The 57,671-nt window shown below is 46.9% G+C and carries 44 protein-coding genes (1 of these 44 running past the window's edge); 16 read left to right on the top strand and 28 right to left on the bottom strand.

The genetic code is table 11. The features are described 5' to 3' along the window. Window positions 1-375 carry the start of a trypsin-like peptidase domain-containing protein gene (locus BMZ54_RS08195; RefSeq protein ID WP_089909001.1) on the bottom strand. 1,131 nt of this gene lie to the left of the window's left edge, so only the first 375 of its 1,506 coding nucleotides appear in the window; its start codon is at window positions 373-375; its stop codon lies off the left edge, out of view. Between the two features lie 201 nt (window positions 376-576). On the opposite strand from BMZ54_RS08195, the gene BMZ54_RS08190 reads away from it, so the two are divergent. From BMZ54_RS08190 to BMZ54_RS08180, 3 genes are read left to right on the top strand one after another with little or no spacing between them, the layout of a single operon-like run. Continuing rightward, on the top strand, window positions 577-1,692 hold the full coding sequence (locus BMZ54_RS08190; RefSeq protein WP_089908999.1) for an efflux RND transporter periplasmic adaptor subunit: 1,116 nt from the start codon (window positions 577-579) through the stop codon (window positions 1,690-1,692). 6 nt (window positions 1,693-1,698) lie between these two features. Further along, a complete protein-coding gene (locus BMZ54_RS08185; protein ID WP_089908995.1) occupies window positions 1,699-2,961 on the top strand; it encodes an ABC transporter permease in 1,263 nt (420 codons plus the stop codon). A 10-nt stretch (window positions 2,962-2,971) separates the two neighbouring features. Next, complete coding sequence (locus BMZ54_RS08180; RefSeq protein WP_089908992.1) at window positions 2,972-3,646, top strand: ABC transporter ATP-binding protein; 675 nt, start codon at window positions 2,972-2,974, stop codon at window positions 3,644-3,646. Between the two features lie 74 nt (window positions 3,647-3,720). Here BMZ54_RS08180 and BMZ54_RS08175 read toward each other — a convergent pair whose 3' ends face one another. The 7 genes from BMZ54_RS08175 to BMZ54_RS08145 form a co-directional block, all read right to left on the bottom strand. Further along, window positions 3,721-4,233, bottom strand: coding sequence for a hypothetical protein (locus tag BMZ54_RS08175; RefSeq protein ID WP_089908989.1), 513 nt, complete (start codon window positions 4,231-4,233; stop codon window positions 3,721-3,723). Window positions 4,234-4,265: 32 nt separating this feature from the next. Further along, window positions 4,266-4,964, bottom strand: coding sequence for a dienelactone hydrolase family protein (locus tag BMZ54_RS08170; RefSeq protein WP_089908986.1), 699 nt, complete (start codon window positions 4,962-4,964; stop codon window positions 4,266-4,268). Between the two features lie 159 nt (window positions 4,965-5,123). Continuing rightward, window positions 5,124-5,819, bottom strand: a complete 696-nt coding sequence (locus BMZ54_RS08165) for a hypothetical protein (protein ID WP_089908982.1) — start codon at window positions 5,817-5,819, stop codon at window positions 5,124-5,126. Between the two features lie 18 nt (window positions 5,820-5,837). Then, entirely contained in the window at window positions 5,838-6,674 is an 837-nt protein-coding gene (locus tag BMZ54_RS08160) for a universal stress protein (protein WP_089908980.1), read from the bottom strand. A 63-nt stretch (window positions 6,675-6,737) separates the two neighbouring features. Further along, a complete protein-coding gene (locus BMZ54_RS08155) occupies window positions 6,738-7,931 on the bottom strand; it encodes a hypothetical protein (RefSeq protein WP_143080938.1) in 1,194 nt (397 codons plus the stop codon). 139 nt (window positions 7,932-8,070) lie between these two features. Beyond that, window positions 8,071-8,520, bottom strand: a complete 450-nt coding sequence (locus tag BMZ54_RS08150) for an Hsp20/alpha crystallin family protein (RefSeq protein WP_089908974.1) — start codon at window positions 8,518-8,520, stop codon at window positions 8,071-8,073. Between the two features lie 130 nt (window positions 8,521-8,650). Then, a complete protein-coding gene (locus BMZ54_RS08145) occupies window positions 8,651-10,114 on the bottom strand; it encodes a trypsin-like peptidase domain-containing protein (protein WP_089908971.1) in 1,464 nt (487 codons plus the stop codon). Window positions 10,115-10,312: 198 nt separating this feature from the next. On the opposite strand from BMZ54_RS08145, the gene BMZ54_RS08140 reads away from it, so the two are divergent. Continuing rightward, window positions 10,313-10,966, top strand: coding sequence for a BON domain-containing protein (locus BMZ54_RS08140; RefSeq protein WP_089908968.1), 654 nt, complete (start codon window positions 10,313-10,315; stop codon window positions 10,964-10,966). Window positions 10,967-10,978: 12 nt separating this feature from the next. Here BMZ54_RS08140 and BMZ54_RS08135 read toward each other — a convergent pair whose 3' ends face one another. Together BMZ54_RS08135 and ppsA are read right to left on the bottom strand one after the other, a co-directional pair. Beyond that, complete coding sequence (locus BMZ54_RS08135) at window positions 10,979-13,486, bottom strand: cation-translocating P-type ATPase (RefSeq protein ID WP_089908964.1); 2,508 nt, start codon at window positions 13,484-13,486, stop codon at window positions 10,979-10,981. A 9-nt stretch (window positions 13,487-13,495) separates the two neighbouring features. Further along, window positions 13,496-15,904, bottom strand: coding sequence for a phosphoenolpyruvate synthase (ppsA, locus tag BMZ54_RS08130; protein WP_089908961.1), 2,409 nt, complete (start codon window positions 15,902-15,904; stop codon window positions 13,496-13,498). 146 nt (window positions 15,905-16,050) lie between these two features. On the opposite strand from ppsA, the gene BMZ54_RS08125 reads away from it, so the two are divergent. From BMZ54_RS08125 to mgtA, 3 genes are all read left to right on the top strand, one after another. Beyond that, window positions 16,051-16,812 carry an LOG family protein gene (locus tag BMZ54_RS08125; protein ID WP_089911804.1) on the top strand — a complete coding sequence of 254 codons (762 nt, stop codon included), beginning with the start codon at window positions 16,051-16,053 and terminating at the stop codon, window positions 16,810-16,812. Window positions 16,813-17,095: 283 nt separating this feature from the next. Then, window positions 17,096-18,154 carry a response regulator gene (locus BMZ54_RS08120; protein ID WP_089911802.1) on the top strand — a complete coding sequence of 353 codons (1,059 nt, stop codon included), beginning with the start codon at window positions 17,096-17,098 and terminating at the stop codon, window positions 18,152-18,154. A 120-nt stretch (window positions 18,155-18,274) separates the two neighbouring features. Next, complete coding sequence (mgtA, locus tag BMZ54_RS08115) at window positions 18,275-20,791, top strand: magnesium-translocating P-type ATPase (protein ID WP_089908958.1); 2,517 nt, start codon at window positions 18,275-18,277, stop codon at window positions 20,789-20,791. A gap of 5 nt (window positions 20,792-20,796) precedes the next feature. Here the strand turns inward: mgtA and BMZ54_RS08110 are convergent, their stop codons facing one another. Beyond that, window positions 20,797-21,861 carry a hypothetical protein gene (locus tag BMZ54_RS08110; RefSeq protein WP_143080937.1) on the bottom strand — a complete coding sequence of 355 codons (1,065 nt, stop codon included), beginning with the start codon at window positions 21,859-21,861 and terminating at the stop codon, window positions 20,797-20,799. Between the two features lie 191 nt (window positions 21,862-22,052). On the opposite strand from BMZ54_RS08110, the gene BMZ54_RS08105 reads away from it, so the two are divergent. Continuing rightward, window positions 22,053-22,532 carry a YbhB/YbcL family Raf kinase inhibitor-like protein gene (locus tag BMZ54_RS08105; RefSeq protein WP_089908952.1) on the top strand — a complete coding sequence of 160 codons (480 nt, stop codon included), beginning with the start codon at window positions 22,053-22,055 and terminating at the stop codon, window positions 22,530-22,532. Window positions 22,533-22,604: 72 nt separating this feature from the next. Here BMZ54_RS08105 and BMZ54_RS08100 read toward each other — a convergent pair whose 3' ends face one another. The 6 genes from BMZ54_RS08100 to BMZ54_RS08075 form a co-directional block, all read right to left on the bottom strand. After that, window positions 22,605-23,798, bottom strand: a complete 1,194-nt coding sequence (locus tag BMZ54_RS08100) for a DUF3570 domain-containing protein (RefSeq protein WP_089908949.1) — start codon at window positions 23,796-23,798, stop codon at window positions 22,605-22,607. Between the two features lie 24 nt (window positions 23,799-23,822). After that, window positions 23,823-24,047, bottom strand: coding sequence for a DUF4266 domain-containing protein (locus tag BMZ54_RS08095; protein WP_089908945.1), 225 nt, complete (start codon window positions 24,045-24,047; stop codon window positions 23,823-23,825). After that, window positions 24,044-24,994 carry an FAD:protein FMN transferase gene (locus BMZ54_RS08090; protein ID WP_089908942.1) on the bottom strand — a complete coding sequence of 317 codons (951 nt, stop codon included), beginning with the start codon at window positions 24,992-24,994 and terminating at the stop codon, window positions 24,044-24,046. The genes BMZ54_RS08095 and BMZ54_RS08090 overlap by 4 nt, the downstream gene beginning before the upstream one ends. Beyond that, on the bottom strand, window positions 24,981-25,424 hold the full coding sequence (locus tag BMZ54_RS08085; protein WP_089908939.1) for a thioredoxin family protein: 444 nt from the start codon (window positions 25,422-25,424) through the stop codon (window positions 24,981-24,983). The genes BMZ54_RS08090 and BMZ54_RS08085 overlap by 14 nt, the downstream gene beginning before the upstream one ends. A gap of 166 nt (window positions 25,425-25,590) precedes the next feature. After that, window positions 25,591-25,968, bottom strand: a complete 378-nt coding sequence (locus BMZ54_RS08080) for a hypothetical protein (RefSeq protein WP_143080936.1) — start codon at window positions 25,966-25,968, stop codon at window positions 25,591-25,593. A gap of 181 nt (window positions 25,969-26,149) precedes the next feature. Then, the gene (locus BMZ54_RS08075; protein ID WP_089908932.1) at window positions 26,150-26,986 is read right to left on the bottom strand and encodes a universal stress protein; all 837 of its coding nucleotides are present in this window, start codon (window positions 26,984-26,986) and stop codon (window positions 26,150-26,152) included. Window positions 26,987-27,212: 226 nt separating this feature from the next. On the opposite strand from BMZ54_RS08075, the gene adhP reads away from it, so the two are divergent. After that, entirely contained in the window at window positions 27,213-28,247 is a 1,035-nt protein-coding gene (gene adhP / locus BMZ54_RS08070) for an alcohol dehydrogenase AdhP (RefSeq protein ID WP_089908929.1), read from the top strand. A gap of 171 nt (window positions 28,248-28,418) precedes the next feature. Here adhP and BMZ54_RS08065 read toward each other — a convergent pair whose 3' ends face one another. Continuing rightward, window positions 28,419-29,240, bottom strand: a complete 822-nt coding sequence (locus tag BMZ54_RS08065; RefSeq protein WP_089908925.1) for a DUF4249 family protein — start codon at window positions 29,238-29,240, stop codon at window positions 28,419-28,421. A 16-nt stretch (window positions 29,241-29,256) separates the two neighbouring features. Next, on the bottom strand, window positions 29,257-31,629 hold the full coding sequence (locus BMZ54_RS08060; RefSeq protein ID WP_089908922.1) for a TonB-dependent receptor: 2,373 nt from the start codon (window positions 31,627-31,629) through the stop codon (window positions 29,257-29,259). A 247-nt stretch (window positions 31,630-31,876) separates the two neighbouring features. Between BMZ54_RS08060 and BMZ54_RS08055 the strand changes: the two genes are divergently transcribed. The 5 genes from BMZ54_RS08055 to BMZ54_RS33540 all read left to right on the top strand — a co-directional run bounded on the left by BMZ54_RS08055 (window position 31,877) and on the right by BMZ54_RS33540 (window position 35,903). Beyond that, window positions 31,877-32,884 carry a sensor histidine kinase gene (locus BMZ54_RS08055; RefSeq protein WP_089908919.1) on the top strand — a complete coding sequence of 336 codons (1,008 nt, stop codon included), beginning with the start codon at window positions 31,877-31,879 and terminating at the stop codon, window positions 32,882-32,884. Further along, window positions 32,881-33,603 (top strand): LytR/AlgR family response regulator transcription factor, encoded by a 723-nt coding sequence (locus tag BMZ54_RS08050; RefSeq protein WP_089911799.1) that lies wholly within the window; start codon window positions 32,881-32,883, stop codon window positions 33,601-33,603. The genes BMZ54_RS08055 and BMZ54_RS08050 overlap by 4 nt, the downstream gene beginning before the upstream one ends. A gap of 103 nt (window positions 33,604-33,706) precedes the next feature. After that, window positions 33,707-34,558 carry a helix-turn-helix domain-containing protein gene (locus BMZ54_RS08045; protein WP_089908916.1) on the top strand — a complete coding sequence of 284 codons (852 nt, stop codon included), beginning with the start codon at window positions 33,707-33,709 and terminating at the stop codon, window positions 34,556-34,558. A 67-nt stretch (window positions 34,559-34,625) separates the two neighbouring features. Further along, window positions 34,626-35,786 carry an MFS transporter gene (locus tag BMZ54_RS08040; protein WP_089908913.1) on the top strand — a complete coding sequence of 387 codons (1,161 nt, stop codon included), beginning with the start codon at window positions 34,626-34,628 and terminating at the stop codon, window positions 35,784-35,786. 15 nt (window positions 35,787-35,801) lie between these two features. Continuing rightward, complete coding sequence (locus tag BMZ54_RS33540; protein WP_143080997.1) at window positions 35,802-35,903, top strand: helix-turn-helix domain-containing protein; 102 nt, start codon at window positions 35,802-35,804, stop codon at window positions 35,901-35,903. 68 nt (window positions 35,904-35,971) lie between these two features. Here the strand turns inward: BMZ54_RS33540 and BMZ54_RS08035 are convergent, their stop codons facing one another. Together BMZ54_RS08035 and BMZ54_RS08030 are read right to left on the bottom strand one after the other, a co-directional pair. Further along, entirely contained in the window at window positions 35,972-36,733 is a 762-nt protein-coding gene (locus BMZ54_RS08035) for a DoxX family protein (RefSeq protein ID WP_089908910.1), read from the bottom strand. A gap of 146 nt (window positions 36,734-36,879) precedes the next feature. After that, entirely contained in the window at window positions 36,880-37,974 is a 1,095-nt protein-coding gene (locus tag BMZ54_RS08030) for an alpha/beta hydrolase family protein (protein WP_089908907.1), read from the bottom strand. 252 nt (window positions 37,975-38,226) lie between these two features. Between BMZ54_RS08030 and BMZ54_RS08025 the strand changes: the two genes are divergently transcribed. Together BMZ54_RS08025 and BMZ54_RS08020 are read left to right on the top strand one after the other, a co-directional pair. After that, window positions 38,227-39,480, top strand: coding sequence for a hypothetical protein (locus BMZ54_RS08025; protein ID WP_089908903.1), 1,254 nt, complete (start codon window positions 38,227-38,229; stop codon window positions 39,478-39,480). A 131-nt stretch (window positions 39,481-39,611) separates the two neighbouring features. After that, window positions 39,612-43,253 carry an ABC transporter permease gene (locus BMZ54_RS08020; protein ID WP_089908900.1) on the top strand — a complete coding sequence of 1,214 codons (3,642 nt, stop codon included), beginning with the start codon at window positions 39,612-39,614 and terminating at the stop codon, window positions 43,251-43,253. 154 nt (window positions 43,254-43,407) lie between these two features. Here BMZ54_RS08020 and BMZ54_RS08015 read toward each other — a convergent pair whose 3' ends face one another. The 7 genes from BMZ54_RS08015 to BMZ54_RS07985 form a co-directional block, all read right to left on the bottom strand. Further along, complete coding sequence (locus BMZ54_RS08015) at window positions 43,408-44,001, bottom strand: dihydrofolate reductase family protein (protein ID WP_089908897.1); 594 nt, start codon at window positions 43,999-44,001, stop codon at window positions 43,408-43,410. 44 nt (window positions 44,002-44,045) lie between these two features. Next, on the bottom strand, window positions 44,046-44,828 hold the full coding sequence (locus BMZ54_RS08010; RefSeq protein WP_238386530.1) for an alpha/beta fold hydrolase: 783 nt from the start codon (window positions 44,826-44,828) through the stop codon (window positions 44,046-44,048). A 270-nt stretch (window positions 44,829-45,098) separates the two neighbouring features. After that, entirely contained in the window at window positions 45,099-46,016 is a 918-nt protein-coding gene (locus BMZ54_RS08005; protein WP_089908890.1) for an alpha/beta fold hydrolase, read from the bottom strand. A gap of 172 nt (window positions 46,017-46,188) precedes the next feature. After that, window positions 46,189-51,645 (bottom strand): Ig-like domain-containing protein, encoded by a 5,457-nt coding sequence (locus BMZ54_RS08000; RefSeq protein ID WP_162277498.1) that lies wholly within the window; start codon window positions 51,643-51,645, stop codon window positions 46,189-46,191. 100 nt (window positions 51,646-51,745) lie between these two features. Further along, window positions 51,746-53,347 (bottom strand): RagB/SusD family nutrient uptake outer membrane protein, encoded by a 1,602-nt coding sequence (locus tag BMZ54_RS07995; RefSeq protein ID WP_089908884.1) that lies wholly within the window; start codon window positions 53,345-53,347, stop codon window positions 51,746-51,748. Between the two features lie 17 nt (window positions 53,348-53,364). Further along, a complete protein-coding gene (locus tag BMZ54_RS07990) occupies window positions 53,365-56,523 on the bottom strand; it encodes a SusC/RagA family TonB-linked outer membrane protein (RefSeq protein ID WP_202909181.1) in 3,159 nt (1,052 codons plus the stop codon). An 86-nt stretch (window positions 56,524-56,609) separates the two neighbouring features. Next, window positions 56,610-57,659, bottom strand: a complete 1,050-nt coding sequence (locus tag BMZ54_RS07985) for a FecR family protein (protein WP_089908878.1) — start codon at window positions 57,657-57,659, stop codon at window positions 56,610-56,612. Between the last annotated feature and the right edge of the window lie 12 nt (window positions 57,660-57,671).

The raw sequence follows: 57,671 nt of genomic DNA, 5'->3' as shown, positions 1-57,671 counted from the left end.
TGGCTGGTAACTGTTATTCCAGATATCCTCGCTTCGCAGCTTTGAATCCGGTTTAACCGGCTTTTTTATATTCGGCTGATAGGTGCACAAAATATGTACTACCCCCGGCAACGCCGTATGCGCGGCATGCCGGAAGCTAAAACCTGCGTTGCCTGCTAATTCACCGCCGGGCACCGGGTTTACTGCCGGCTGCCGCTGCGTTTCCTGCAGGGAAATAACCGGGGCGGGATCCGCTTTAATAACCACTTTCTTTTCCTGGGCAAAACCCGCCATAACCGGCAGGCAGGCCAGTGACCATGTTATAAGCCGCAATATTGTTGCTGCACCGGTTGTTGTAGCGTGTTGGGACGTGTTATTGCTTTTACCCGTTTTCATAAAGCAGTATTTAAAGTGAATAATCGCAGCACTAAATTATACTTACCCTATGCGCCGGTAAATGACGGCAGCCGGTTTGCGGGCTGATTATCGTCATGCACGCTGCATCCGGCCGCATTGACAATAATCAAACCTTTCACTGACAGTTATCATTTGGCATACCATCCTGCAAAGCGAATTTTATGGCCTTATTCCTCCATTATGACACGCACCTATCTTAACCTTCGTATCCGGTTCATACTGGCAACCACCATTTGCTGCTGCAGCTGTAAGGATCAGCCACCGGTGGTGTACCCGCAAAAACGCGAGCTGGTTGACGCCGTGTATGCCTCCGGGAAAATTGTTGCGGAAAACGAATACAGCCTGTTTGCGCTCAGCAACGGAAGGATTATAAAGAAGCTGGTGCGGGATGGCGACACCGTTCATAAGGGACAGGTGTTGTATGTGATCTCCAACGATGCGGCACAGGCGCGGCTGGAAGCAGCGCAACAAGGTTATAATGTGAGCGTTACTAACCTTTCCGCACAGTCCCCTTTACTGAACGATCTGCAGCTATCCCTGCAAAGCGCCAACATCCGCCTGCAGAATGATTCCATCACTTATTTCCGGTGGAAGCGGCTATGGGAAAAACAGATCGGCTCCAAAAGCAATCTCGATAACACCTTCAGCAATTACCAGCTTTCCATGGCACAGCAAAAAATAGCGGAGCAGAAGTACCGGGCGGCGCTGAATGATGCACGCCTTTCCCGCAGCAGCGCCGGAAGCAACCTTTCTACAGCCAGGCATGACCTGCAGGATTATTTCATTAGCAGCCAGGCAAACGGAGTGGTGTACCAGACCTTTAAGGAAACCGGCGAAGCAGTACGCAATAACGAGATAGTGGCGCTTATGGGCACACGGGGCCCAAAGCTGCTGCGGCTTGCGGTAGACCAGCAGGACATTAACCGCATCAGAACCGGCCAAACTGTGCTGGTACAGGCTGATGTAACAGGCAGCACCATATTCCCTGCAGTAGTTACACAAATATTCCCGGTAATGAATGAGGCCGACCAAACCTTTCGCGTGGATGCACGCTTTGTGCAACCGCCTCCTGACCCTTACATACACAGCTCCGTAGAAGCCAATATTATTATTCAAAGGAAAAAGAATGCGCTGGTGCTGCCGCGGGATGCGCTGGCGGCAAAAGACAGTGTGTATATAAGAACAAACCGTAAAAAGAAAATGACCGCGGTAAGCACCGGCATCCTTACGCTGGATTATGTGGAAATACTGGGCGGTATTGACGAAAGAACACCTGTATTGCTGACCGGTAAATAAATAGCTATGTCGTTAGGTCTTAATCTTAATATTGCCCGTGTACAGCTGCTTGCCCGTAAGCGGCAAACGGTGGTGGCCATGCTGGGCGTAACCTTTGGCATTGCCATGTTTATTCTCATGATCAGCTTTATGAAAGGCGTGAACCAGTTCCTGCAGGACCTTATGATGTCTACCACCGCAGACATCCGGATCTACAACAAATTAAACACGGATTATTCCACCTCGCTGGCCGGCCGCTATTTTTCTGACCCGGCAGGCAAATGGATAATTGTACGGCATCCCAAACCGAAACAGGTAAACCTGAATATTAAAAATGCGCCGGGAATTGTGAATGACCTGCGAAAGTCGGACAGGATCCTGGCAGTATCTCCCCTGCTTTCTTCCCTGGTTATTTTCAATTACGGACCCGTGCAGTGGGCGGCCAGCGTGGACGGTGTGGATATTATGGCGGAGGATAAAATGTTTGGCCTGTCGGCAAAAATGATCGCCGGCCGTACGGATGACCTGCTTCGCATGGACAACGGCATTATAATGGGTTACAAGCTTGCAAAAGACCTGAACCTCGCTCCCGGCGACCTGGTAACGCTTACTACACAATCCGGCACCCAGCTGCGCTGCAGGGTGGTGGGTCTTTTTAAGTTCGGCATTTCTACCATGGATGAATTCAGGGCGTATATCAATCTTGCCAGCATGCAGCAGCTATTGGGCAAAGACCGCGATTATATTACCGACATCCGTATAAAACTCAAAGATACCCGCGAGGCAAAAAAGCTGGCTGCAGTTTATGCAAGGAAATACGGTTATACGGCAGATGACTGGGAGGTGGTAAATGCCTCCATCAAGGCCGGCAATACCATCCGTGATACGCTCACCTATGTAGTGAGCTTTACATTGCTGGTAGTAGCCGGTTTTGGTATTTATAACATCATGAACATGGTTATTACCAATAAGCTGAAAGACATTGCTATTTTAAAAGCGCAGGGTTTTACGGGGGCGGATATAATGCAGATATTCCTGTCACAGTCGCTCATTATAGGCATAGCCGGCGGCCTGCTGGGATTATTACTGGGGTTCCTGTTATCGTTTGGCATGTCCAGGGTACCATTCCCGGAAGATGGTTATGTAAGCATAAAATTCTTCCCGGTGCTTTTTGAAAGCCAATATTATTTCTTTGGGATGCTGTTTGGCATTCTTACTACTTTCCTGGCCGGTATGCTGCCGGCCCTTAAAGCAGCTAAAATTGACCCGGTAGCCATTCTCCGGGGATAACACTTATATTATGCAAACACCCGTTCTGGAAGCTGTTAAGCTCAATAAGTACTTTCACGAGCCGCAGGAATTTCATGTACTGAATGATGTATCGCTCACCGTGCAGAAAGGCGAGTTTATTTCTATTATGGGGAAATCCGGATGTGGAAAATCTACGCTGTTATACCTGCTTTCTACCCTGGATACTGATTACGAAGGCACCATTACCATAAACAACACCGTGGTAAGCGGTTTAAATGAGCGCGCGCTGGCACGGTTCCGGAACCGGCACATTGGGTTTGTGTTCCAGTTCCATTACCTGCTGCCGGAGTTTACCGTACTGCAAAATGTAATGATGCCTGCCATCAAGCTGGGGGCGCTGGATACCGCGGCTATTGAACAGCAAGCCATGGAAAAGCTGCAACAAATGCAAATGCAGGATCTTGCCGGCAAGCCGGCGGGCAAGCTTTCCGGCGGGCAGCAGCAAAGGATTGCCATTGCCAGGGCATTGATAAATAAACCGGATATTATAATGGCAGACGAACCTACCGGTAACCTGGACTCCGCCAATACCGCTATTATATTTGACATCTTTCATGAGATTGCGCAGCAGGGTAATACCATTATAACCGTTACACATGATGAAGATTTCGCGCGCAGGTCAGACCGGATCATTCAAATGGTGGACGGGAAAATAACAGGGTGATAAAACACAGGACCAGCGTTGCCGCTGGTCCTGAACGTGTAAATGTATAGCAGGTGTTTTAGTAACAACAGGTATTATTTGTATTTTCCATGATAACCGGCGCCTTTCAGATATTTCCTGTGCAATGCGTCCGGTAACGACTCTTCTCCCGCATCAAAAATTAGTATCAGGCAGGCGATGGCCAGCAAAATACTGCAGGGGAACGCTGAGCCGGCGCCTAAGGGCGCAATACCAATAAGAAAGATCGCAGCCGCTCCCAGGGCAGCTTTCATCCACCCGCGCTTCCATCCTATTAAGGTTCCGGTTATGAGCTGCATAACGGCAATGAACATAATATAGGAGGTTATATGACGGCTGAATGCACCCCTGATAAATGTTTCATACATGGGGGATGCGGTCAGGTCAGCATAGATCAGGTAGCGTTCGGGATAATAAATGGCCAGTATTCCATTATAGCAGCCGGCGCCTAAAAATATCAGGCTTATTATTGCCCGGGTGATCAGGGGTCGTTTTATCGCCAGTATCAGCAATAAAAATGCTATTAAATTGGATAGCATATATTCGGGAGACAGTATATTACCACGCATAAAAAACGGGTTTAAAGAATGAACAAGTAGGTTTATAAAACCTGGAGCCTGGGTACCTGCCTGGGTACATATTTTGGTACAGGTTTGGGAACATGCAGGTAGTGGTTAAACCAGCTGATTGCCTCAGCGGTCACACGCGCAATGGCATCATTTTCCACAAAAAGCTGCCCTGCACCTTTTATCTCCACTAATTTCTTCCGGCACTGCAGCTTTTCCATTGCAAAGCGGTTATGTTCCAGCATATCCTGGTCAAGATCCCCGGCTATTAATAATACCGGCGTTTCCACTTTTGACAGGATATCGTCCGCCATGTCCGGCCGTCCGCCGTGGCAAACCACTGCCAGCACATGCGGGAGGTAGTAGGCGGCCCTTAATGCGGCAGCAGCGCCGGTACCTGCTGCCAGGTAGCCAATGCCCAGATGGGCTGCCGGTTCATAACCTTCCAGCCATTCTGTAACACCAGTGAGCCGGCGGGTTAGCAGCTCAATATCACAACGTGTATAATAATACGCCGCGTCCTCCTGCTCCGTTAGCAGGTCTAAAAGCAAGGTACCATATCCCAGGTGCTGTAATTCGCGCGCTATCTTTTGGTAGCGGCGGCTGAAACGGCTACGGCTGCTGGCATGGCTGAAAACCACGATGGACCCGGCATCCTGGGGGAGTGTAAACTCTCCCTCCAGCATAACCTCGCCCACCGGGATTTTAACTGTATCATGAAAAAAGCATTTCATAAAAAGAGTAGTTAAGTATTATCAGGGTAGAATATTGTGGCGGTATTTATAACAATTAACTGGTAACCTTTTAACCATTTTCTCCCCCAAGATACCTCAATGGCAACTTCTGATAAATGACTGCCGGCAAGAGTTTTACTGATTGTCATCAGCCCGGGATCAGTTCATAACCTCCTGTAACTGCAACTGTGCAAGCCGGGTTTCCCATTGCTTCATTATATACCCGGTTTTTCTCATCAGGTCCTTAAACTCCAATAGTTTCCGTGAAAGGTCTGTAATAATAGCTGCTTCCGTCTTTGGCAATTCGAAACCTGCATTTCCAATATCAGGGGCTATACGCTCATTCAAAAAATCATTCATTATGTCAGTGCTGTCAGCAAATTCCGTTATTACCACCTGTATGTGCTTTATGGTACCAATACTCACCACCGCTGTTTCCTGCTCGAAACGGCCCGGATCACACAGCTGTTTTTCAATATTCTGCTGCACATCGCGCTGGTAAATGAACAGGATACCATTGTAGGTTTCCAGCGCATCTATCATCTCCGCGTAGAACAACAGGTGCATTCCATGGCATTGCCTGGTGAAAAAGGCGCTAACTTCCTTCAGCTGTGTAAGCAGCGCAGCTGCAGCGGGTATGTTTTTCTGCTGCATCATCAGCAACAACACCCGCGCACTCAGGCCATATAGGTTATTTTCAAAATCGTAACAATCCAGCACTCCCTGCAGGTCTTGTACGTTTGCGTAGCGTTTGTATATAAATTTCCCGTATTGCTCCAGGTTTCTGAAAGGGAAAAATTCAAATCCTTCACAAAACTTTTGCTGCAATTCCGGATATGAAAAAGTATGGTTCATAACCTGGATCTTTATTGGTTAAGGATGTGTAATGAACACAGGAATGTTGATGGTCCGCAGAACCGTTTCCGCGTCGCTGTGATGAAAGAACCGGGAAAGCCGGCTTCTTCCGTAAGCCCCGTACGTTACAAGGCAATCGTTCCGGTGTAACAGAAGCGCCAGGAACTCAGCTCCGGGATCGCCATTCAGCACTGTGAACTTCACGTCCTCGTAATGCTCTTCCAGGTAATCCCGCACCAGCTTTCCATGCGGCATCACTTTATTATCGCCTTCTGCAACATATACTACATTCACCCTGGCATCGGAAAAGCCGCTAAAAAGCTGCGTTAGCTGGCGGATGGCGTACATGGAAGAAAAAGAGCCATTATAAGAAAAAACCAATTCTTTAATGGGATGCAACATTTCAGGCAGCACCATTACCGGGCATTGCGCATGTGCCAGCACATCTTTTACAAAGGCCGGCGGGTTGCTGTTACGCAACATAGAAAAGGAAGTGTTCGCGTTGATCAGCAACAGATCTGCAAACCGGCTCTCTGTTATTACCTCTTCCACAGGTAAACCTTTTGCCTCATGCAGTTTGAAATCCAGGTTATTTTCGGCGCAGATCCGGTTAAACTTCTGCAGGTTCTCTTTCAGGATTATGTCCATTTGCTCCCTGGTTTCTGCGGCCATTCTGGCATAATCCATCGTGTACATATCAGTATAGGCATTCGCCAGCTGGAGCTCCTGCACTGTCAGGTTCTCCAGGAATACAACCGTAACACGGCCATTCAGCTCCTTTGCAATATATTCATAGCTTTGCAGCTCTTCCTCCGTAAAATGAAGGGCATTAATAGCAGCAATGATCTTTTTCATAATGATTTGTTTTATTCAGGTCAGATATTATCGGATATTTTTTTTAGCAGCAGCCGGTGACCTTTAGCCAACGGCGGCAGCTCCGGGGGTATGAGCGGCCCGGTGCGGCCAGCGTATATTCAGCAGCAGCGAGCCAAATATCAGGCTAACCACCAGCAGGTTGATCAGCCAGCCAAGTACCGGCACAAGGGAAATAAACTTCAGGACGATGAAAATGCCCAGCGCATTGGAAACCAGCTTCCAGAAATTGTGCTTTCTTCCATAAGCTGCATTTACCCAATTTGCCAGCACCACAGATACAATTACAGATGCCAGCAACAGCAGGGATACATATGCAATGAGCATTAACAGGGCAAGCGGAATACCCACTAGACTAAGAAAAATAATTGTGATAGCAACCGGCGTAAGTATTACAAACAATAGCCCTGTACCGGTAAAGCGGGATACATTGCCGGTAATTGCCTCACCGGCTTTTTGCATGGTTCTACCAAAGAAGTACTGTATAAGTATAATGAATAACAATGCGGTGGCCAGGTACCATATCAATACCAGGAATGATGCAAAACCAAGATAATGCCAGCGGGGCTGGTCCATTTTCAGCGAGGCATCAAAAACAGGCCGCCCGTTTTTAACAGCAGTGCCAAAATCTGCCGCTCCGTTGCCATTCCAGTACCGTACGCCCTTTAGCAATGCGGCACGTGGACCTATATATAACTTTTGCGTGGATATAATTGTATTACCCTTTACAGTGCCGCTGAGATTCAGCTCTACAGCGCGTGCATCCAGCGGACCTTCTACGAGGCCGTTTATTTTCAACAACCTGCTACCCGCCCTAACCATTCCTTTCACAGTACCATCCAGTATAACCTCTCCGCCGCCGGTAAGCAGGTTGCCTTCCACTACAGCGGGCCTGCTTATTTGTATTGTACCCCCGGTGATCACCAGGTCGCCGGCTATTGTATTTTGTACATTTATATTACCGCCTGCACAGCGTACATCATCACCACTAAAACTATTTAAGGTTACATTACCGCCGGCCACCAGGATGTCATTGGTCACCGTATCGTTAATAATAACGGTGCCCCCGGCCACTGCCAGATCGCCATGTACGGGCGCGTTAATAGTCACCGTACCGCCGGCCACATAAACATCTTCATTCACCGGTTTGTCAATTAAGACATGTGAACCGTATAATACACGCTGGCTAAAGCCGGTCGCCGGCAGTGATAAGAGCAGCAGGAATATTAACTTTTTCATGACTTGCAGGTTTATCAGGTGCAATAAAAAACAGGATCTAAAAACATTTACAGGCACTGACACAACCGGAAGATGCTGAGACCGGGTTCAATTCCTGCCCGGGTAACCAGGCAGGAATTGAACCCGGCGCAAGCTGGTGTTATTTTACATCAATGTGCATACTGGCAGTATCGTTCCGGGCTTCTTCTTTCTTAGGTAGCTTCAGGCTCAAAACGCCATCTTCATATTGTGCTTCTATTTTATCCTTGCGGATGGTTTCCGGCAGGTTAAAACTGCGGGAGAAGCTGCTGTAATTGTATTCCTGACGGCTGAACCGCCCGTTCTTTTCTTCTTTCTTTTCCTCAGTTTCCGCACTAATGGTAAGCACATTGCCTTCCACATCAATCTTAAAATCATTTTTTTTCAAACCCGGGGCTGCCATGGAAACCTTGTAGTTGTCCTTATCTTCGCTTACGTTCACTGCAGGAACAGTAGCAGCAAAGGAACGGCCGCCGTTAAAGTCCAGGGACCAGTCTCTCCAGGGTTTAAAAAAATCATCGAATAAAGATGGTAAGGTGGAAGCCTGTTTGGTTAATGTTTGTTGTGACATAATTACCTCCTGTTTTTAATTGGTTAAAAAATTTATAATGCTAAGCTATAGTTAAACTCACCTGTAGAAAATGACTATGCTCAAGTAAACGAATGATCGTCATCAACCCGCCCGCATAGTGGGTTACGGGTTATAGCGTAAGTTCCACCATATAGGGTGCATCAGGATGATCATCATAAATACCCGTGAGCAATACTCTTCCTTTGCAGCTCATTAAAGTGCGCAGCAGATCACCCCTGGAATACACCGGCTGGTTGTTAACCTTAAGTATAATGAACCCCGGTTCAATACAATTGGATTCAAATACGGTTCCCCGCCGCACCTTAATAAGCCTTACCCCGCCATCAATATCCAGCCGGCCCCTTTCTGTTTCTGAAAGATCCGCCAGCTCAATACCCAGCTTGTTCAGCAATGGTGTATATTCCTCGTTTGTTTGCGTTGTTATCTCCTGCTGGCTGTTAAGCCACACGGCAACGTTCAATGATTTTCCGTTGCGTATAGCGGATACAATCACCTTATCTCCGGGGTGATGCAGCATCATCATTTCATTAAACGCGGTTACATTTTTTATTTCACGCCCGTCCACGCGCAGGATCAGGTCGCCCTTGCGCAGCCCGGCTCTCATTCCGGCGCCCTGCTGCAACAAACTATCTACATATATGCCGGGCGCATAAGGCATATCTTTCAGGAAAATGCCCATATAGGCCCTGGAGGCCTTTCCGTAACGTAACAGGTCATTGCACACTTTCCTTACAACTTCCACAGGAATGGAAAAGGAGTAGCCGGTGTAAGTACCGGTAAGTGTAAAAATGCCGGTGTTGATCCCTATCAGCCGGCCGTTAAAATCCAACAGCGCCCCGCCGCTGCTGCCATCGTTCATAACGGCATCTGTTTGTATGAAGGATGAGATGCCGCCTTTTTCTTCCAGGGTGTTAATGCTCCTGGACTTTGCGCTTACAATACCTGCCGTTGCAGTACATTCCAGGTTCAGTGGATTGCCGATAGCCAGCACCCAGTCGCCCACGGCCACAGAGTCTGTGCTGCCAAATGCAACAAACGGCAATCCCCTGGCCTGTATCTTCAATAAAGCCAGATCAGTGAGCGAATCGGCGCCAACCAGCTGCGCATCATAGGTGCGTTTATCAGGCAGCTGCACTTCAACGGATAAGGTATTTGCCGCAACATGATAGTTGGTTACAATATAACCGTCGCTGCTTAGAATTACACCGGATGCGCTGCCGGTATAGTCTTTGCCGGCAGGCCTGTTATTGGTATTAGGCCATAGCTCATCATTATAAAATTTTGAAAACGGATTTATATCCGGGCGTTGATAACCGGGTTTGTATGTAGCCATGATATGTACAACCGCAGGGGATGCTTTAGCTGCAGCATACCGGAAGCTAACCGCTGCCGGCGGTGCAGGGGCGTTAGCAAGGTTTTCAGCAGGCCGCTGTGACTCCTGTTGTTTTTGTTCCAGGGAATTGAAAGAAGGAGTGCCGGCCCGGAAGCGGATCTCTTTTTCCTGCGCATTAACCCGCAGACCGGGCAGATGCGGCAGTACTAATATGGCAGCAAAGAGCAGTACATTTTTCATAACCTGATTTTTTCTAAAGCTATCCTTTTGCGAAGCCGCTCCCAATGATCTGCATCAGCCACCGTTATGACCCCTGTCAAAAACGGCCACAGGTGATGCAGATCAGCCACCTGCCTAATAAGGATCATTGCAGCATAAGCAGATAACAGGTTACTTTGATTACACTAACAACTATTTCAAAAATTAAAATCCTGTTATATGAAATCAGATATTGAACTGCAGCACGACGTGATGGACGAAATATTATGGGATCCTATCCTGCATGCGGCTGAAATTGGAGTGATCGTTAAGCAAGGAGTGGTAACACTGGTAGGAGCCGTGAAAAATTATGCTGAAAAAGTAGCGGCAGAACAGGCAGCTAAGCGTGTGAAAGAAGTTAAGACCGTAGTAATGGACCTTAGTATCAGGATGACCAATGAATCCAAAAGACCGGATAAGGAGATTATGGAGGCCGCCCTGAACGCGCTTAAATGGAGCAGCTTTGTGCCGGAAGATCGTGTTAAGCTGAAAGTAGAAGATGCCTGGATTACCATTACGGGAGAAGTAGAGTGGCAGTTTCAGAAGGAATCTGTTACCAGCGCGGTTGAGCACCTGGTAGGCGTAAGAGGCGTGAGCAATTTCATAAAAGTAAAACCATCGCTCAACGCCATCCTGGTAAAAGATGTAATTAAAAGAGCCCTGGAAAGAAGCGCTGATATTGATGCAGAATCAATTGACATTCAGCTGAGCGGCGGTAAGATATTGCTTACAGGTAAGGTACGGTCATGGGGCCAGCGGAAGGAAGTTGAGCGTGCAGTATGGGCTACCCCGGGCGTAACTGAAGTAACTGATCAATTAACCATTGCTTCGTGATAAGATGGCTGTTTATATTACAGTCTTTTTACCGCCCCGCATTTTTAATACCTTATAGATCTCAAACCAGGCAACTGCCACAAAAGCGGCAAGCAGGCAAAGGCCAAATGCCTGAAGGCTGATGGGAACCAAACCAAAAAGCTCACGTACCGCCGGTATAAAATGAATAACTGCAAGGAACACCAGCGAGCTTAGGAACACCGCTGCTGCCAGGTTATTCTTATACCGAATGGTACGTGTAATGTTTTCTGTAAAAGAGCGGTTGACAAATGTGAGGAAAGTATTGGCAATAAGTAGCAATGTAAATACAATAGTACGTGTAGTTTCAACACTTGCCCGCTGCATGAAATAATAATACAACAACAGCACACATACGGTAATGGCACCACCCTGGACCAGGGTAACCACCAGCTCTTCGCGGCTGAATAAGCCACGCCTGTTTAAAACACCCGCAGTTCCATTGTCCCTGGCTTCCACCGGTTCCCGCTCAAAGAATATGGAACTGGTAGGCCCCATGATCAGCTCCAGGAAAATGATATGGATAGGTGTAAAAATAAATGGGTATTTCCAGCCCATCAATAACGGAACTATAGCAGTAAAAATAATGGGAATGTGAATCCCGGTAATATACCGCACAGCTTTTTTGAGGTTGCTGTATATCTTTCTTCCCTGACGTATGGCTTCCGGTATTTTATCCAGGTCATCATCCGTTATCACAAGATCGGCCGCCTGCCTTGCCAGCTCGGCGCCTTTTTTACCCATAGCAATGCCTATGTGTGCCGCTTTTAATGCCGGGCCATCATTCACTCCATCCCCTGTCATGGCCACCACCTCCCCGCTATCTTTGAGCGCGCTGATCACTTTCAGCTTGGCCTCCGGAAACATACGCGCAAATATCACGGTCTGCTTCACCATATCTTGCAACGCAGCACCATTCAATGCCATCACCTCCTCTCCTGTTACAGCATGCCCGTTAATTTGCATACCTATTTTTGCGGCAATATGCAGGGCTGTGGCCGGGTAGTCGCCGGTGATCATTTTCACCCGGATACCAGCCGCGTATAACCAGCCAATTAAGGCAGCAGCCTGCTGCCTGGGCGGATCGTACAAACTCACCAGCCCTTCAAACTGCCAGTTAAAATCATCCTGGTTATCCGGCAGGGCGCCATCCGGGCATATGGCGGTAGCCACACCCAGTATACGGTATCCCCGTGCAGACATCGCCGTAAGATGCTGCTGCAAAACGGCTGTTGCTGCATTATCAAGCCTGCATACCTGCAGCACATGTTCCGGCGCTCCTTTAGCCACGGCCAGCATTCCGTCTGCATGTGGGTAAACATGCGTCATCATAGGCGGCTGGCCCTCCAACGGGTATTCATGTACCATTTCCGGCAACGGTGGAGCTACATTTCTCTGCTGCTGAAAAGCTGCCAGTATGGCCTGCTCCATATGATCAAAAGGATGCCGTTCACTGGCAAGGGCAGCATAGTAAAGCAGTTGGCTGCCTTCCGGTAAGGGTTGCTGTTCCAGGTCTGTAAGCATGCCGGTGTGCTGGTCATAAACCATTACCACCTTCATCCTGTTTTCTGTAATAGTACCTGTTTTATCCAGGCAAAGAACGCTTACGGCGCCCAGGTGCTCTATGATCTGCGGCTGCCGTGAAATAATGCCCTGGCGTGAAAGGTAATAAGCTCCCAGCGCCATAAAAGAGCTAAATGCAACGGGGATCTCTTCCGGTATTGCTGCCATGGCAAGCGTAAGCCCGGTTAGCAGGCTCCCGGCAAGATCATGGCTTTTAATAAAGCTCACCACAAATATCATAACAAATGCTGCAGCTCCGAATAAGGCCAGCCGCTGCACGGCTTTTTGTACCTGTGCCTGCAACCGGGTGCGCTGCAAAGGGGCGCTCACTATTTGAATGCCCAACCTGCCTAAACGGGTATGATTGCCGGTGGCAGTTATTATTGCGGTACACTTACCGGAGTTGATGGTGGTACCCTGGTACAACTGGTTAGTACCTGTATGGGCATCCTTCAATACCGGCAATGATTCGCCGGTCGTGATGGATTCATTTACCGTAAGATCATGGGCGGAGAGGATAGTGCCATCCGCGGGCACCATCGCGCCTTCGCTCAGTAACAAAGTATCACCGGGCACCAGCTCTTCAGCGGGGATGGTTATTTCCCCACCATCTCTTATAACAGTGGCAAGGGGTGCGGTGTACTGGCTTAACGCATCCAGCGCCCGCGCACTTTTAACATCCTGGTACAGGGAAACGGCAGCTACCAGCAGCATGGCAATCAGCATCATCCAGCCTTCAGTAACATTCCCCAGCAGAAAGTAAAGCAGCGCACATGCTATCAGCAGCAGCATCATAGGCTCTTTAAATATATCCGCAAGCACATTAACTATGGTACGGTTATGTGCCGGCCGGAAGATGTTTTTGCCATACTGCTGCTGTAACCGGGGAATATCCGTTGCTGCAAGTCCATTATCCGGCCCGGTTGTTACACTTTCCATATGCTGTAGTTATATGATCACCGGCAGCGGTGCGCTGTCGATATATTGCTGCTGCTCTGCCTTTACAATATTGGCAATACCCTGGAACAATGCATCCGGGTTAAAGGAAATACTGTTAATTCCGTGTGCTACAAGAAATGCGGCAAACTCCGGCAGGTCGCTGGGCGCCTGACCGCAAAGGCCTATAGGCACTACTGTTTGGCGCACGGTATCCAGCAGCATTTGTATCATCTTTTTAGGAGCAGCATCCTCTTCGTCAAACAGCGGCGCTACCAGCGCAGAATCACGGTCTACGCCCAGTGTCAGCTGCGTAAGATCATTTGAGCCAATGGAAAATCCGTCAAAATATTCAGCAAAGGCAGCTGCTTCCAGCACATTGGCCGGCAGCTCCGCCATTACATATACCTCCAGCCCGTTTTCATGCTGCTGCAGGCCAAATGAAGCCATTACATCCAGTACCTGCCGGCCTTCCATGAGTGTGCGGCAAAAAGGGATCATTACCTTCACGTTGGTAAGACCCATCTCATCCCGCACCATTTTAACAGCGGCACATTCCAGCCCGAAACCCTCCCTATATAAAGGGTGGTAATACCGGGAGGCGCCGCGGAAGCCTAACATAGGGTTTTCTTCTACAGGTTCAAATTCCTTTCCGCCCAGCAGCTCAGCATATTCATTGGTTTTAAAATCACTCATCCGCACAATTACATCCCTGGGATAAAAGGCTGCTGCAATAGTGGCAATACCCTGGGAAAGCTTATCTATAAAAAATGTTTTTTTATCCTCGTAATGCCGGGTAAGGTATGCAATGCGGCTTTTCGTCTCTTTATCCTGCAGGTTGTTGAAATTTACCAGCGCCATAGGGTGTATGCCAATGGTATGCGTAATGATAAATTCCATTCTTAATAGTCCTACCCCCCGGCTGGGATAAAAGGAAAGGGCAAAAGCCTGGTCCGGATCACTCATGATGAGCATCGGCGAAGTGTGTTTTGGGAGGGATATGGCCGCATCTCCTGCATTTGTCTGGCTAAATCCGAGTTTTCCTTCATACACATAACCGGTTTTACCTTCACAGCATGATACGGTGATCAGATCCCCGTCTTTTATTTTACGGGTAGCATCCTGCGTGCCCACTATGGCAGGGATACCGAGCTCCCTTGCTACAATGGAAGCATGGCTGGTTCTGCCGCCGGTATCCGTAACAATAGCGCATACTTTTTTCAGAATGGGATCCCAGTCCGGGCTGGTAGATCCTGTAATGAGGATCTCTCCTTCCTTTAACTGAGCCGCATCCGCAGGTGAAGTTAGCACGCGTGCAATACCTGCAGCCACTTTGTTGCCGATGGCGGCGCCTGACACCAGGCGCTTTCCTTTCTGTTTCAGGCTGAATAGAGGTTCCGCTCCCGGCTTCTTTTGCGCATGTATGGTTTCCGGGCGGGCCTGCAAAATAAAAAGCTCCCCACTAAGGCCGTCCTTCGCCCATTCTATGTCCATAGGCCGTTGATAATGCTGTTCGATCAGCATGCACCAGCGGGCCAGCTGCGTTACCTCTGCATCATTCAATACAAAAGTATCCCGCAATTCGGCATCTGTGGGTTTGTTGATGGTACCGCTATCCGAATGACCGGCATATACCATGGTTTGCGCTTTATCCCCCAGCCTTTTCTGGATAATGGCTTTTTTCCCTTCTTTCAGCGAAGGCTTGAACACATAAAATTCATCAGGCATTACGGCTCCCTGTACTATGTTCTCACCCAGCCCCCATATGCCCGAAAGCAGTATCACATCCCGGAAACCGGATTCCGGCTCCAGGGTAAAACCTACCCCTGAACAAGCCAGGTCGGACCTTACCATTCTCTGGATACCTGCAGACAATAGTACTTTTGTATGATCAAACCCATTGTCTTCCCGGTATTTGATAGCCCGGTTTGTGTACAGGGACGCAAAGCATTTTTGAACGGCTTGTATTACCGCCGTTTCACCGGTAACGTTTAAATAGGATTCATGCTGTCCTGCAAAACTGGCCTGGGGCATATCCTCCGCCGTGGCGCTGCTACGCACTGCAACAGGTACATCTGCGCTGCCATCGCAAAGACCCCGGTATGCTTTTGCAATGGCATGTTTTATATTTTCCGGCATGCTGCCCTTCAGCAGCATCTCACGGGCAGCGGCGCCTGTTGTTTGCAGGTTGGAATAGGTTTTACGGTCCAGCTGCTGCATCAACTGCTGCAACGGGGCAACCAGCCCGTTATGTTCAAGGAAAGCCCGGAAGGCAAATGCAGTAGTGGCAAATCCATCCGGCACCTTTATTCCTTTTGCAGAAAGAGTTCCGATCATCTCTCCCAATGAGGCATTCTTCCCTCCAACCGTGGCTACATCCGCCATACTTACTTCAGAGAATTTTTTTATGATAGCTTCCATAATAAGTGCATTTAAAGGATTGATCAGTTTATACAATACTAAGGGCTGCCATCTGCCGGGACAATGAGACTTATCAGCAGGCTATATGACGCCGGTCATGCCGCAGCTTTAAAAAACTGCTCAAATTGGGTATGAAATTTCAATCTATGCAACACACGCACGCACGGCCGCGGAAACCGGCAACAGACGCTTTTCCGGCAAATGAAGAAAAATATTTCCTGGAAGGCCCCCGCTCACGATTGCACGAATTATTCTTTGCCATTAAAGTGCTGGTAGAATTTATACGGGGCTTCCGGGTATTTCACTTTACAGGCCCATGCATAGCGGTGTTTGGATCGGCACGGGTAAAACCCGGCTCGCCTTATTATGAGGCTGCCAGGGAGTTAAGCGCCGGTATAACAAAGCTTGGCTTTACCGTGATGACAGGCGGGGGCCCCGGTATTATGGAGGCAGCTAACAGGGGGGCGCAGGAAGCGGGCGGCCGGTCCGTAGGTTGTAATATCCTGCTGCCCAGGGAACAGCAACCGAATAATTATATGAGCAAACATTTTGACTGCCGGTACTTTTTCGTGAGAAAAGTATTAATGTTCAAGTATGCTTACGGTTTCGTGATCATGCCGGGCGGCATAGGCACACTGGATGAATTTTTTGAGGCCCTAACGTTGATTCAGACCCATAAAATCCTTAACTTTCCGGTGATCTTATTTAATAAAAGCTATTGGGAGCCGGTAATGCCTTTATTTCATAAGATGGTGGAAGAAAATATGACAGAACCGGAGGCATTAAAATATGTACTTTTTACCGATTCCAACGAGGAGGCGCTGCAGCACATTAAGAAATTTTCCGTATTAAAATACCGGCTTAAAAGGGAAAAAACGTTCCGTAAATTCCTGTTACTGGGAGAATAACACGACGTCAATTTAGCAGCTATTATTTGCTTACATAATGTATGCATCCAACAAAACACGGTAGTTCATATTTAGAGTCAATTCTGTTAACGCATCCGGGAAGGCCTGCCATAACTTACAGATATGCAGGCCTGAATCTGTTATAATCCCGCCCGGGGGGCTTAATACTAAGTAAGTGCACAAAATGAATGAACGGTCGTCTCATGTTTTAGTGACATAGGCAAGAGTACTGCTTTACTATTAATTTTTGCTTTATTTCAACCTGATAACATTGAATAACCGTATGAAAAAGATCCTTATAATAGAAGATAATCCGGAAATACGGGAAAACACCCAGGAGATCCTGGAGCTGGCCGGCTACAAAGTTTTTTCTGCAGAGAATGGAAAAGACGGTGTAGAACAGGCAATACAGCATATCCCGGATCTGATACTCTGCGATATTACAATGCCCGTACTGGACGGTTTTGGCGTATTACATATGTTACAGCGCAACGATCAGCTAAAGGATATTCCTTTTATATTCCTGACAGCCAAAACGGAAAGGAGCGACTTTCGCAAGGGTATGGAAATGGGAGCCGATGACTATATTACTAAACCTTTCAGCGGTACCGATCTGTTAACTGCTATTGAAAGCCGGCTCAAAAAAGCACAAATAAAAAAGCAGGTATTTCCCCCTACTATTCAGGGGCTGCGCCAGCTTATGCAGGAGGCAACAGGTAACAGCTCACTGCGGGAGCTATCCGAAGGCAGGAACATTGAAAAGTATAAAAAGAAGCAGGCAATTTATGTGGAAGGGAATCACCCATTAAAGCTCTTTTATGTGCAAAAGGGAAAGGTAAGAACCTTTAAACGGAATGATGACGGTAAAGAGCTGGCACTTGATCTGTATTCAGAAGGCGACTTTATGGGATATATTGCCATGCTGGAACAATCTGTATATAAAGACACGGCAGAAGCAATGGATGAATGTGAAATAGCCATTATTCCACGGGAAGATTTTGAAGAGCTGCTTAATAATAACCCCGAAGTGGCCGTCCAGTTCATTCGCATGCTTGCTAAAAACATCACGGTAAAAGAGCAGCAGCTACTGGGATTGGCTTATAATTCACTACGAAAAAAAGTAGCGGAAGCCTTAATGAATTTACACACAAAATACAATCAGAGCAAAGAGGCTGCATTTACAATTGATGTCAGCCGCGATAATCTTGCAACTATTGCCGGTACCGCCACAGAATCCCTGATCCGCACCCTGGGTGATTTCCGGGAAGAAAAGCTGATTGACATCAAGGGCGGCACCATCCAGATCCTCAATGAAAAAAAGCTATCCGGCATGATAAACTAGGTAAAGCCTCCCATCGCTTATTACCAGGCATGACAGGTGACAGCAGCGTAGATGATGCCCATCATTTAACACGCATGATATTTCACTGAAATTTGAGCAGCATAAAAAAGCTGTCAGATCATGCAATCCCCCTTATCCTATTCATTGCAGGAAATCGCTGCCAAAGAGAACTGCGAAGTGCTTACTATGCTGGCTGTTAATGCAGATACCGGGCTGGCAGCGGCGGAAGCAGCCCGCAGATTAAAGCAATATGGGCCCAATTCCATTGAAGATAAAACACGTACCAGCGAGCTGTTACTACTTTTGCACCATTTTAAGAACCCCCTGGTTATTATCCTGTTAGTTGCCGCAATCATATCTTCCTTCATGGGTGAAGGGGTGAATGCCGCCATTATCAGCTTTATCATTATCCTCAGTATAAGTATGGACTACTGGCAGGAAAAGGGCGCCCGTAAGGCGGTGGAAGCGCTTAAAAAAAGCGTTACCAGCAAGGCGCTCGCCCTCCGGGACGCTGTACTTTTGGAAATATTACCGGAAGAGCTGTGCCCGGGAGATATTATAGCCCTGAGCGCCGGAAAAATTGTGCCGGCAGATGCACGGGTGATCTTTGCAAAAGACCTGCTGGTGAACCAGTCCTCCCTTACCGGCGAATCATTTCCTGCTGAAAAGACCAGCGGCGCCGTTCAAAAACCCTCTGACGATCTTACTTCCATGAGCAATATTGTATTCATGGGATCCAGTATTATCAGCGGTTCTGCGGAGGCGATTGTTATCAATACCGGCGCCGGTACGGCCTTTGGGAAGATAGCGGAAAAACTCCGGCAAAGACCGGAAATATCAGATTTCGCCCATGGCATGCAAAAGTTCGGTTATCTTATTATGAGGGTAACGATGATCCTGGTCCTCTTCATTTTTTTAATCAACATTGTGTTAAAGCATAACCTGCTGGATGCTTTTATGTTTTCCATAGCCATAGCAGTAGGCTTAACGCCTGAGCTGCTGCCGGTAGTAATGAGTGTAGCCATGTCTAAAGGAGCTATGCGCATTGCTGCCAAAGGCGTTATTGTAAAGAATATAGCCGCAATACCCAATTTTGGAAGTATGGAGATCCTTTGTACGGATAAAACCGGCACCATCACGGAAGACAAGATCCGTTTGGAAAAATGCATCAGCATGAATGGTATGGATGTACCGGACCTGTTAAGGCTTGCCTATCTGAACAGCTTTTTCCAGAGCGGGATTAAGAACCCCTTAGATAATGCCGTGCTGACTTTTACCATCCCTGATATTTCAGCGTTCCAGAAAGTAGATGAGATACCTTTTGATTTTTACCGCAAGCGGGGCAGCGTTATTGTGAAACATAATGACAAACACCTGCTGATCTGCAAAGGAGCACCGGAGGAGATCTGGAAGATCTGTATGGGTAAAGACGGCCTGGCATCAAATGAGCACCAGGTATACAATAGTTTAAGCCAGGAAGGATTCCGGGTGCTGGCTGTTGCCACCCGGGAATTTATACCCCGCAACGGCTATACGAAGGCGGATGAGGAGCAGCTGCAGTTCCAGGGTTTTATAACATTCATGGATCCTCCCAAGGAGGATGCCGCCCAGGTCATTCAATCGCTGGCTGAAATGGGTGTGGAAATTAAGATCATTACCGGTGATAATCATATGGTAACGGAAAAGATATGCCGGGACATCGGGCTGCCTGTTAAAGGCATTATGCTGGGAACCGAAATGGCAAACATACCGGACGACGCTTTACAAAAGAAAGCCAGCGCAACCACCATCTTTGCGCGATTTTCCCCGGATCAGAAAAACAGGATCATTCATGCATTAAAAGCATACCACCGGTCAGTAGGTTATCTTGGCGACGGCATTAATGATGCGCCTTCCCTCCGCACCGCCGATATTGGCATTACGGTGGATAGCGCCACGGATGTAGCCAAGGAAGCGGCAGACATTATCCTCACACAAAAACATTTACTGGTGCTGAAAGAAGGTATCCTGGAAGGGCGTAAAACTTTTGGCAACACCATGAAGTATATACTCATGGACCTCAGCTCCAATTTCGGCAATATGTTCTCCGTTGCTGCCGCTACCCTGCTGCTGCCATTTTTACCTATGCTGCCGGTACAAATACTGATCAATAATTTTTTGTATGACCTTTCACAGATAGCCCTGCCATCTGACAATGTTGATAGCTCTTATGTAAAAAAACCACACAGCTGGGACATTCACATGATCCGTAATTTCATGTTTGCCTATGGCATACTGAGCTCCCTGTTTGACCTGGCGGCCTTTTACCTGCTCTATAATTTCTTTAAGGTAAGCCAGCCGCAATTCCGCACCGGGTGGTTTATGGAATCGCTGGCAACCCAGGTGCTGGTGGTATTCATTATACGCACCAACCGGCTTCCTTTTATTCAAAGTAAACCCAGCGCCCTGTTGATCATAAGCGCATTGTTATGTTTACTGGCCGGCTGGAGCCTGCCTTATCTTCCATTTGCGGGTGTTTTAGGCTTTGCGCCATTGCAGCTGCATATTGTAGGTTACCTCAGCGGGGTAGTGATCATGTATCTTGCCTGCGCGGAGCTGCTCAAACGTGTCATTCACCGTTATACTATAAAACAGTAGCAGGTTTACTGGTACTGAATATAAACCGGCCGGGGATACAGCTGTAATACTTCCGTCGGCGTCATCAGGTGCCCGCCGGTTGCAATATCATTCTTATAAAACAGCTTAAAACCGGTGAACTGTACCGGCTGATTCGTTATCCAGCCTTTATAGGAATCCAGCTTTTTGGCGGGCCCGCCAAAACCATCCATATTCATCACGATCTGCACTTCAGGAACAGTACGGATCATCTTGTAATTGGTGATCATTCCCTGTGTAAAACGGTGTACTACCAATATTTTGGGAGGCAATTGCAGCCTGCGTACCAGCCCTGCCAGGTAGTCAACGGCAAAGTTCACATCCGCCGCATCAAAAGTACCGATCGTGCTGCAGGGCACTTCTCCGTTCTTCATTGAATATTCGGGATCAATTCCCAGGTGCACATCCGGCATGGACAGGTATTTTTCAAGCGGTGGTATTTCTTCCTGCAGGGTGCTATGCCCTACCTGTATATCCAGGAAAACAATTGCATTAATACTTTTTGCAAGCGCCAGCACTTTATCTATTTCCTTATCGGGCATACGCAGCCTGTATTTTGCGCCGGCGCCGGGCGCACGCTGGGCAGTAACCGCAATATAGTGTAAAGCCGGCTGCACCGGCAACACGGTATCTGCCTGCTGCCAGCGGTCTGCCTCTTTTTGCAGCTGTTGCAGCATTTCGTCCGCAGGTAATGCACCCAGTATTCCCATGCCGGCAGAATAAAGGTTACCATAATAAGCTACTATACGTTTGAAAGGCAGTATGGCGCCGGGTAAGGGATAATCCGTTCTCACCGGCCATTTTGCGGTTGGATGGTTATTTACCAGGTGTTGTAAGATCTGATTGTATAAAACAGTATCCAGCTGAAGGGAATCAGCTCCAATGGCCCGGGATTGTACCTGAGGCCCCGGCTTTTCAGGCATCCGGCTGCTGTCAGGCGCTGCCAGCTCTTCCTGGATGGAGTTACAGGAAGATATTTCCATCCACATAAAAAAGACATGGATGACCAGAAAACCGGTTATAAGGCCTGTAAGAGGTATATGGAGCCGCATAAAATAAGTTTTATTTACTGCTGCTAAAGTATTATTCACGCCTCTTTGCACGAATGACCCCATACGGCACGGGGCATGATAAAGATCAGTAAACGGGTTGATCGCACTCATTTTTTAGCTCCTGCCTATGCCGGTTCTTTACATCAGAATAAGCGGATGTACGCCATTCAGGAACCATAAATAAACGCGCTATGTTAAAGCTTACTGACGATATAAAAAAGGCTGAATCGGTGTTAAACGTTACCAGTCCTGCTTTTGGGGACAGGGGTGAGATACCGGTTAAATTTACAAAGGACGGCCTTAACGTAAGTCCCCCGCTAAGGATCAAGCGGGTACCCCATGGCACTGCATGCCTGGCAATAATAATGGATGAAATGGAAGCTGCTGAAAACCGGCGCATACACTGGCTGGTATGGAACATCCCCCTTACACATCACATCAATGAACATCACATCCGGGATGTACAGGGCATGAATGATTTTGGCGGCATCTCCTATGCCGGCCCTGGCGCGCCTAAAGGCCTGCATCATTATCACATCAGCGTATACGCACTAGACCAGCCGCTGGAGCTGGCGCCGGGTGCCAACTACCAGGAATTGAAGCAGGCTATGGAAGGGCATGTGCTGGGAACCGGTACCTTAACGGGATATTACAAAAGCAAACTGCAATAAAGATAAGGTTGGAAATACCGGTTAAAAAAAAGCCTCACAGTCACCTGTGAGGCTTACCGGTTTAATAACAGGTTACTTTATCCGTATATTCAGCGATACAATATTTGCCTGCATACTATTGCTCTTTTCATAACGGCCGTAACGCACTTCCAGCATATTAAAATGTGATATGCCAAATACGCCGTGGGGTGGTATCACCCTAAAGCCGGCTCCAAAAAAGTGGCTATGAAATGCAGAAAGGTCGTAGTTGCTGGTATAGTATTCCTGCCCGGGATCATGTGCCTGGAAAGGCGCAAAATAGGTTACACCGTTTTGCGTATAATAGCGGTAAAAGGGCGTAACGGAAAAGAAAGGCGTTAGCTTTACCGATGCTTCTATGCTCGCGGTATGGGCATCCAGCCCCCAGGAATCATGGTAATAACGGTAATACCCCCGCAATACCAGGTGATCCCCGGCAAAATAACTGGCCCTTAGCCCTACCGGTATTTTAAAACGGTTGGCCGGCAGGTTCTCCACCCCTTCCGATCCGTCATTGAAATAAATACGGTGAAAGGGTAATCCCAGGTAACCATGCTGGTATACCACATCCGTTAAGAATGCTACCTGCAGCTGCTGGTTAATGATCTGCGAATATGACAGGGAGGCGCTGAACGAATTGCGGGATGCAGTAGGATAATCCTTCTCATCCTCAGGATTGCTGCCCGTGCGCAATTCCACCGGCAATATCAGCTTAAGCTGGTCAAGGTACGCCTGCAGCTTCAGGGAAAACTCGCCGCTTTTATCCCTGGTTTTCTGCGCCACCATAGCATTTATGCCAATGGATTTGTAATCGAACTCGCTGGATAAAGACAGGCCGGCGCCCAGTGTAGTGCCTTTTTTATTTTCTACTGACCAGTTAAGGGAAGGGTACAACCTTGTGTCGGCCGACGAAGCGGAGGAAACCGTTTTAGGATCGATCTTATCTGACGATGCAGAAGAATAATGATCTATCCCCAGCTCAATATCAAAAGTATGCTTACGGTCCTTTTTATCCAGCTTGCTGAGCCGCAGCTCAAAGGAGTTGGAAAGATCGGTCAGCCTTTCGGATCCTATCCCGCCGGTAACCGCAGCATTGTTCCCATCCTGGTGATAGTAGCTGGATATGAGGTTGGCCTCTTCCAGCGTTAGTTTGCGGCGCTTATATTGTGTACTGTCTGTATCTGACTGGGAAAACGCGGCCAGCATGCCTACGTATAAGCCCAATACGGTTAAACTGATTCGTTTCATGTAAAGGAATGAAGATGTTAAGTATTAATTACAGCCGCAACCGCCGCCGCTTTTACCTGCATTGGCGCCTGAAGCGCCTTCCCGGTAAGACTGGAAATTAAGCTCGGTTTTTTCCACCTTACGGTTGCCCAGCACCATCTCTCCGTCGTTCAGGCGGCTCTTCTGATATTCCTTTACTGTTTGGCAGGCGCTGCCCGCCATTGTCATACAAATCACTGCCAGCATGGGCAGTACCATTCTTTTCTTCATTTTATCCGGATGTTTTGTGAAGTGAAAATCTGATTGTTGTCGTCGATAATAATGCAGCCAATGCCGTTGATCTGGTTTATCATATCCAGCCCGGCCCTGATACCCATGATCATTACCGGCGTAGTGAGCGCATCTGCTATTTCCGCATTGGGGCAAAGGATGCTCACGCTTTTAATGCCGCTTACCGGTAACCCGGTTCTGGGATCGATGGTATGCGAATACCTTTTGCCATTAATGAAAACATACTTTTCATAATTACCGGAAGTAGCAAGGGCCATATCGGAAAGCTGCAAGGAAGAGAACAGGCGGTTGGCCTGGTCGGGGTTGGCAATGCCAACGGTCCAGGGCTGCCCGTCCGGCTGGCGCCCCCATACGGTCAGGTCGCCGGCGGCATTTACAATACCGCTGGTTACACCCAGCCGCTGCAGCAGGCTTTTTGCACACTCCGCAGCGTATCCTTTGCCAATGCCGCCGAACCCAATGCGCATGCCTTTTTCTTTCAGGAAAACAGTGCCGCCTGCTTCATCCACTATTACATTGCGGAAGTTGATGAGCCGCACCATTTTACGCGCAGTGGCAGCATCCGGCAGGGCGTTCATATGTGTATCAAAGTTCCAGAGGCTTTTGTTTACCGCGCCATAGGTGATATCAAAAGCGCCCTGCGTAAGCCTGGAAATGCGGGTTGCACGTTGTATAAGCGCTATTATTTCCGCGCTCACTTTTACGGGCATTATGCCTGCATAACGGTTTATGCGGTTGGTTTCGCTGTCTTCATTAAAGGTGGTCAGCAGCCGTTCTATACGCTGTATTTCAGCTATTGCATCGTTTATCCGCTCCTGCGCCCAGGCAGCATCATCGCTTACCACAGTGATCTCAAACCGGTTGCCCATCAGCTTTAACACGCGCCGGTGCATACTTGCTGTTTGCAATACGTTAGCGTTTTCCATTGATACCCTGGTTTATTTCATTAATAAAGGCTTCGGGGCTTTCCTTCGGAAAACCATCCCACCCTTTTATAACCTTGCCGTTTTCGTCCAGCAGCACAGTATATGGAAAGCTGCCTGCCTTGTTATAGGTTTCTGCCAGCTGGTCATTCTGCTGCTGCAGGTTTTTGGGCAGCCGGTTCTTTTTTTGCCGGGGAAAGTCTGCATTTACCAGCACCAGGTGTCCATCTGCAAACGCCTGGAAAGCGGGCGTGTCAAACAGCTCCTTCTTCATACGGATACAGGGCCCGCACCAGTCGGAACCGGAAAAATTAAGCAGTATGTATTTATTTTCCTGCTGCGCTTTGTTCTTTGCCTGTGTAAAATCCGTTTCCCAGCTGCTGGTAAAAGCACATAACAGTACCATTACCGCCAGCGCGATGTATGTTCTCATGTTGTTCCTTTTAAAATTTAATTAAGCTTCCCTCTATCCCGGGTACCCTGCCTGAGGCAGCATACCGGCATGATACCCGTGTACACACGGATACCTGCAGCAGGCTTATGCCTCCTGGATAGTATGCGGGTAAAGCAGCAGTGTTTATTGAAAAGCAGGTAAGCAGCTAAACCTGGGGTGGTTTAAAGATATTACCGCTGTTGAGTAGCGGGTTATAAGGGTTGTTAAAGAGATTATACTCATAAGGGAGCAGCGGGGTTTCATGATATACCGTTGCCAGTGGTTCCGGCACCACGGTTGCCAGTACCAGGCAGTGATCGTCAGCCTGTTTAAAGGGCAGCTGCATATCTTCCAGGTAGTCCTCATCAAAAAGCTGGCGGTCTATGTAATGCATTTTTATGAACATGGCCACAGTAATACCCGGGTTCTCACTTTTGTGTATCACAAAATGCTTTATTAATAAAGGAAACCGCAGCAGCTGATCCAGCTCTGTAGCCCCCATTATATAAATAAGCAACAATAATATGGCCGTTCGTCTCCTCATTTTATCTAGTGAGCACTTTCAAAGGTAAGGAAGTTATAGTTATTTCCTATACCCGGTAAACGGGCGATATATATGTTAACTTTCTCTTAACCAGGTTAAAGTACGCGCTGCTATACACAACGGATCAGTGCCTTATTTATTGCGGGGCCGCAAAACGCCGGCCGCTGCGGCATAGTTCATATTACTTATTATGCGCAATGAATAAGGGTACGGATACCGCCTGTGTCAGCACATCCGCCATACTTGGCCGGAACCAGCGGGATACGGCCCCCCTCCGGTACGCGCCTAATACCACCAGTGTGCCATCTGCCTGCCCCAGCAAATAATGAATGATCTCTTCCTCGGGCTGCCCCTCTACCACTTTATACCTGGCTTGCGGAAAGTGCCGTTTCATAAATTCTTTCATTAAACGGCCGTCTTCCAGGTGGAGCCCGCCTTCCGGCCTGTTTACGGATAGCACTTCGGTTTCCATCTGCTGAAGGCCGGGAAACAGGTAACTGAACATTTTAATGGCATGCACGCTGGATGGCTCCCCATCGTACAGCAGCATAATCCGTTTTATTTCCCGGTACACTCCCGGTACCACCAGCACGGGGCATTGCACTTCTGTAAGCAGATCACGTATGAACTGGGTGGGCAGCGGAGCCTCATCATGTACAAAGGTTTCGTGTCCGTCAATAATGATCAGGTCTGCATAAATGCTTTCATGCAGTAAATCCTGGATAGCGATATTACAATCATGGTGTACACTATAGTTTAAGTGCGCCTGCTGGCAGGCATCTTCAAAATGATCAGCTGCAGCCTTGCGCTTCTTTTTATCCGCATCCTCATATTCCCGGATCGCAGACGGCTGCTCCCCCTTTTTCAGGAGCTTATACATACTGAAGCTGTTATAAGTAAAATCATCCAGGAAAAGTCCTACCAGGTGGGCCTGCTGCTCACCGGCTAAGGTGGTAGCGAAACGGAGGGTGCTTTCAGAAAATCTTAAGCCGTCAAAAACAGCAACAATCTTTTTCATGATGAAATTCTTTAGCGCAAAATATGAATGTATGAAGGAGGGTGCTATGACCGCCATTAGAGCAGGGGCTGATCGTAGTCAGTCATAGGATGGCAAACCATCCCGCTGATAACTGTCATTCCGTTTATTGACAGCCATCATTCCATAAACCGTCAACCATGTGTTCTTTTACATACACTTTTAAGTAAAGAAACATCACCATTATTCACCTATAAATATATGATCCATGTTGCCTAAAACAATGAAAGCCGCAGTTATTCATGCCTTCGGTGCACCTCTGCAAATAGAGCAGGTGCCGGTTAAAGAACCCGGTGAAAACGAGATCCTGGTACGTGTTGTAACCTGCGGCGTTTGCCATACAGACCTGCATGCCTGCCAGGGCGACTGGCCGGTAAAGCCCAAGCTACCCCTGATACCGGGCCATGAAGCTATTGGATATGTGGAAGCGCTGGGCCGTAGTGTTAAGAATGTTAAAGAGGGTGATATTGTGGGCGTGCCCTGGTTATACAGCGCCTGCGGTTGCTGCGATTATTGCATTACCGGCTGGGAAACGCTTTGTGAAGGTCAGCAGAACGGCGGTTATAGCGTGGACGGCGGTTATGCAGAATACGTGGTAGCTGATGCACGTTATGTAGCACACTTTCCTGCCGGCATTAACTTCCTGGAGATAGCGCCAATAGTTTGCGCTGGCGTAACCGTGTATAAGGGATTGAAAGAAACAGATACCAAACCCGGAGAATGGGTGGCTATATCCGGTATAGGCGGGCTTGGGCACCTGGCGGTGCAATATGCCAAAGCAATGGGGCTTCATGTAGCCGCAATAGATGTATCGGACGATAAGCTGGCGCTGGCTAAAAAACTGGGCGCCGACATTACTGTTAATGCAAGAGAGGGAGAACCCGGTATTAAACTGAAGAAGGAAACCGGCGGTATGCATGGCGTGCTGGTTACAGCCGTATCGCCTATTGCTTTTAAACAGGGCATTTCTGCACTGCGCAGAAAAGGTACTATTTCCCTGAACGGCCTGCCGCCGGGCAGCTTTGACCTCCCCATTTTTGAAACCGTATTAAACCGCTATACCGTAAGAGGTTCTATTGTCGGCACCCGTAAAGATATGCAGGAAGCTATTTCCTTTGCCGTAGAAGGTAAAGTAAAAGCAACTGTACACGCCGGAAAGCTGGAAGACATTAATACCATTTTTGATGAAATGAAAAAGGGTGAGATTGAAGGCCGCACAGTGCTGCAGATCTCAAACCCATAAAAAATTGTGGAGACCGCATATAATCCACAATAATAGTTCCTAAATGCAATGTGATACAGCTGCCGCTTTTAAGCGGCGGCTTTTTTATGCCCGTAAGTAAACTATAACATTTACGGATCCATGATAACGATCGCAGATTACCGTATTAAGGATGTCTATGAGCCTGATCAATTACCGGATCGTATAATCCTTTACGTCCACTTCCGATAATCTGAAATACCCATAAGCGAAGTTTGCGAAATGGGTTTGATTGATGATATTCCCTTTCACCGAACCGGGTGTTGTTTGAAACGGGCCGGCTTCAGCTCCGGATGCTGCTAACAGCTTTCTGAAATAATCATAATATCGCCTGGAAATTCCATACAGCCTGATGTTTATCGTGTCTCCGGCCTCCAGATCTTTGTCCGAAAAATATTCCTGCATCAGGTTGCCCTGGCTGTTCCCGTCATCCTTTGCTTTATAATCCGGAAACGTTGATACAGGTGACAGGATACGGTGCAGATAATAATTATCCTCATTGCCATTATCCTGGTAGTAGTATTCGATCTCCACTTCATCACCTCCAAATCCGCCGTCATTATTCTGTACAATATTATTTTCAATATCCGGCACGCCTATACAAGTTTCGGTTGCGGTATAGATCTCCCCATTTAAAACTACTTTTAATGTATAAGCTTCCCCCCTAACCGGATGAAAATTGGAGCAGATATATTCTCCCGTACCGGGATTTTCTATAAAGCTAAAAACAGTATTTTCGGAATTTGTTATAACGATATCCGCTCCGGAAACTGTAGGAAATGCCGTACTGTAATATCCTGTTGTGGTGGAGAGTTTGATCTTCTGCTCATTGCCGCCCGTACCCTTTACCCAATCAATGGATGCGTCTATTACCAGCTTCGGTTCTGCTGTTTCCAGATCCACTTCCACTACTTTTGTGCAAGACAGCAGAGAAAGACAAAATAAAACCGTCAGGTATTCAAGTATACTTTTCATTTTTATATTGTTAGAATTAAAATCTGAAATTGTAAGCCACGCCCGGAATGATACTGAATATCGATATCCGCTTTGCTTCGCTCATCCTCGTTTCCCTGTTTTGCTCAAACATCATAGAGGCCGCGTTGCTTCTATTGTAAACATTGTAAATACTAAACACCCATTCACTTTTCCACCTTTTTTTGCTGTCAGGTTTTGCGGTGTAGGTTGCCGATAGATCCAAATGATGATAAGCGGGAAGCGAATTAATATTTCGCTCTCCGTAATTCCCGATCGTAATTCCCTGATACTGATATTTGCCGATGGGATAGGTTGCAGCTTTCCCGGTTTGGTAAGTAAAAAGGCCGCCAAAACTCCATTTTTTCGTCAGTTGATACGCGGCTGTAAGTGAAAGGTTATGCGTTTTATCGTAATTAGCACGATACCATTTGCCGTTGTTAATGCCGGGTTCTTCTGCATTTCTTCCCGGTGTGCGCTGCTCTGCTTTAGAAAGCGTATAAGAAAGCCAGCCTGTGAGCTTTCCGCTATTTTTCTTCAGCATCACCTCAAGTCCGTAAGCCCTTGCCTCCCCGTTTAGCATTACCTGTTCTATGGCTTTGTTGGCAATCAATTCGGCGCCGTCAATGTAATCTGCTTTGTCTTTAATTTTCTTGTAAAAAGCCTCTGTTTCCAAAGAATATTTTCCATTGCTGAAATCTCTGAAATAGCCCAATGCAACCTGGTCAAGAATTTCGGGTTTCAAATATTGGTCGCTTGGCGCCCAGATATCGAGCGGAGAGACCGAAGCGGTGTTGGAAATTAAATGGATATACTGGCTCATCCGGTTATAGCTCGCCTTAATGGACTGGCCCTCATTTATGATATAGGAGACTGCCAGCCGTGGTTCTAAATTCCCAAAACCAATGATCTTTTTGTTCTTATTGTAATGTGTTATACTTATGGGCGTTCCTTCCTCATAAATTTGTAGCGCAGGATTGAAGATCACTGCCTGATCATTGGCATAATTATTTACATTCTGTTGCCCCAGCCGTTGAAAATTGCTGTATCGCAGTCCATAGTTCAATGATATTCTATCCGTGAGCTTTTGCTCAGCACTGATATACAATGCATTTTCCCAGGCATACTTTTTCTCAATCTGGTCAGCATTGACAGACGATGTAGAATCCATAGGTTTTATGGTACCGGGATTGAACTGGTAGTAGATGGAATTAACGCCATAATTCAACACCAGCTTATCAGACAAATGATGGTTGAAATCGTATTTAAAATTATAATTACGGATATCCGATGCCCAATCAATGCCAACATATTTTATCTTCAGGCCATAATCGTACTTACTGTAGATGACCGATGCATTGGAAAAAAATCGCTCGGAAAAGATATGATTCCAACGAAGATTAAAGAATGAGTTCCCATAATTGTTGCTGAAAAAATTGCTGAAATCCATTTTATCCTTGCCAAAATATCCTGAAAGGAAAAGCCGGTTATTGCCATTGATCTTATAATTCAGCTTGGCATTCAAATCATAAAAAGAAACAGCATTGGGGTTATCAGCCAGTTTCAGAAACAAATGAGCATAAGAAGTACGGCCAGCCACTACGAACGAACCTTTATCTTTTACAATGGGGCCTTCCGCCAGTAATCTGCTCGAAACCGCTCCAATTCCACCCGTTATGTGATATTCTTTGCTGTTCCCTTCCTTTTGATAAATATCCAAAACAGAGGAAGTGCGCCCGCCGAAATTAGCGGGTATTCCACCTTTATACAATTTCAGATCTTTAATCACATCCGCATTAAAAACGGAGAAAAATCCGAACAGGTGTGAAGTATTGTACACAACGGCTTCATCTAACAATATCAAATTGCCATCAACCGAACCTCCCCTGACGTTAAAGCCGGTGGCTCCTTCCTGTGCAGTGGAAACTCCCGGAAGCTGCAGAATAGCTTTCAAAATATCAACCTCGCCCATAACTGCCGGCATCTTTCTGATGGTGGAAATACTGAGCTTATTTACACTCATTTCCGGTTTCCGGATGTTGCCTGCTGAGCTATTGGATCTTATTACTACTTCATTTAAAGTTTTGCTTTTCTCCAGCATGGAAAAATTCTTCCTGAAGTTTCCGGTCAGAAAGATATGTTCCTCAATATTCTCAAATCCTATACAGCTGATAACGATTGTATATGCTCCTTTGGGCAGGGTAACAGCATAAAAGCCATACGCATTGGTAACTGCCGAAACTTTTGCTTCAGGAATGAAAATACTTGCGCCGGTTATTGTTTCAGTGTTTGTTCTCATGGTGATTATTCCACTCAATGTGACTTTCCCCTGTGAATAGGCCCCGAATGAAATAGCTGTGAACAGCAGTATATAGATAATCTTGTATCTCATCTTTTAAAAATCGATTTAACAATTGTAAATTGGACACAAAACTATTCCTTCGGATAACCGCCTTTTTCTAATTATACCAAATGCGGTATCTTTTATAGCAAAGTATGCCGGGGCACTACAAAATATGTTCCTTGTCTTATGCGTTTTTATAATACTTCCTGCTTTCGTATAAAAAGAACACACTTTCGTATAAAAGCAGATCAGATCGCAGCTTTAAAAATTAAGTTTGTTCTTTACAATTTTATAAATGAATGATTCTACCCATCAGCAGCTTATCAGCGAAAACGTACTTTTCCGTTTCCTGGTCTCACCTGACCGCAGGATATTCCGGCATCTGCTGCTCATTGTTTCTATAGGTGCTGTGCTGTACAACAGCCGCTCCATTATTGCCAACCCGGTAGCGATATTTGTATACTTTATTATTTTGTTCTATGTAAATATGTATGTGCTGGTGCCAAAGTTTTTGTTCAGGAATAGAAATATTGAATACTGTTTATCTGTGATCAGCATTATTGTTGTAGTGGCTGTTTGTGGTTATTTCTTCAATCCTTTTAACAAAGAAAACGGGCTGAATATCCCGCTTTTCTCTTTCCTTACCGTGCTGCTGTTAGCGGCTTCATCTTCCATAAAACTGTTTCAGAAGGGAATGATGGACAAGCAATTGATCTACGAGCTGAAACAGTCGAAAACTTATGCAGAACTGGAACAATTGAAAAACCAGATCAACCCGCATTTTTTGTTTAATATGCTAAACAATGCCAATGTGCTAACGAAGAAAGACCCCGATAAGGCCTCACAGGTTTTAATGAAGCTGAGCGATCTGCTTCGCTACCAGCTTTATGACAGTGCAAGAGATAAGGTGTTGCTGACTTCGGACATTCATTTCTTAGAAGATCTTTTAAATTTGGAGAAAGTAAGGCGGGATAGTTTTGATTTCCTGATTTCAAAAGAGGGAAATCTGAGCGGCGTGCAAATTCCTCCTTTGCTGTTCATTTCGTTTGTGGAAAATGCTGTGAAGCATAACAATGATGCAACAAAACCGTCTTATGTAAACCTGTATTTCGATGTCAGGGACGGTGAGCTTTTCTTTAAATGTATCAACTCCAAACCAATGCTTAGATCCGTTAATGAAACCGGCGGATTGGGGCTGATAAACGTTAAGCGAAGACTGGAACTTTTGTTCCCGGCAACACATCGTTTAAATATCGAAGATGACTCAGAAAGGTATTGCGTAACCCTAACCATAAAGCTATGAACTGTATTATTATAGATGATGAACCGCTGGCAAGAGAAGCCATAGCGATGTTGATTAACCAAACCGGTAATTTAAATTTAACCGGTTCGTTCAACAGCCCCGAAACCGTCACCAATTTTATAGAAAGCAATACAGTTGAATTAATATTTCTTGACATACAAATGCCGGGAATAAACGGAATTGAATTTGCCCGGTCCATTCCCAAGGAAACATTTGTGATCTTTACAACCGCCTATCCTGAATTTGCTACCGACAGCTACGAAGTAGATGCGATTGACTACCTGATAAAACCCATAAAATTGGAACGTTTCCAAAAGGCGGTTGAAAAGGCCCACACCTACTCCAAATTATTCAAGGCGGATTACGCTAATAACAATATCGAACAGGTAGCAGACGATTTTTTCTTTGTGAAAGCAGACCGGAGGATTTTTAAAGTCCATTTCAATAACATACTTTTTATTCAGGGTTTAAAAGATTATGTCGTGATGCACAGCGAAAATCAGAAGGTAATTACGGCGATGAATATCAAAACCATCTACGATCAATTACCAAAAGATATGTTTGTGAGAGTAAGTAAATCCTATATCATCAATGCTAAGCATATCGGTTCTGTGGATAATAACACGGTGTACATAGGTACAAACGAGATCCCTATCGGAAATATTTACAGGGATTTCTTTTTCAGCGAATTTGTAACAAAAAAGATGGTGGGCAAGTGATTTACGTTCGAAATTTCACTCCGGTCGAATTTGCCGGCAGCCGTACAAATAAGGCAACAAATACAAGATTTTTTTAGCTTTGTAAATAGACAATGTTAGATTGATGACCGACAAAATACCAGTGCATAACGATGAGCTGCCTGCCAGTGGCATAGAGATCCTTTCTTTTGAAGGATTGGCTGAGTCCCCTGACATTCCGCACCGGGATGACCATTATATGTTCATACTCCAGCGAAAAGGCCTATCTGTTTGGAGTATTGACTTCAAGGAGTGTACACTTGAGCAAATATCTTTATGCTTTGTTGCACCCGGTCAGGCACATCACTACTTAGAAAGCAAAAATGCTGAAGGCTGGTTGATCTTCATTGAGCCTAAATTGATTCCAGGCGAATATAGAATGGCGTTAGATTCCTTCGTGTTCCATCAGCGGGTAATACATGCCGGAGAGGATCATCCTGTTTTTACACTCGCGGATCTGCTGCAACGGTTTATAACAGATGGCGGGAATGTATTCTATCAATCTATCCTTCATTCGTACGTTCATACTTTAACCGGCGTATTTGCCGCTTCTTTGATTGCGGAGCCGGGGATGGCTATAAAAACGGGTAATCATAAATACCAGCTCGTTATTGCTTTTAAAAATCTGATCAAACAGCAATTCAGGGAGGTAAAACAAGTAAAGGATTATGCGGCCCAACTGAATATTACTCCATTATATCTGAATGAAGTTACAAAAGAGCTAACCGGGTTCATAGCCAGCTATTGGATCCAGAAAGAAATATTGCTGGAAGCACAGCGACTGCTTTTCTACACGAACATGGATGTAAAAGAAATCGCTTTTACGCTTGGGTACGAAGACCATACCTATTTTTCGAGATTCTTCAAGAATAACCTGGGAATAACTGCAAGCGCCTTCAGGCAAAACAACCATTATTTGTCCAATCATAGACATTAACAGCCACCTCCTGCATTGAAAGCTGCTTTCTAATTTTGCATCTGTAAAATTATTAATTATTACAGACATGAAAGAAGAAAGCAAATCGATATGGTCTATCACCCCCATAATGATATCAGTATTCGCAATATACCTCTGCATCGGTATGGCACTGGGAGTGGTTCCCACTTTAATAAAAACTCAACTCCATTTTAGTGCACTGATCATAGGTGCCGCGATGGGCATACAATTCATCGCAACTTTATTCACCAGGGCTTATGCAGGCAAAATTGCTGACACCACTGGAGCAAAAACTGCTAATCAATATGGTATAGTTATAGCAATCGTTACAGGTTTAAGCTATTTGGCCAGTTACTATTTTAAGGATCTTCATCTATTGGCTTTGGGTATTTTATTCATAGCCAGAATTTTACACGGTATATCAGAAAGTTTAGCCGTAACAGGGGCGTTAACGTGGGGAATTGGATTGGCAGGCCAACAAAACTCAGGCAAAGTAATGACCTGGAACGGCATTGCAATGTACGCCGGTATAGCGCTGGGCGCACCATTAGCCATTTATTTAGCATCTTCACTGGAAACTGGTTATGTATTTGGCTTGATGATTGTTTTACCGGCAATCAGCTGGCTGTGTACCATTAAATTACCGAAATTACCCATTGATCTTTCGCACCGGCGAACACCCTTCTACAAAGTGATCGGGCACATTTCGGATCAGGGCTTGGCGCTGGCATTTTCTTCTATCGGATTTGCATGCATTTCTTCATTTATAACTTTGCTTTTCACGAAAGAAAACTGGATAAATGCTCCCCTAGCCTTTTTAACGTTCGGAGGTTTCTACATTCTTACCCGGGTGTTTTGTGCTTCTTTTCCCGATAGATTTGGTGGGTATAAAGTAGCGATGGTGTCATTTTTTATTGAAATTACCGGGCAGCTGCTGATTGGCATTTCCTCTTCCGAAGCAATGGCAATCATAGGCTGTAGCTTAACGGGAGTTGGATTCTCATTAGTTTTTCCGGCGTTGGGTGTTCTGGCTATCCGGAAAGTAAGCCCCCAGATGCGCGGAACCGCATTGGGCGCGTATACTGCGTTTTTCGACGTTTCCCTGGGTATTGCAGGACCAACCGGAGGAATCATCGCCTTATGGTTCGGTTATCACACCGTTTACTTCTTCGGAGCAATCAGCGCAGCATTGTCTATGTTAATTTTAGTGGTTAAAAGCAAAAAATAAATACTTGTATTCTGAATATTCTATGGTCCTATATTATTAGGTTACAATAGCCCTAATAATTTCAGCGCCGCATTCAAAAAAAAGTTTGGCATAAGTCCAAGTAAGCTAAAGAAATAATTTATATAACCGGTGTAATAAACATTCTGCCTGATCCATTCTTGTGCAATAAACCCCAATTGTATCTGCTACTCTTTTGATGCTGTTTGGGAAATACTCAAAGCAGTACCGCAAAAACATAAGCAGGTCAGAAAGCCAATAAAATTTTCACCTTCCTGCCACTGCGGAAAGTTAATGGCATAATAAAGGTGCAACGATAGTAACCAGATAAATAAATTTAACCCAAGCAGCAGCAAGATCAGTTTTACTTTATAGTTACTAAAAATACTTATCGCTGATCCCACAAGTGCAACACCGCCCAGGAAAGTCCAGAATTGAGGAAAAGGAATATACTTTGGCACTAAACGGCTGACTCCTTCCAGACTAATGAAATGGCCAATTCCGAAATTGAATAACATGATTGCAAATAAATACTTACCCCAAGGGCCTGTTCTGGCAACCAGCTCCAGTAATCTATGTCCCGGTTTTGGTGGACTGATTGTTGAGACTACCAGGAATCCTCCGGACAATGCTAAAATCTTATTAAGATTCACCCAATAATTACTAAGAGACCCTGTTGATAAAACCCTGGGCAAATGCCCAAACAGGAACAGTAAAAAAAACAGGATCCCCATTAACAGTGAAAGGTTATTATACTTTTTACCACTGGCAATTAAAACGCCTGCACCAATTAGCACCACACCTATCAAATAACCGATAACAGATAAATTGGAAGCTGCTAATCCAGGTATTATAATCGGCCTGATCCCCGGGTAAAAAAAATGCAGCATTCCTATGCCTGCTATTCCAATTCCAAAAAATATGCGGCCTACGGTCATCCATATATTCATATAAGATCTTTTTGTTTCGATTAAAAATGTTATGCAAGTAAACCATGGAGCGTAATAATTCATTGCCAAAAACTCAGCAAAAGCCCCCAAAACCGAATAAATATGCGCTGTGCGGGATTTTGGGTTCGCAGAACCTAAAACTTCCCTCAGTGAAGCGTTAAACGCCGGCCGCGTTGACTCAACCATTTTGCCAGGATACCGAAGTATGCCGGAGCATCCGGTGCAAACGCGGTTGCATTGGAAGAGTCCAGCTCTTTCTCGGGAGCCACGGTAGTTGCCATCTCGTGATTTGCTCCGGCAATAACGGCATAGCTCAGATCCGCTTTCTTGCCGGCCATTTTACTGAGCAGTTTTGCAGAGATCCTGACCGGCACCCAGGGATCATCTGCACCAAATAATAGGAGAACGGGACAATGCACCCGGTTAAGCGTTGTGATTGGATCGAGCGTAATTTCCTTCGCCCACTGCGAATGGGCAGGATCGTCCAGCATCGGTGAAATATAGCAGTATTTAAACCAGGGTCTTTTAGCGGCATCAGCCAGCATTTGTTCAACAGCGGGGCGGTCTCCCCTCCCGCGCATAAAATCGTCAACTGCTGTTCGTGTACTGATTGCTGCCCGGATATCTTCGTCAGGAAAACCTTTAACGCGTAGAATGTTCCCTACTGCAAAATTCATTTGCACATCCGGCGTTGTCAGGGGAGCGGATATGGATATGGCGAAAGCCACCTGCCGTGAGCGGGATGCGGCGAGCACTGAAAGCCAGCCTCCCTGGCTCAATCCCCAAAAACCGATCTTTTGTGCATTGATCCGCTTATCAGCGGCCAGCATCCTCAATGCGGCCAGACCGTCATCCGCCAGCGTATTAAAATCAGTACCGGCACGTTTACCGGTAGATTTGCCGCTGCCACGCCTGTCGTAGATGAACACTGCATACCCCAGGGCAGGCAGCAGGTCTTTTAAATGTTGATAAAGTGGAAGATCCCGCGTTGCTGATGAGGCGGAATGGAGTGCAATAACGGCGGGAAAGGGTTTCGGGCCACCCGGCAGATAAAGCGTACCACTAAGATGAACGTCACCGTTCTGAAACTCCCTTTCCTCAGCTACCACGGTCGTCGATGCCGGCGCGCTCCAGGCGGGTGTCACAACCTGCGCAGCTGCCGGCAAACCACTCCCATAAAAGCCCAGGACTGCCATCGTTAGCGTCCGCAGAAATTTCGAAATTGAAGCTGGTTTATTCATTATATATTGCTTAGTTTTAATCCATTCTTCTATGGGACCTTCCCTTCGTCCTATTCACAATAAGCCATCACTGAAATGTTATGCAAGTAAATGGCCGGACATAAAAACTCATCATCAAAAACTCAACAAAAGCCCCCAAAACTGAATAAATACGCCCCTTGAGAGGATTTTGGGGCAGCTTGATAAGAATGGAGGGTTCCTATTATCCGGACCATTTACATTGACTAATTTTGGCCCTATTAAGATTGTTTTATGAACGAACAGGCATTAGTAAAAACCAGCGTACTGGAGATCTTTAATAAAAATGGATATAGTGATCTCACCCGGATGACCCAACGTGACTATGATCATATTGGGGAGCTGCTACAGGAAAAATCCGGCATTCTGATAAGTGGAACCACTATAAAACGGCTTGCGCATGGTGAATTCACACGTTTGCCGCAAATAGCCACCTTAAATGCGATTGCCAATTACTATAATTATAAGACCTGGCAGGATTTTAAAGCCAGCAAAACCGAAGAAGGGCCGGAAAAGGGATCAGCAAAAAAATTAGGGAGGAGGTTTAGTATAAAATATTTGTCTGTACCGGCCGCCATCATCATGCTGGGAAGCCTTTATTTTTTCCGCTCAACAAATGGGACCGTGAGCCATGCAGAAAAAGCATCTTTTTCATTCCGGAAGAACACCCGGAACGATCTTCCAAATTCGGTGGTTTTTAGCTATAATATTGATGAAGTGCAGGCAGATAGCTTTTTCATTCAGCAATCCTGGGATAAAAACCGCCGGATAAGGATCTACAAGAACCACTACACACTAACGGATATTTACTACGAACCCGGTTATCATCTTGCGAAGCTCATAGCCAATGATTCTGTCATCAGAACCGCAGATGTAAGTATTCCCACCGACCGCTGGTTCTTTTATGCAATTGATAATATAGCCAACTATAGCACCCAGTATATTAAAGTGGATACTTTCAATCATAATGGCAGCCTTGGCCTGAACATACAGCAATTACAGAAAAATAATATTGAAGTCAGCAAAGACAAACGGTACCATTACGTGTACTTCCCCAGCCAGATGAATATACCTGCCGATAACTTTCAGTACAAAACCAGGGTCCGGATGCAGGAAGTAAGAAATAGCCTATGCCCGTACATTGAAATAGAGCTCTATTGCCAGCGGTTGTTTATAAATATGAGATGTACAACAAAAGGATGTGCGCATGAGGCCTTCGTAGGATTCGGGGAACAATTAAAGAAAGGAAGTGACAATGATCTGCTTCCTATAACCTTTGACGTAAGCCAGTGGACGGATATAGAAATAACAGTAAAAAACAAAGTAGCTGTTGTGAAAATAAATGGTAAAGAAGCTTTTTCAACACGATATACCACCGATACCAAATACCTGGCGGGGCTTGGCTATATTTCAAACGGGCTATGTGAAGTGGATAGAGTAGAATTATACAGCCTGGATGGAAGGGTTATGTACAAAAATGAATTTTGACGATATATTGATCCTGACAGGTAGTATTATTTTGGCATATGCCCGTTTGAAATGGTATGATGGGCAGGGTAAAAATATCGCAAGGAATGACTAATATGGCAGAAATTTAAACCAGCAATTAAGCCCGTAATTTGAATTCATATACATTCCATATTAACCTGTATGACCTGGCCTTTCTTGGCGCAATATTTACAGGGCTCACTTTTGCCCTGCTTTTATATTTCACCAGAACTGCCAACCGTAGTGCAAACCGGTTTCTTGCCCTGGCCCTGGTTACGATGGTTTTATGGATGATGCGGATCCTGGCTATTGACCTGAGGCTTGAAACTTACCTGCCCCGTTGGGACCGGCTGCCCATGCAATTTCTGCTGGCGCTGGGCCCCCTGGTGTATTTTTATGTGCTGAAAATAACCCGGCCGGAATATCAATTCAGGTGGAAGGACCTGCTGCATTTTAGCCCCCTGCTGCTGGAACAGGCCGCACTGGCGCTGGAAATAAGGGAAAGTACCAGGACCGGCATTCCGGTCTATGCTACCCATATTTTTCAGCAATTGAACCCCGTGCTACAACTGTTCATATTTATTTCTGTCATTATATATTTATACTTCTCTGATAAGCTCATACAAAATTTTTACCGGCGCCTGCAGCCGGTGCTGATGGACCGCTCCCTTCTTGAATTCCGCTGGCTGCGCCGCCTCCTGGGAACCACCGCCCTGTTATGGTTCCTGTGGCTGTTCTTTGCCGCCATTGACTATCTGGGTTATCGTAATCAGCTGGGCATACACGTCTATTACCCCTTTTATACCTTTTTCGTGATCATTATTATATGGACCGCAGCGGCGGCTTTGTTAAAGCCTCAGGCTGCGGCGGCTTTGTTAAAGCCTCAGGCTGCGGCGGTGGCACAGGCGGCGGCCATCATTAAACCACCGGTGCCGGCCGAACTGCGGGCAAAAGGCGCCTGGCTTAAGCGGGCCATGGAAGCTAACCATTATCACCGGGACCCGGAATTAAGCTTAGGCACCCTTGCTGAAAAACTCAGCCTGCCTCCCCACGAATTATCACGGATCATTAATACCGTGTTCAAAAAAGGTTTTAATGATCTCATTAATGAATACCGGGTGATGGACGCCGTGCGCAAAATGCAGGACCCGGCTTATGATCATATCACCCTCCTGGGCATTGCGTTTGAAGCAGGGTTCAATTCAAAAACTACTTTTAACCGGATCTTCAAACAAATGACCGGGAAAAACCCTACAGAGTACAAAAAACACCTGGAAAATGAGCGCCCAACTTATAATTTGGGGCGCTATCCCCGGCCGGAGCGGTTAATATTGAACCGCGAACCTCCTCAAAAATGGGTTCCTGAAAAATTAAACAGCCGGTTTATGTTCAGAAATTATGTAAAAGTTGCCATACGCAACCTGCAACGTCACAAAGGTTTTACCGCGATTAATATCATGGGCCTTTCCATAGGTTTAGCTACCTGTTTGCTGATCGTATTCTATGTGACAGATGAATTGGGGTATGATAAATATAATACCAAAGCAAATAATATATACCGTGCTGACATGGAAGTAAAATTTGGCAGCAATGCCAATTCCTATGCAGCAGTGCAAAGCGGGTTTGCCGATGAGGCAAAGAAGGATTTCGCTACCGTTGAGCAGGTAGTAAGGTTAAGGCCCGCATACGAACAGCCTGCCGGTTTTCATGTTAAAAAGGGCAACACCGTGCTGCAGGAGACCAGTGTTATTTATGCAGATGCAACCCTGTTTAAGGTATTTACGCTGCCTATGATAACCGGCAACCCTGCCACAGCCCTGGCAGAACCCAATACAGTTGTGCTGACTGAAAGCCTGGCTAAAAAATATTTTGATGCTGTAAATGTGGCCGGCCAAACACTTGTGCTAAACGACACACTCAATTTTAAAGTAACAGGCGTTATAAAAGATCTGCCTGAGCAAAGCCATTTTAACTATCACATGTTCCTGTCAATGGAAACATTGCCCGATAACCGCAACCCTAACTGGGGCGGTGGTGGTTATAATACTTACCTGTTGCTTAAGCCCGGTGCAAACACCACCGCAATCAGCAAAAAATTAAGCAGCGTGGCTATGGAGTTCATTGCACCATACCTTGGCAAAGACGACTATTTAAAATATACCTTAACGCCGGTGACCTCCATACACCTGCATTCAAACCTGCAGCAGGAGCTTGGCCACAACGGCAGCATTCAGTATGTGTATATATTTTCAGCCGTTGGCCTGTTTATCCTCCTTATTGCCTGCGTAAATTTCATGAACCTTTCAACGGCGCGCTCCTCAAACCGCGCTAAAGAAGTAGGGGTGCGTAAAGTGCTGGGATCGCCACGCAAATACCTTATTGCACAATTCTTAACAGAGTCCGTATTGGTAACATTTGCATCAGCAGTTATAGCTATTGTAATGGCATGGCTGTTTATGCCCTTGTTCAACCAGGTATCTGGTAAACAGCTTGCGTTCACCTGGCAAACATTTGCATGGCTTGTGCCCTGCTCATTGGTGCTGGTAGTGATCATAGGTTTTATCGCAGGATCGTACCCGGCGTTCTTCCTTTCCCGCTTCCAGCCCGTTAATGTATTAAAAGGCAGGTTCTCTGCTGGGTTTAAAGGGGGCAGCCTGCGTAGTTTTTTATTGGTGTTCCAGTTTGGCATTTCCATCTTTCTTATTATCGGCACCATGGTTATTTATAACCAGCTTCACTACATACAAACTACCAACCTTGGCTATAACCGTAACCAGGTGCTTATTATAAAAAATACGGAGCGCCTGAACAACCAGGCACAAACATTTAAGCAGCAAATAAAACAATTGCCGGAAGTTGAAGATGCTTCGTTATCAGGCTTTGTACCAACGGGCGTAGCCAGTAAAATCACTGCCCTTTTCCCTGATGCAACGCTTACTTCGCACACTTCTATGCTCACGGAGTTCTGGCCTGTTGACGAGGACTATATTAAAACAATGGGCATGCAGCTGCAGTCCGGCCGCAACTTTTCACCCGGCATGAAAACGGATTCTTCCTCCGTTATTATTAACGAAGCTGCCGCAAAATTCTTTGGCTTTAAAGATCCTTTAAATAAAACTATTTACCGCAACACAGCTGGTGTGCAGCAGTTTAAAATTATTGGAGTGATAAAAGATTTTCATTTTAAATCGCTCCGCGAAAATATAACCCCTGTTGTGCTGTATTTAGCCGGGGATAAAGGCGCTTTAAATGTAAAGCTTAACACGGCCAACATTACCAGCCTTATGGGTAAGATAAAAGATAAATGGAAAGCCATTGCACCTGACCAGCAGTTCACTTATTCATTTATGGATGCTGAATTTGATGCTGCTTACCGTGCGGAGAACCGCATAGGGGTGATATTTGTGGCATTTACATTTTTGGCTATTGTTATTGCCTGCCTGGGCTTATTCGGGCTGGCGGCCTATGCCGCCGAACAGCGTACAAAGGAGATAGGGATCCGCAAAGTGATGGGCGCCACTGTACCTGCCCTTGTTGGTTTACTGTCAAAAGATTTTATAAAGCTTGTGTTGATAGCCATTGTTATTGCATCGCCCATTGCATGGTATGCGATGCAACAATGGCTGCATGATTTCGCTTACCGTGCAGCCATACATTGGTGGCATATAGCCATAGCCGGTATGGCAGCCATCATCATTGCTTTTGCTACCGTTAGCTTCCAGGCAATAAAAGCGGCACTTGCAAACCCGGTGAGGTCGTTACGGGCGGAGTAGGCGTGTAATATTAAAGCAGGTTTCTATATTAGCCGTCCTGGTGGTATTACGAAAGGGACAAGTTAGAAAGATCTAAGCTTGCCCCTTTTTTATGCGCTTGATTTGCTATCTGTCAGCACAATAATCCAATTTTAATTTTCACATATCCGTTCCCTTAAGCTCCAACATCGCCTGTGATCACTTCTCCGGCCCGTTTGTAATTGGCTATAATAACTCCTTTTGATGTAATATGGCTTTCTGTTAATGTAAATGCTGCCGGGATCGCGCCGTTGCCGAACAGCTTTTTTCCTTCACCAAGAACCACCGGGTAAATTTTGAGCCGGAGCTCATCCACCAGGTCATGCTTAAGCAACAGTTGAATGAGCTTACTACTGCCCCAAACCTGGATGTCAGCCCCCTCCGATTTCTTTAGCTTTTCGATATCTGCAGGGGTTTTGAGGAAATTGGTATTTTTCCAGTCTGATTTTTCTCTGGTCTGTGACAGCACGTATTTGGCGCCATCATTGATGCCTGGCCAAAAGTCAGCGTGCTGTGGCCAGTAGGATTCAAAGATCTCAAATGTTTCTCTGCCCAAAAGATATTCTGCCGGCTTCAGCTCTTCTGCCATGATCTTGCCAAAAAGCTCGTCGCCATAAGATACCGTCCAGCCGCCATATTTAAAGCCACCTGAGGTATCTTCCTTAGGGCCGCCAGGTCCTTGCAAAACACCATCTAATGTGATCATTGACAAAACAGTTATCTTTCTCATTTTATTTGCTTTTTTATAATTAAGATGAAAGTTATTATGCTATTTTACTTTAAAAAACTGTTCAGGTAGTTCAGGATCGTTGTGGTCTGCATCATCAGGCTCACATGGCCCTGTGAAGGAACAATGGCCAATTGCGATTTGGGCATAGGTCTAAAATCAGCACAGATAGCACCTCCCAGCAGCTGATATGTTTTTATCAGCTCAATTTTATCCAGGCCATCATTGTCACCGGAGATGATCAATACCGGTGCAGTGATTTTCGAAATATTGGAGTCACCCAGGTCAAATGGCGTTCCGGCGGAAGCGATCATCTGCTCCATGAATTTTGTCCATTTTGTTTTATCAGGCGCTACTGCATCGTATGCGGCTTTCATCGGGGTATTCGTAAAAAATTCAGGCTTCATCATTTTAAACCCGTTGTTTACTTCGGCTAGCCAGCCACTGCTTTTATAAGTGGCAGAAATGATCACTAATTTTCTGAGCCGTTTAGGGCTTTGTATAGCAAACTGGTAAGCTATAGCGCCACCATAACTATATCCTGCTACATCCGCACTGTCAATTTTCAGGTGATCCAGTACTCCTTCTACATCACTTGCTAAAGCAGCATGCGATAATTTTCTGTCTGAGTACTGTGTATGTCCATGCCCTTGTAATTCAATGGCAATTACTTTCCTGGTTTTTGACAGCTCAGGGATTAATTGACCCCAGTTCAGGCCAATGGTCATAAAAGCACCGTGTAATAAAACTAAAGGCTTGCCTTCACCATATACTTCATAATAAACTTTGATGCCATTAACAGGTGCATAACCGCTATCGGAAGGTTTCATTTGTTGTCCGTTTGACCGGGATGCTGCAAACAGCATGATTGCAATAAGTAATATTGATCTAAGGGGATTACGTGTTTTGAATAAATTTTTCATACTGCTGTTTAAATTTTAGTTTGAATGTTATTGACAGTACAAAGATGGAATTCATTTCAGGATTTCATCCGGGGTAAAAACGACTTGTTAGGGGGTGAGTTCGGCCAAAGCATGTTTACGCCATGTGACGGCACCATAGAACACGCTGGTTATCCGCCTTCTGTACTAAGTTCCGCTTTAAAATTCCTGTTGATGGCTTAGAAAGAACTGTTTTAGCTGCCCGAGTGTCTCATCTGGAAATTCTTCAGGAAAGAAATGGCCGCCTTTTACCGCAGCTCCCTCAACGGTATCCGCCCATTGTTTCCAGATCCCAAGCGGCCCTCCTTGCAGCTCATACCAGCTGTTTAATCCACCTTCCGCTGACCAGGTCACCGAAACCGGGCATTTGATTTTTATCCCAGCCGCACGATCACACTGATCATGATCGCGATCCAGAGTGGCAGCCGCACGAAACTCCTCGCAGATAGCATGCACACGGGCAGGATCTTCGAGTGTCTTCTTATATTCATCACGCACAAACGGATCAAATGCCGGGAATGATGATCCCCACATCGTCAGCGCATTGTCGATGACCGTACCGGCGGAAGATGCTACCAGCTGTTCCGGTAAGGGCGCTGGTTGCGACATAAAAGACCATGGCCAGAAGGCAAGCATAACTTCCGGGTTAACGCGGTTCCAGGCCTCTAACCCGGGAATAATATCCATTACAGCAAGGCAGCTGATTGTCCCGGGATGGTCCAGCGCCATCCGGTAAGCAACGCGTCCTCCCCTGTCATGACCGGCAACCATAAAATGGTCAAAACCAAGTTGCTTCATTAAAGTAACCATATCATTTGCCATTGCACGTTTGCTGTACCTGCTGTGTAATTGATCCGATCCTGGACAACCACTCTGACCGTAGCCGGTGAGATCCGCGCAGATAACTGTAAAATCTTCCGCCAGAACAGGGGCTATATCCCGCCACATCATATGTGTCTGGGGAAAACCATGCAACAATAAAACAGGATAACCCGCACCTGATCTCCGGACGAAGATCTGTGTATCCCCTACGGGAATTAATAGCGCGTCAAAACCGCTGAATAATTTGCTTTCCATTTGTAGGTTTTGCTTTGATCTATGAAATAACGATGCCACAGAATAATCTAAACTAATGCATTTTTTGCCACGCAGCACCTGGATAACTTGAGGGGGTTAGAAGAGCAGTCCCAAAAAATAAAAAGCTGCCCCACACATTCGTGAGGCAGCTTTTTGTTTTTAGTTTAATTCTTTACTGTTTCACAACTTTCATCGTCTTGCTTTGCGCGCCTTGCCTGATACTGATATAATAAATACCAGGTTTCAGGTTTTGACCAAGCTGGTAGTATGTACCGGCATTTATTCTTGCAGAATAAATTACGCTGCCGGCGTTATTAACAATACTCAGTAGCGCCGGGGCTTTCGAGGAAGAGGTCATTCTCACATTAAACACGTTATTAGAAGGATTGGGAAATAATTCCGCTGTAAGATCCAGCTTACCATGGGTGTTCAATTTGTTGTCCGCTACCGCGATCATGCTTTGGTTTGCTGTCATACTTTGCAGCGTGTCCCCGGGCGATGTTGTCCGCACTTCAATAGCCGCTATTGAGCCGCTGTAAGGGTCATACAATCCTTTTTTAGGGTAAAAAACTACCTGTATCAAACCGGTATTGTCTGCTTTTGCCCGAATGGTTTTTATAACAGCCGTGTTCAATTTGTTGCCTGCGGCCTGGTAGATGTTGAAGTCCGTAAGGCTATCCAGGCCATGGGTGGCTTTTATGCTGAAGATCCTCTTATTTTTCTCTGCATCCTGCGCCTCAACAAAGTGCAGGCGGATCGCATAAACAGTATTGGGAGTAAGCCCGCGCAGGTAATAACGCATCTGGGTGATATTGTCTTTGAATATACGTATATACTCATATACCTGCGGAGGCGCCGGATCCGTTACCTGAGACAGGTCTACGGGAGCATTCACTTTTTGTACCCAGGTATAACCTGCATGCCATAGGTTATCCGTTCCCGTGGGTCCTTCCGGAACATACTGCGCAAAGGTGGTATTGGCATACGGACCAGGAGGATTGAGCGTAGTACCGGCGTTGATGGCCAAAACAGCCGATTTGTTTGTCTTTAAAACTTCTATGCAATAATCATCCACCCATACCGTGCCGGGTCCTACCTTAGCTACCCAATAAGTAAGCCCTGTTGCACTATCCGGCACATTGATGGTATCTCTTATCTGGGCCCAGTTGTCACGATAAGCAGTCACATTGTCTACCTGTTTTTGATAGGAAGCATTGCCCGTTGCAGCGCCGAGGCTATCTACAAAACCAACGCCATATCCTGACCACCAGGGATACCCACCGGCGTCTTTTTCTACTTTCACCCATTGGGTAAATACAATAACGCTGCCGCCTCTTACCGGTATGGAATCCTTAATGTTTAAAGAGGTATTTGCGGTCGTGTAACCCAATGTGGCAGCTTTATCGCCGGAGTGGCCTTTGCCACTAATGGTGTACACGGCGCCCACAGTAGGTACACTCTCCCTATAAGCGATCCAGTTAATAAGGCCGCTTTCAAAACCATAATTGGGGATGCCTCCACATGAATCAAATGGCGCCACTGTTACCGGCAAGGTAGCTGAAACACCTGAGCCATCCTGTGTATTCGCGGTGATGGTCAGGCTGCCTTGTTTAATAGCAGTGATCAGGCCTGTACTGTCCACCGTGGCTAATGATGTATTGGAGCTGCTCCAGGTTACTTTTTTAATAGAAGTATTAGCCGGCAGGAAGGTAACATTTACCCGCAGCGTATCCCTTTCCCCGATAGTGGCCGGGGATGGCTGCAGCACAAGACCGGTGGCCAGTACATTCGCAACATGGATATTGGCCTGCGCCGCAATAGCTGAATTGTCTGCCGACGTGGCTTTTACTATTACATCGCCTTGTTTGACACCGGTGATAGTGCCGTTGTCGCTTACTTTAGCCACGGTTGTATCTGAGGATGTCCATACCACTCCTTTATTGCTGGCTTTTGCCGGATTGATGGTGGCATTCAGCTGCAGGGTAGCTCCTACAAATACATTGGCAGCAGTGCTATCCAGCGTTAAGGATGTAACAGGTACATAGATCACCGTATAGGTTTTGGCAGCTGTAAAGCCGCTTTCCGCAGAGGTAGCAGTGATCGTAACTGTTCCTGCCGCCTTTCCTGTTACCACCCCGTTCAGGTCTACGGTAGCCACGGCGTTATTGGAAGACCTGTACACCAGGTTCCGGTTGGTGGCATTGGCCGGTGTTGTGGTCAGCTTCAGCGTGTCTTTATAGCTTACATAAAGATTGCTGCTATCGGAATGGATGCTGATCCCCTGAAGCGGGATGATACTTGCCTCAAGGGCGGCTATAGAGGCACTGTAAGGATCGTTGGTGCCCACCTTGGGATAGAAGTACACCGTTATTACGCCTGCGTTGTCGGCTTTTGCTTCAAGGGTACGGGTAATTACGGTATTCAGCTTATTGCCGGCAGCCTGGTAAATGTTGAAGTTAATGAGGCTGTCGCCACTGGTCTTCACACTAAATACCCGGTTGGCCTTATCGGCATCGCTGGGCTCAACGAAGTGCAGGCGCAGCGAATAGTTGGCATTCGGGATCAGGTTGCGGAAATAATAACGCAGCTGGGCGGAAGTAATTTTGGCGATACGCATATATTCATATACCTGGCGGGGCGCAGGCGCTGTTACCTGGCTCAGGTCCATTGTTGCCGTGTTACGGCTGCTCCAGGTGTACCCGGCATGCCATAGTTTATCCGTCCCGGCAGGTCCTTCGGGTATATATTGACCGATCGCCGTATTCTGATACGGTGTTGCAGGACTTCCGGTGGTGGCCGTTGAACCTGCGTTGATGGCCGTTACAATCGTGTTCACGATCAGCTGCACGGTTTTAGTAACGCCTCCATCGGCGGTGGAAATGGTGAGGGTGGTAGCGCCCAGCTTTAAGCCGGTGATCACGCCGTTGGCATCCACGCTTGCAATGGTACTATCCGCCACTGACCAGTTCAGGGTTTTATTAGTAGTATTGGAGGGTATAACAGTAACGGCTATCTGCTTAGGCGTATTCATGGTGCCATATAGCACACTGTCTATCGTAATACCGGTTGATATAGTTGGCGGAATGACGACGATCTGCCTTGTACTTGTTTTTCCTCCATCGACCGACGTAACAGTAATAGTAGCGGTACCTGCATTAATGCCGCTTACCTTCCCAAAGGGATCCACTTTAGCGATTGCGGTATCCGACGAGCTCCAGGTAACGGACGGATTGGTGGGATACGCAGGTGTTAGCTTTACATTCAGCTTAACAGAGAATCCTTTTACAATGGTGTCTGATGCGGGATTGACTATTTCTACCGATTGAACAGGGCCGGCCACCGGGGAGCCGAAATAGATGCCATTTCCGCTGATAGCAATAAACATTCTTCCTTTGTTGTCTGCCGTAATATTCTGCACTACGCCCGGCAACCGGTCCAGGATGGTAGCCCAGGTGCGGCCGGTATCATCTGAACGGTAGGCGCCGTAGGAAATGCCATTGATGGGAAGAACCTGGCTGGTGGCGTATAAGGCCAGGTGCGCATTGGGCGTGGTGTCTGACATGGCGGCGGCTATCCATTTGGGCTTAAAATTTTCACCACCTACTTTACTGAATGTTTTACCGGTATCTGAGGTATGGTAAAGGGCAGCGTATTGCGGATATGCATCGTCGTAAAATGCGATCCATACATCCCCCGTTTTCCCCGGCGTTACCTCCACATTGGAGTTGGTGGCATAGCTGGAACCATTTGGATTACTGCCGGCGTTTGCAGTAAGACCTGTGGCGGTAGTTTTCTGGAATGACCTTCCTCCATCAGCGCTTACATAAAACGAGCCGCGGTCCCAGATATAGAAATAATCGCCGTTCACCTTATCCGCTACAAGATGGTTTTGCCCCGGATACAGGTTCCACTGTGGCCCCGAGGGTAAGATGCCTGAAGCAACACCGGTGGATTTTGTCCAGCTGCTGCCCAGGTCTTCCGACCAGTAAACATTACCAGGAGCATTAACATCCATTTGTGTGAGCCAGAGGATGTTCCTGCGATTAGCGGATACGGCTACACGCCCGCGCAGGCCGGGTGATTTTGGAAAAAGAGTATAAGTATCGCCGCCATCGGTGGAATAACCTGCGCGCGATGCGCTGAGCTCACCAGCCGCCGGGCCATCGCAGCCTACACGAACAACAAAATTGGGGTCGGTATACTGAAAAGTTACTCCCTGCATATTAAACGCGGAGAAGATGCCGTAGTGCAGTGCGGTGCTGGAAACAGCGCCCTGGTACAACGGCTCTGTAAGGGAACGGTGGTGGGCGCCTCCCACATCTGCGGTAGCGGTGAGTAACAGGTTTTTGCCGCTGGGAGGCGCTGCCATAGGTCCTGTTACCACGATCTCTTCCAGGCCCACTACCCGGATCTTCCAGTTGGAAACAGGGTCAAAGATATTATCCGTTGAGAGCACATCCAGCATATCATTGATCCAAACCCTGTTTGGGTAAAAAGGATCCCAGGTAAATGCAGCCGCATTATGCCCCGGGTCATTATAGGCTAGGCCATCATTCGCTGAATGCGGCGCTTCCGAATTATCGCGGGTGATCTTTCCCTGGGTATAGGAGCCCGGGGCGCCGCCCTGCCTTGAAATATAATAAGGATCCTTTTGCCAGCTGCCGCGGGTGCTTACAACAATATCATTTGAATTGGCAGGGTTCACCGCCACTTTAGAGAAGTACCTGTCGGATTTACCCGGCTCGGGATCTAACGTTACAGGAGATACGTCCTGCCAGCTGCCATTCTTATACTTATAGACGCCTTTTTTTTGATCATCGGTCCCGGCAGATACGTACAGCGTTCCATCTGCATGGATCGTGGCCCGGCCAGGATACTGTGGACTGTTGCTCATCAATGTGAAAGAAGCGCCGCCATCTTCTGATGCATATATCCCTGCAGACCGGCCAATATAGATCCGCTTAGTAACATTCTGGCCGTTTACAGCAACGGTGCCGGAGCTTTTATCGAAAAGAATAAAAGCACAGGAGCCCTGCGTAGTGATAGCGCTTACCTGCGACCAGCTGGTGCCGGCATTATCCGATTTCAGGGCGCCATTCTGATCTGTAACAACCCACACGTTATTACTATTGGAGGGGTCTACCTGTATACGGTCTCCGTAAGCCTGTGTGCTGTTGGGATGTACAACAATGGGAACATGCAGGTCGGTCCAGGTATCGCCCCTGTCGGTACTCTTCATGATCGTACCTACCGAGCTTGAGCCTTTGCCTGGGCCCGGACCGGCGCTGTTCTCCACAGTAGCATACAGAATGTTGCCGGTAGCATCATTAGGATCTACCCCCAGGCTGCCGCAGCGCTGGTTAACTTCCCAGTTCCAGTAGTTGACCGGTATCTTTTGAAATAACATTAAATGCTCCCATTTCTGGAGGTTCTTATTCCACCGGTAAGGCGTGCCCACATCGGTGGTGATGAAATAAAGGTCGGGTACCTTAGGGTGCGCTATAAATGAAGGCAGCGCACCGGACCCGCCTATCCGGACCTGGTTCCAGGTATACGCCTGCGCGTGTACTCCCTGTGAAGCGGTCAGATAAAAAATTGTTAATAGTAGGGTGCAGTAGATCTTTTGCATTTTCATAGTGGAATTATTAAGGTTTGCACAACGTGAAATTGACTATCTTACTATACTATATTTCCTGGCGGCGGTTAATGGCCGCCCGTAAGCCAGGGTATTAATTCCAGCCATTCCTGATATCTTTGGCTACATTAGGATTATAATTTTTCTCTACATCGGGAATAGGGAACAGCAGGTGCTTATCCTGGAAAGGTTGTGTGCCAGCGCCGGGTTCCGCAGCTTTTTCCGCATTGATCGTTTGCTTGATGATCCCCCATCTCAGCAGGTCAAAATACCGGCATTGCTCTCCGCATAATTCCAGCTGGCGTTCACGCATCAATATTTTCATGGCATTGTCCTTATCGCCTAATGTGGTATACAAAAAGGCATGAGAACGGGAACGCACACTGTCTATCAGCGCTAATGGAGCATTACCTGTGTTTCCTTGCTGGATATGGGCTTCGGCCAGCATCAGCATCACATCTGCCAGGCGGATCACCTGCCCGTTGATAGGACTTTTTGGATCGCCATATTTTTCCATGAGGTTGTAATACTCATATTTCTTCCAGCGATAATCGCCCTGTGGATCGGTAGCGTCAAAAGGAAATGCTTTTGCACCGGTAGCGCATTGCTGGCAGTACATGGTATCTCCGCCGGAAGCAGCAGTGCCATAGAAGGTGGATACTGCACGGGGATCGGTGTACGGCTGGCCGGTTGCGGGATTAGTATACGTGAATGCTTTCACAGCGGAATTGCTGATGTACACGTTCTTCCAATCGTTCCAGCCATATTCCATTGCGCGGCCGCTATGCGTTTGTTTACCCACCTGCTCTGCGCCATTGCCAAACATATAGTAAGGCGAGCCAATACCCCAGTCGGTCCACTGCTGGTTCATGATCTGGAAAATGTTTTCCGGCGTGTTCTGATTGGTAGTGCTGAAAACATTATCAAATGAGGAGTCGAGCTTGTAGGCATACGGGGCGCCCATCAGCTTTTCAAATTCGGCTTGTGCAGGCCCCCATTTTTTCTGGTACAGGTACACCTTTCCCAGCAGGGCTATCACGGCGCCTTTGGTTGCCCTGCCTAATTCTGCAGCGGCATATACGGCGGGTAATTCCGTGGCTGCTTCAGCTTCTGTGAGGTCTTTTTCTATCTGCTTCCACACATCGGCAGCAGGGCTGCGGGATAAATAGTTGTTATTAAGTGTGGTTTGATAGTCGGTATACAGGGGCACATCTCCCCATAAGGTTACTAAATGAAAATACGCATATGCCCGCAGGAACTTTACCTCTGCCAGGTATTGATTCAGTTTGGTACGATCAGCCGTGACCGTGGGATTCCAGGCTGCTGCCCGGTCTATCACCAGGTTGGTCCTGAAGATCATGCGGTAAAGGGAGCTCCATAAGGCGCTCTGATCTGCATTGTTCGTACCAAAACTATAATCGCCCAGCTCCTGCTCCGCGCCCAGCAAAAAGCTGGCGCGCTTGGCTTCATTTCCCATCAGGTCAAAAATGTAATAATACTCCCTGGCCCATAATCCGGGATGCAGCAGTGTAGCGTAGCTGGCAATGGTAGCCTGGTTCAGCGCCGCAATGTTAGTGAAATAGGTATCGTATGCGTAGGCGCTCTGGTCCACCAGATCGAGGCGCGATTTTTTACATCCGTTGGAGATGGTCATCAGCGCAGCTATCAGCAGTAATTGATGTATATACTTCTTCATAAGATCACGTTTAAAAATTAAAACCCTAATTGAATGCCTGCCAGGAAAGTTCTTGGTTGCGGCACCTGTCCCTGATCAATACCGCGTGCAAACAGGTAGTCGCCTGCCACTTCCGGATCGTAGCCGGTGTACTTTGTGATGGTAACTAAGTTTTGCGCTGCTATGTAAATGCGGAGCGATCTAATGCTGCCCTTGATCACATTGTTTAACATCGCTACCGGGGCGTTGTATCCAATAGTAATATTCCGTAAACGCAGGTAGCTGCCATCTTCCAGCCACCAGTCGGACGGGCGGAGGTTACCGTTACCGGTCACGTTCTGGCCTATACGGGGCAAAGCAGCTACATCGCCGGGGTTACGCCACCTGTCGAGAATATCAGTGCTGGCATTGTGCCCGGTAGACATGAAGCTGGTATTTAATTTTAAACCATTCAGGAGCTTTGATCCGCTGATGCCTGACAACACCAGGTTCAGATCAAAATTCTTATAGGTGATACCGGCATTGATGCCGTAAACATATTTGGGGATGGCATTGCCTAATATTTCCTGGTCCTTTGCGGTAACCACACCATCGCCATTAATATCTTTATAAATAAAATCGCCCGGCAGCAAACCATCCTGGTACGTTGCATCCGGCCTGCCCGTTTTTTTAGCAGCTTCCTGGTTAAGGGCAGTTATTTCGGCAGCATCCCTGGCCACATGATCCATCCGGTAGCCGTAGAAAGAGCCAATGGCATTGCCTGCAGCCGTATAAGTGGTGGCAGGTACCGGCGTAAAGGCGCCGGCCTGGATAGGCGCAGAAAACTGATCGCCTAATGACAATACTTCGTTGTGGTTAACCGATCCGTTTACGCTTACATTAAAGCTAAGGTTGTTGCTGATCTTATCCGCATACCCAATGGTTAGCTCAAAACCTTTATTCCGGGCGTTGGCTGCATTAACGGTTTTTCGTGGCTGCGTACCCGTAGGGCTTACGCCAATACTGGCAGGCAGCAGGGTGGTTACCAGCAAACCTGTACTTTTACGGTCATACCAATCGGCTTCCACGGTGAGGCGGTTATTTAAGAATCCCAGGTCAATGCCTATATCGGTTTGCGTGGTTTGTTCCCATTTCAGATCCGGGTTGCTTAAGGTGGTTAGCGTGGTACCGGATACAAATGTTTCCGTACTACCCAGGGAGTACACCAGTGCGCCGCCGGGCGTACCCTGGTATGTTTTTGCGGTATTCAGGAAGTTGGGAATATTGTTGTTGCCCGTTTGTCCCCAGCTGGCGCTCAGCTTACCATTTGACAGTACCGGCAATGCGTTCTTCATAAATGCTTCTTCTGAAAAGCGCCAGGATAAACCTACGGCAGCGAAATTACCATAACGGTAGTTAGATCCAAAGTTGGAAGCGCCATCCCTCCGGTAACTGGTGGTCAGGATATATTTATCATCGTAAGTATAATTCAAGCGGCCGTAATAGGAGATCACAGAAGGGCGTGCATAGTTGGAATAGCTATTGGTAACAGATTGGGAAGATGCTACCCCCACATTGGGGATGTTATCATTGGGTTGCCCGGTACCCCGGATAGTAGAGCCGTTCGTGATCCCCGGATCAATATAGCTTTGCCCTGCGATCAAAGAGAGCTGGTGATTGCCCAGCAGCTTCTCGTACGACAGATAATTTTCCAGCATGTAGTACGAGTTCTCTGTAAAATTCAACGTCGACTGGCGGGCCTGGTTCAGGAAATTGGACGACTGATATTGTTGCTGATAGCTGTTACTCCGGCTGGAGTTCACCTCTGCTGCGAACTGTGAACGGAATTTTAATCCATCGATGATCCGTACTTCACCTGATAGCTGCGGGAAGAAAGCCAGTGATTTGCTGGTTTGACTTCTCATGGCAAGCTCCTGTATCGGATTCACGGCATTGCTGAAATCATCGATGTTGGAAAGGATAGAATATCCGCCCTGGATAGATGGGTCCAGGATAGGCTTATAGGGGGCGTATTGTATGGCATTAAGGATATTGGCATTATAGCCTTTGCCTACATATTGCCGCACGATAACGTTTTGCGTAAAGCGGAACCGGCCCAGCGTTTCTTCGAGGCCTATACGTGCCTGGAACCGCTTATTGGTAGCATTGTTTAAGATCGCCTGCTGATTGATATAGGTGGCAGATACACTATAGTTCACTCTTTCGCCACCGCCGCTGATGTTCAGGTCATTTTCAGATACCAGGGCAGTACGGAAAATGGCATTCTGCCAGTCGGTACTGTCCTGTAAAACTGCCGGGGTGCTGAATTTTGCCGGCAGCACTGTATTCTTGGTAGCGGCAAGATCTTTCAGCGCGTCCACATACTGTGCTGCATTCAGCAGGTGCAATTGTTTCCAGGCTTTTGCGAAACCCCATTGAGAGGTAAAGCTAACGCGGGGCGGACCGGTCTTTCCTTTTTTGGTGGTGATGATCACCACGCCATTGGCGGCTGCGGAGCCATAGATAGCGGTGGAAGCTGCATCTTTCAGGATGGTGATACTTTCTATATCCTGTGGATTGAGCGTATTAAAAAGGTTTTTGGTGCCCTGGATACCATCCACTACATACAGGGGATTAATATCGGTGAAGCTACCGGTACCCCTGATAATGATCTGCGCATCTGCGCCGGCGCTGCCGCTGCTTTGCAGCACCTGTACACCGGCAGCTTTACCAATGAGCAGCTGCGAGGGATTGGTGGCATTTACCGCACCGGCTTCTTTCACCGTTACTACGTTGAAGGCGCCTACCACATCTTTCTTTCTGGCAGTACCATAACCGATAACAACAATGTCGTTCAGGGCCGATACCGTTTTAACGAGGCGTACAGAAAAGGTAAGTGTGGCGCCTGATCTCAGGGATACATTGTTCAGCCGCTGGGTTTCAAAACCCACGTAAGAAACGCTGATGGAGTATTGCCCTTCCGGGGGTAATCCGGAGAAACGGAATACGCCATTACTGTCAGTTACTACACCGGCGGTGTACTTTGTTTTTTCATTGAGCGCCACTACAGAGGCATTAGGGAGCAGGTCACCCTGATCTGTGCGCACGGTGCCGGTCACCTGCATGCGGCCCTGTGCCCGGGTGGACATCGAAATGCCTGATATCAACATGACAAGTATCAGGAAAAGCCCCCATTTTGGTCGATAGAACATCTTCATAACTGGAACGTGTTTTAAAGTGTAAGGCATAGCAAGCCCCGGAGCGCTAAAGGCGCCCGTTTGTGGTATAGAACTATATTGGTGAATTATTTCCTCTTAATTATAAATCCGCTATCGTTCCGGATCAGCTTCAGATTATTAGGCAGTGTTAGATCAGTCAGGATCTTCTCCAGCGAGTCTGTTTTTTCAAATTTGCCATCGAAATAGATCTCCGTCACGTCTGAAGGATAATAATAGATGGCTATTCCATAGTAATTACTCAGCTGATCCAATACCTGTGACATTGGTTGATTACTGAATTTGTACCAGTCCGGTTTCGTATAACCTGTACTGTTATTGCCCGCTTTTACTAATACATCCGCACCCCTGGTATTGAAATCAGACACCAGAGCTTTTCCCGTTTTGCGGTAGTATCTAAGCTCTTTACCCGGTGTAAGCACTACATCGTTAATGACTTTCTTTTTATTGACAGATCCCTGTACCAGCACTTTCCCGTTGTTTAGCCGTACCGTGATCATATCTTCCCCCGGAATGGCTTTCACACGAAAAAAGGTGCCCAGTGCGGTCGTATAGAGCTCGCCGCTATACACTATGAAGGGATGTAATTTATCGGCAGCTACAGTAAAATCGGCTTCTCCTGTCAGGTAAATGCTCCTGTTATCCCTGAATTGCTTGTTATAGATCATGGTGGCTGCCGGCAGCAGCCGTACTACAGAACCATCCGGCAATACAATGGCCATGGCTTTTTGGCTGGTGTTGGTGGTGAGCTGCTGCTGTTCAGCAGGAATTGTTATTGCCATATCCGGGTTACCGGTCGCCGGTTGCTGATGGTCACGATTGAGCAGTAACATTGTTCCGCCAATCAATACGCCGGCGGTTACCGCAGCAATAGCCAGGCGTTTAATCCATTTATTCCGGTTATTAGCCGGCGCCGTTTGTTGATGAATATTTTTCAGCCACAGCTGGGAAACGATCTCCGGGAAGTGGCCGTCTTCCTGTAATTGCAGGAATTCCTCTTCCGGCAGGTATTGCTCCAGCATATCCGGATGCTCCTGCAGATAGCTGGCTACCCTGCGGGCTTCTTCCGGTGTGCATTGATTGCTGAAGAACCGTTTCAGTAATTCATCATTGATCATAATATACGGCTG

The sequence above is a fragment of the Chitinophaga rupis genome (assembly GCF_900109685.1).
GTDB lineage: Bacteria > Bacteroidota > Bacteroidia > Chitinophagales > Chitinophagaceae > Chitinophaga > Chitinophaga rupis.
Note: the sequence above shows the minus strand (reverse complement) of the source record. Positions and strands in the feature narration are given on the sequence as shown.

Coding starts and splice junctions, on each gene's coding strand:
- BMZ54_RS08190 (WP_089908999.1), top strand. CDS start 577: ATGACACGCACCTATCTTAACCTTCGTATCCGGTTCATACTGGCAACC.
- BMZ54_RS08185 (WP_089908995.1), top strand. CDS start 1,699: ATGTCGTTAGGTCTTAATCTTAATATTGCCCGTGTACAGCTGCTTGCC.
- BMZ54_RS08180 (WP_089908992.1), top strand. CDS start 2,972: ATGCAAACACCCGTTCTGGAAGCTGTTAAGCTCAATAAGTACTTTCAC.
- BMZ54_RS08175 (WP_089908989.1), bottom strand. CDS start 4,233: ATGCGTGGTAATATACTGTCTCCCGAATATATGCTATCCAATTTAATA.
- BMZ54_RS08170 (WP_089908986.1), bottom strand. CDS start 4,964: ATGAAATGCTTTTTTCATGATACAGTTAAAATCCCGGTGGGCGAGGTT.
- BMZ54_RS08165 (WP_089908982.1), bottom strand. CDS start 5,819: ATGAACCATACTTTTTCATATCCGGAATTGCAGCAAAAGTTTTGTGAA.
- BMZ54_RS08160 (WP_089908980.1), bottom strand. CDS start 6,674: ATGAAAAAGATCATTGCTGCTATTAATGCCCTTCATTTTACGGAGGAA.
- BMZ54_RS08155 (WP_143080938.1), bottom strand. CDS start 7,931: ATGAAAAAGTTAATATTCCTGCTGCTCTTATCACTGCCGGCGACCGGC.
- BMZ54_RS08150 (WP_089908974.1), bottom strand. CDS start 8,520: ATGTCACAACAAACATTAACCAAACAGGCTTCCACCTTACCATCTTTA.
- BMZ54_RS08145 (WP_089908971.1), bottom strand. CDS start 10,114: ATGAAAAATGTACTGCTCTTTGCTGCCATATTAGTACTGCCGCATCTG.
- BMZ54_RS08140 (WP_089908968.1), top strand. CDS start 10,313: ATGAAATCAGATATTGAACTGCAGCACGACGTGATGGACGAAATATTA.
- BMZ54_RS08135 (WP_089908964.1), bottom strand. CDS start 13,486: ATGGAAAGTGTAACAACCGGGCCGGATAATGGACTTGCAGCAACGGAT.
- ppsA (WP_089908961.1), bottom strand. CDS start 15,904: ATGGAAGCTATCATAAAAAAATTCTCTGAAGTAAGTATGGCGGATGTA.
- BMZ54_RS08125 (WP_089911804.1), top strand. CDS start 16,051: ATGCAACACACGCACGCACGGCCGCGGAAACCGGCAACAGACGCTTTT.
- BMZ54_RS08120 (WP_089911802.1), top strand. CDS start 17,096: ATGAAAAAGATCCTTATAATAGAAGATAATCCGGAAATACGGGAAAAC.
- mgtA (WP_089908958.1), top strand. CDS start 18,275: ATGCAATCCCCCTTATCCTATTCATTGCAGGAAATCGCTGCCAAAGAG.
- BMZ54_RS08110 (WP_143080937.1), bottom strand. CDS start 21,861: ATGCGGCTCCATATACCTCTTACAGGCCTTATAACCGGTTTTCTGGTC.
- BMZ54_RS08105 (WP_089908952.1), top strand. CDS start 22,053: ATGTTAAAGCTTACTGACGATATAAAAAAGGCTGAATCGGTGTTAAAC.
- BMZ54_RS08100 (WP_089908949.1), bottom strand. CDS start 23,798: ATGAAACGAATCAGTTTAACCGTATTGGGCTTATACGTAGGCATGCTG.
- BMZ54_RS08095 (WP_089908945.1), bottom strand. CDS start 24,047: ATGAAGAAAAGAATGGTACTGCCCATGCTGGCAGTGATTTGTATGACA.
- BMZ54_RS08090 (WP_089908942.1), bottom strand. CDS start 24,994: ATGGAAAACGCTAACGTATTGCAAACAGCAAGTATGCACCGGCGCGTG.
- BMZ54_RS08085 (WP_089908939.1), bottom strand. CDS start 25,424: ATGAGAACATACATCGCGCTGGCGGTAATGGTACTGTTATGTGCTTTT.
- BMZ54_RS08080 (WP_143080936.1), bottom strand. CDS start 25,968: ATGAGGAGACGAACGGCCATATTATTGTTGCTTATTTATATAATGGGG.
- BMZ54_RS08075 (WP_089908932.1), bottom strand. CDS start 26,986: ATGAAAAAGATTGTTGCTGTTTTTGACGGCTTAAGATTTTCTGAAAGC.
- adhP (WP_089908929.1), top strand. CDS start 27,213: ATGTTGCCTAAAACAATGAAAGCCGCAGTTATTCATGCCTTCGGTGCA.
- BMZ54_RS08065 (WP_089908925.1), bottom strand. CDS start 29,240: ATGAAAAGTATACTTGAATACCTGACGGTTTTATTTTGTCTTTCTCTG.
- BMZ54_RS08060 (WP_089908922.1), bottom strand. CDS start 31,629: ATGAGATACAAGATTATCTATATACTGCTGTTCACAGCTATTTCATTC.
- BMZ54_RS08055 (WP_089908919.1), top strand. CDS start 31,877: ATGAATGATTCTACCCATCAGCAGCTTATCAGCGAAAACGTACTTTTC.
- BMZ54_RS08050 (WP_089911799.1), top strand. CDS start 32,881: ATGAACTGTATTATTATAGATGATGAACCGCTGGCAAGAGAAGCCATA.
- BMZ54_RS08045 (WP_089908916.1), top strand. CDS start 33,707: ATGACCGACAAAATACCAGTGCATAACGATGAGCTGCCTGCCAGTGGC.
- BMZ54_RS08040 (WP_089908913.1), top strand. CDS start 34,626: ATGAAAGAAGAAAGCAAATCGATATGGTCTATCACCCCCATAATGATA.
- BMZ54_RS08035 (WP_089908910.1), bottom strand. CDS start 36,733: ATGAATATATGGATGACCGTAGGCCGCATATTTTTTGGAATTGGAATA.
- BMZ54_RS08030 (WP_089908907.1), bottom strand. CDS start 37,974: ATGAATAAACCAGCTTCAATTTCGAAATTTCTGCGGACGCTAACGATG.
- BMZ54_RS08025 (WP_089908903.1), top strand. CDS start 38,227: ATGAACGAACAGGCATTAGTAAAAACCAGCGTACTGGAGATCTTTAAT.
- BMZ54_RS08015 (WP_089908897.1), bottom strand. CDS start 44,001: ATGAGAAAGATAACTGTTTTGTCAATGATCACATTAGATGGTGTTTTG.
- BMZ54_RS08010 (WP_238386530.1), bottom strand. CDS start 44,828: ATGAAACCTTCCGATAGCGGTTATGCACCTGTTAATGGCATCAAAGTT.
- BMZ54_RS08005 (WP_089908890.1), bottom strand. CDS start 46,016: ATGGAAAGCAAATTATTCAGCGGTTTTGACGCGCTATTAATTCCCGTA.
- BMZ54_RS08000 (WP_162277498.1), bottom strand. CDS start 51,645: ATGCAAAAGATCTACTGCACCCTACTATTAACAATTTTTTATCTGACC.
- BMZ54_RS07995 (WP_089908884.1), bottom strand. CDS start 53,347: ATGAAGAAGTATATACATCAATTACTGCTGATAGCTGCGCTGATGACC.
- BMZ54_RS07990 (WP_202909181.1), bottom strand. CDS start 56,523: ATGAAGATGTTCTATCGACCAAAATGGGGGCTTTTCCTGATACTTGTC.
- BMZ54_RS07985 (WP_089908878.1), bottom strand. CDS start 57,659: ATGATCAATGATGAATTACTGAAACGGTTCTTCAGCAATCAATGCACA.